Raw genomic sequence first — 57,368 nt, forward strand, 5'->3', positions numbered from 1 at the left:
GGGTGGAGAGCATTCCACAATCTGAAATCAATCCGGCCGGGCTTGGCGACTAACAGGAGGCGTAATGAGCGATATCTTCCGCGATGTCTCTCCGGAAACGCCGGAGCTACAGCCGATAATTGAGGGCCTGTTCGCCGAGTATGCTGCGCGCTACGGCGACTATTTCTCCCGCGATGCTGAAATCGAGCTGACTGAATGGTATCTGGCACCGCAAGGGCTATTTATAGTGCTGGAGCGCGACGGCGAAATTATCGCCACCGGTGCGTATAAGCCAAAAGATGCCAGTACCGCAGAAATCAAGCGGATCTGGACCCATCGTGGGCTACGCCAGCAGGGTCTGGCAGGGAAAGTTGTGCAAGAGCTGGAGCGCCGGGCGCTGCTTGCAGGCTATAGCCACATCTACCTGACCACCGGTTTTCGTCAGCCGGAAGCGGTACGGCTCTATCTGAGCCAGGGCTATGAGGCGCAGTTTGACCTCAATCGCGACCCGGAAGAGTACAGCCTGCCGCCGTTTGATGGTCGGCTACGCTTCACGAAAGCGCTGGCGGTCAGCGCGCTAAGCCAAAGCGCTTAAGGAGCCAATATGCATACCCCGGAAACGATTAAGGTTGTCCCCGCACGCTATCCGCTGCGGGCGGTTGGCGCGGTGCTGGCGTTGCTGGCGCTGGCAGTGGTCATTCAGTCCGTTGCTTTTAACCCGCGCTGGGAGTGGGGCGTCTTTGCCCGCTGGTTCTTTGACCCGGTGATCCTCGAAGGTCTGGGGCAGACGCTGCTGCTGACTTTACTCGGTACGGTGCTGAGCGTCATTTTAGGCGGACTGCTGGCGCTGGCCCGACTCTCCAGCTCATGGCTGCTGAGCAGCCTCGCCTGGGGCTATATCTGGCTGTTCCGCTCGCTGCCGCTGATCGTGGTGCTGATTATTCTCTACAACTTCTCTTATCTCTACGACACGCTATCGATTGGCATTCCATTCACCGGCATTAGCTGGGCCAACTTTGAAACCATCAACGTACTGGGGCAGTTTTCTACCGCCGTGGTTGGGCTCACGCTGGTACAAAGCGCTTATACCGCCGAAATTATTCGCGGCGGCTTCCTTGGCGTCGATCACGGTCAGTATGAGGCCGCGGCGGCGCTGGGGCTTCCGGCCAGCCGTCGCACCCTGCGCATTATTCTGCCGCAGGCGCTGCGCACTATTTTACCAGCCGGTTTTAACGAAATTATCAGCCTCGCGAAAGGAACGGCGATGGTCTACGTGCTGGCGATGCCGGAGCTGTTCTACACCATCCAGATGATCTACAACCGTACTCAGGAAGTGATCCCGCTGCTGATGGTTGGGGCCGCCTGGTATCTGGTGATCACCAGCGTGCTGTCGCTGATTCAGTATCTGGTCGAACGTGGCCTGGCGCGCAGCGAACGCCGTTCGGCGGTCAATAGCACTCGCAGCAGCCGTCGCGTTGAATCCGTTCGTCGCCCGCAACCGCAGGAGCCTGTCCATGTCCAACTCTCTTAACGGCCATATTTCCATTACCGGCGTCAGCAAATACTTTGGTCGCCACAAAGCGCTGGATGACGTGTCGCTGGAAATAGAGCCCGGCACCGTGACGGTGATCCTCGGTCCTTCTGGCTCGGGAAAATCGACGCTGCTGCGGGCGATTAACCATCTCGAGCGCGTTAATGAAGGCTTTATCCAGATTGATGGCGACTACATCGGCTACCGCCGTAAAGGCGACAAGCTGTATGAACTCAAGGAGAAAGAGATCCTTCGCCAGCGGGTTAACGTCGGCTATGTGTTTCAGAACTTCAATCTGTTTCCGCATCTGACGGTGCTGGAAAACCTGATTGAAGCGCCCATCGCCCATAAACAGGTGACCCGCAAAGAGGCCATTGAACGCGCCTATGAACTGCTTGATGTCGTTGGGTTGCGCAATAAAGCCGACGCCTGGTCGCGGCACCTTTCCGGCGGTCAGCAGCAGCGCATCGCCATTGCCCGCGCGCTGGCGCTTAACCCACGGGTGATTCTGTTTGATGAACCGACCTCCGCGCTTGACCCCGAGCTGGTAGGAGAAGTGCTGGATGTGATTAAAAAACTGGCGCGCTCCGGCACCACCCTGGTCGTCGTGACCCATGAAATCGGTTTTGCCAAAGAAGTGGCGGATCAGGTGGTGTTTATGGTCGACGGCAAGATTGTCGAGCAGGGCAGCAGCGATGAGGTGCTTAACCATCCGCAGCATCAGCGCACGCGGCAATTTTTATCGAGGGTATTACCGGCATGAGAAAAAACCGCTGTTTCGCAGGAGTGTGATGCGAAACAGCGGGGGCGAATCCTCGCCAGGATTTTAAATCAAGCAGTACGCGGGGTCAGGGTCAGGCGGTCCAGTGGCCCGACGATAAACAGATAGGAGAACAGGCCCAGCACGCCCATGGAACCGACGTACAGGATGGCGTAATCAAACGAGTGGGTGTTGGCGAGGATCACGCCGATAACCAGTGGAGTGATAATGCTTGCCAGATTACCGCACATGTTAAATACGCCGCCCGCGATGCCGAGCATCTCTTTCGGCGAGGTGTCGCTCAGTACGCACCAGCCAAGGTTGCCAAAGCCTTTGGCAAAGAACGCCAGGCTCATGGCGGCGATCACCACTACTTCTGAAGAGGTGTAGTTGGCGACGACAATCACGCAGGAGAGCAGCATCCCGCAGATCACCGGCAGCTTGCGCGCGGTAGTCAGGCTGTAGCCGCGCTTCAGTAGCCAGTCCGAGAACACGCCGCCCAGCAGGCCGCCGATAAATCCGGCAATCGCCGGGATACTGGCGACGAACCCGACTTTCAGGATCGACATACCTTTCGCCTGGTAGAGATAGGTCGGGAACCAGGTGAGGAAAAACCAGGTAATAGACGTGACGCAGAACTGACCGATATAAACCCCGATCATCATGCGATTAACGCAAACGCTTTTAATTTGCGCGAGGGTGAGTTTTTGCTGCGTTTTTTTGCTGCCTAATTCCGGCTCGCCGCCGCCTTCACGAATATAGTCGAGCTCCTGCTGATTAATTTTAGGATGGTGAGAAGGATCTCTCACTTTTGCCAGCCAGAATATCCCTAATACTACCCCGATGGCGCCAATATAATAAAACACATAGTGCCAGCTTAAATTGTGCAAGATAATAGTCATCAGCGGCGTAATAATCCCCAGCGAGATATACTGCGCGGCCTGATATACCGAAGTCACGAATCCACGCTCTTTATTGGGGAACCACTGAACGCTAAGTCGGCTGTTGGCGGGAAAGGCGGGTGCTTCGATGGCGCCCATCATCAGGCGCAGAATAACCAGTACCACCAGCGGGCTGGCGAACATATAGATAGTGCCCTGGAACATGGTTACGACCGACCAGCCTATTAGCGCGCAGCCGTAGACCAGTCGCGAACCATATTTATCCAGCAGCCAGCCGCCGGGTATTTGCATGATAACGTAGGAAATACCAAATACCGAAAAAGCCAGGCCCATCGCCTCCGGGTCAAAACCTAACTCTTTGCTCATAATTGGCGCGACGACGGACAGCGTTGCCCGGTCGGCATAATTAAATACGGTGGCCAGAAATAAAAATAATAATATACCGTAACGCACGTTGCTGCGTTTTAATGGTGTCGTCATCTTCAACTCCTTTTGCAGGATTGTTTATTGTGGGTACAGCCAAAAAATGATTTTTCCCCGGCAGGGCGACGGGTTTTCAGTCGTCTGCGGCCCAGTAGCCCGGACAGATGCGCAGCATCGCCTCCGGGGAAATGTTGTTTTCTCCCGGGGGCGGCGCTTGATGCGCCGCCCCCGGGCTACGGGGCCTGTAGTTCGCATAAGGCGTTTACGCCGCCATCCGGGGAAATCGATTATGAGCGTTTACCAAACTCGCAGCTTTGCTGGGTCCAGCGACGAGCCTGTTCGCTCAGGGTGAAGCCCAGACCGTGACGCTCAGAAACCCACATCCGCCCGTCGCGCAGCTCCAGCTGTTCGTTAAACAGCGGGTTCAGCCACTCGAAGTGCTCCAGCCACGGCTCCAGCGGATAGGCGGCGGCAAGATGCAGGTGGACTTCCATCGCAAAGTGCGGAGCCAGCTTGCGACCGTGCTTCGCCGCCAGATCCATAATTTTCAGGAACGGAGAGATCCCGCCGACGCGCGGGGCATCCGGCTGCACAAAGTCGCTGGCATTACCGAGGATCAGCTGTTCATGCTCGCGGAAGCTGGTCAGCATCTCACCGGTCGCAATTGGCGTATCCAGCGCGGCGGCGAGCTGCGCGTGGCCTTCGACATCGTAAGCATCCAGCGGCTCTTCAATCCAGATAAGATTGAACTGCTCCATTTTGCGCCCCATACGGATGGCGGTTTCGCGATCCCACTGCTGGTTGGCATCCACCATCAGCGGGAAATCATCGCCCAGCACCTCGCGCACTGCCGTCAGGCGTCGAATATCTTCAGCCGTGTTCGGCTGGCCAACTTTTAGTTTGATCCCACCGATGCCGTTCTCGCGGGAGATAGCCACGTTTTTCAGCACCTGATCCAGCGGCGTATGCAGGAAGCCGCCGGAGGTGTTGTAGCACTGCACGGAATCGCGATGCGAGCCGAGCAGTTTTGCCAGCGGCAGCCCGGCGCGTTTGGCTTTCATATCCCACAGCGCAATATCGATAGGGGAGATAGCCTGCACCGCCATGCCGCTACGACCGACGGAAGCACCGGCCCACAGCAGTTTGGTGTAGATCTTGTCGATATCGTTCGGGTCTTCACCGAGCAGGTTATCGGCAATCTCTTTGGCGTGGGCGTAAATACCCTGGCCGCCTGCACGCTTGGAATAGCTAAAGCCAACCCCTTCAAAACCGTCTCGGGAGCGGATTTCGGCAATGATAATCGCCACTTCGGTCAACGGTTTTTGCCGACCAGTGAGGACCTTGGCATCGCTGACCGGGGTCGCCAGCGGCAGGAAGGCCAGCGACAGTTTGACGTGTTCTATACGATCGCCGGTTTCGGCAGCGGTTTTGACGCCGGAAGCTTTGGCGTAGGTTACGGACTCGGAATTCGCGCTAGAGGTCATAGTCATTTCCTTGTGAATTACAAAATGTTTGCGCTAACATTTTTAATCCTGATTTTATTTTTATGCTATGTCAGTGATTTTAATTTGTACAAACGATCACAATTAGCGGTTATAAAGGGTAAAATTGTGCAATGTACATCACAATCCAAATAGGTTTGTGAAAAATCACAATTCATAATGATAGCGATAACATTTTATTTTTCAGGTCGTTGATTCTATTGGGGATGTACGGGTGAGCGCTGGCAATTGCGGGGGCCATCATCAATAATGCCCACATGAAACGACTCACTACAGGGGCTTAGTCGTGAAAAGCATAAAACCGACCCGCGCTCCGACGCTGGATGATGTGGCTCGCAGCGCCGGGTTATCGTCGATGACGGTGAGTCGGGCGCTGAATACGCCGCAGCTGGTGCGGCCGAAAACGGTAGAAAAAGTGATGCAGGCGGTGCAGGCCACGGGCTACATTCCCAACGCGTTGGCTGGCGGACTGGCGTCCAGACGCAGCAAACTGGTCGCTGTGGTGGTACCGCAAATCAATAACAATATGTTTGTTGATACTATCCAGGCGCTAAGCGATACCCTGGCGGCGCGCGGCTACCATATGCTGCTGTGCGTGGCAGGCTACAGCCGGGAAACCGAAGCTGAGCTGGTATCAACTTTACTTTCGCGACGTCCGGATGGCGTGGTGTTAACCGGCATTCAGCACGCTCCGGCGCTAAAGAAAACTATTCTTAATGCCGCCACGCCGGTGGTGGAAATTTGGGATCTGACCCCGACGCCGCTGGATATGCTGGTGGGCTTTTCTCATGAAAAAGTCGGCGAAACCATTGGTGAGTATCTGCTGGAAAAAGGCTATCGCCGTCCGGGGCTGCTGTGGGCCGGAGATTCTCGCGCGACGTTGCGTAAGCAGGGGCTGCGCGCCCGGCTGGCTAAGAGCAATATTGGCGATGCGCCTCAGGTCGAAGTGCCGCTCCCGGCATCGCTGGCGCTCGGGCGCCGCGGTTTGGCCGAGCTGCTGAATTCCGGCGAGTTTGACGTTATTGTCTGCAGTTCCGACACCCTGGCGCAGGGAGCGATTATGGAGGCCGAAAGCCGCGGTCTGCGTGTGCCGGAGGACCTCGCCGTGATCGGTTTTGGCGATCTGGATTTCGCCGCCAGCAATCGCCCATCCATCACCACGGTCAGCGTTGACCGTCACGCCATCGGCGAGCAGGCGGCCACTCTCCTTGCTGACCGCATCGAAGGCAGTGGAGAAGAAGAGGTGATTGTTGATATCGGCTTTCACCTGGTGGTGCGGGAGTCGGCGTAGATTTGTTAAAGAGGCGGGTTATTGCGGCACTATTTCGGGCACAAAAAGAAAATCGAAATACCGGGTTTGTGATAGCTTTATCGTTCTGACAATAAGGAGCCTGCTATGCCACACGTAGATATTAAATGTTTCCCCCGCGACCTGAACGATGAACAAAAAACGGCGCTGGCTGCCGATATTACCGAAGTATTGGTTCGCCATCTGAGCAGTAAAGACAGCTCGGTGAGCGTGGCTCTCAAGCAGGTTGATCCGAGCGACTGGCAGCAGGTCTGGGACAGCGAAATCGCCCCGCAGATGGAGCAGTTGATTAAGAAACCGGGTTACAGTATGTAACTGCGCTGCCTTCCCGGAGGCGATGCTGCGCATCTGTCCGGGCTACTCGCTTTCAGCCGTCTGCGATCCCGTAGCCCGGGCAGGCGCTTTGCGCCGCCCCCGGGAGGAAGACGGCACCGTGTTGCTGTATCAGAACCAAATCTCGGTCTGCACGCCGAAGTTCCAGTTGCCGCCGGCGGTAAAGCCTTTACTGCCGAAATCATCGTTAATCGCGTAGCGATCCAGATCTTTATCCCAGTTCATCCACGTCACGAAGAAACGAATCTCCGGGCGCGCTTTAATATCAAACACATCGCCCACTTTGAACGTTGGGGCGAAAGTCAGCTTATAAAAATCGCCGCTCACCGCCTGGTATTGATGTACGCCGTCATTGTAACGATAGCTTCTCCCGTTTGGATTGAGGTCCATATACTGCCAGGAAGCCTCATACAACAGGGCAAAGTTGCGGGTGATCCCCTGAGATACCCGCAGGTTGAAGGTTGCCCAATCGTAGCGGTCGCCATCGCGGTAGCGGTCTTCGCTGTGCTGGGCGATAACCGATGGTGCCAGCTCCCAGTTTTTCCCCAGCGGCAAAATTCCGTATGACGCAAAGCGCAAGGATTTTGCATTCTCGGTGAGATCGCCATCGCTGCCAGGCTGGCGCGCTTCGGCACCAAGGCCGCCGCCGTACTGTAAGGCGCTTTCGGATACCCCCGGTGCCAGGCCGTAGAACCGCTGTTTATCGTGATAAGCCAGCATCGCGTAATAACCGCTCTTCGCCGTATTATCGCTGCGCAGGGCATAGCTACCGGTGGTCGAGGTGTTATCTTTCAGGTCATCGTTGCCCTGAGCCGTCATCGCCGTGGTCATCAGCTGCCAGTTGTTCCAGAAGTGGTTCGCCGTAAACATCAGGTTCTGAATATCGTTGTCTTCGTAGTTATCGCTGCCAAGATCGCCGAAGTTACGCGTGTATACCGAGTAATCACCGCGCAGATTACTGCCCCAGGCCACGTCGTTGATGCCGCCGCCGGTACCACCGAGGAACATAATGTCGCTATCGGTGAAGTGGATATCGAAGTTATCGCGGTCGAAACGTCACGAGTTTGCTGAACTGGTGATCGTTGAAGAAGGACACGGTTTACACGTTATTAATGGCCGACCATTATATATTCAACAAGGCGATGTTTTTTACGTTCAGCCGGGTGATGTACATTATTATGATGAGCTGGGGACGCTGAAGTTAATTAACGTGTTGATTAACCCTTTAGCGGAATTTCAGTATTTACAACATCTCGATGAGTTATTGCAGACATTCTCGGCGCAGCAGGCCTCTTGCTACGGTTGGCTGGCCCCAGATACCCGTCATATCTGCCGGGAGCTGGTTGAAGAAATATTCTCGGCTGAATGCCAGCAGGCTGAAAATAGCGCACTGCGCGAAGCTGCTTTTTTCCAGCTGGTGACTACGATTCTGCATGCGGAATCTGAAGCAGAATATAGTAATACAAAGTATAAACTGCATAAGCTACTCACCTGGCTACAGGAGCACTGTTTTGAAGAGCATAATTGGCAGCAATTGGCGGAGAAATTTCATCTGACCACGCGAACCGCTTTTCGCCATATTAAAGAGGCCACCGGGCTGACGCCGGATAATTATTTAAAACGCCTGCGCTTAGTTTCGGCGCGCGTAAAATTACGCGAAACCGATATGACGATTACAGAAGTGGCTTATTTATGCGGTTTCGCGAACAGTAACCACTTCACCACCTTATATAAAAAAGTGTTTGGCCTGGCCCCCAGCGAAGACCGGCGTCGGCAGCTGCGCTGAGACAAAGATTATTTCAACGGCACATTTTGTTCCTTTGCCCATTTGCGCAAACGACCACAGGCGTTGGCATAAGGTGACGAGGTGTTGAAGGAGATCATCCGCCCCAGCGTCCATTTGCCATACCACGCTTGGCCGTAAAGCGTGTTGTCATCCCGCGCTTCGATGCAGGCGACAATCTGCTGTTTCGCCTGATGCAGGGCAGTAAGCAGAGCAGGGTAATCCAGCGATGGATAATCGGCATAGAACTTCTGCGCCAGCAGTCCGAGCTGGTTCCATTTAAAGCCGGTTTCCGGGAAGTCGATAGGTTGCCGGGTTTCGTCAAGAGTTATCCATTTGAGCACCAGTTCATTCCATCCCAGCAGATAGCAGACCAGATCGCGAACGCTCATCATCGTCCCCTGCGCGTGACCAGCCAGGGTTTTTTCGTCCGTTTTATCTTCGGGAATATGTGCCAGGTAATCGGCCAATTTAGCGAAGTTTTTTTCGATGGCTGCCAGTAGCTGATCCTGGGTTTGCGGTACGCTCATAGCGAGTTCCTTTCTAAGTGACATGATTCCCCGGGCCAGGCGTTTTGCGCCGCCCCCCGGGGGAAGCGCGCAGAGAATCAACCTAGCGCGCTCAGATGCTCTTCAAGATTACCGGTGTTTGCGGCGGCATTGATATGTTCAAAATAATCATACCAGCCGCTGGCGGCGATACCAGCCAACAGCGCATCGCGGGCCTGAGCGTCAGGAAAACGCCAGATCCCTAAAAAACGGTGTGGGGAAGCTTTGTCGATAGCGGTATCGGTCTGCGCCAGCGTCAGGAGTTCAACGCCCCATTGCGCGAGGCCGCTCATCCCAGACTGAATGCCATTGATAAAATGCTGACGCTGCTCCACAGACAGCGCGTGCCAGGCGGGGTTAGGGGTATAAAGTTCGACTAAATAGTGGGACATAACGGGTGACTCCTTTGGGTTGATATCCAGATCATGAGAGACTTTTTCCTGCCAGCGTACCGGCGGCGACTTTCGCCAACAGTTCGGATAGCTGGGTGCGTTCCTGCGCTGAGAGATGGCTGAATAAGCCAGCAATCCAACGGCCGTGCTGGGCGAAGACGCTGCCGATAAGCTGCTTGCCCTCAGGGGTTAATGCGATGCGCATGGCCCGGCCATCAAGAGGGTCGGCATGACGCTCAATTAACTGGTCACGCTCAAGGCCGTTAAGCAGTCCGGTAATGGTTGCCCGGGTGACGCCTGCTTTTTCCGCCAACACGTTGGGAGCGAGACCGTCGGTTGCGGCATCGAGCAAAAACAGCAGCACGAAACGTCCCTCGGATAATCCCCACGGAGCCAGCAACGTTGCGCAATCGCGGTCAATGGCAGCCGCTAACGATAGAGTTTGAAAACAGAGGCGGATATTGTCGACGTCAGCAAGCTGATGACGCTCGGCCTCCTGCAGCAGCGAAAGGTATTTTTGCTCAAGTTTCATATCAGCCTCAGCTATATAGTATGGCGCCTAACTATATGATTGAAGCGATAAACGATCAAGCGAAAAATGTGGAGATTGATGACAAGCCTGGCCTGAACGTCGAGCCTGTTTTTTTGCCGGATGGCGGCTGACGCCTTACCCGGGCCTGGTGCTTTGCGCCGCCCCCGGGAGGAAGACCGCAGGGTGTTGCCGAATTATCCCGGAGGCGATGCTATGCATCTGTCCGGGCTACCGATCTCAATAATCTGCGGGTCGGCAAGGTTTACTCTTCCGGGGTATTAGCCTGTACGTGGCGACCGCTGGCGACAAAATTTCCTGTGCCGAGATGATGCAGCGTATTGATCTTATCATCGTCGAACTGCCAGCGACCGGTGACGAACGCGCGCTCATCAGCAGCGGCGGAAACCACCTCGCCAAACAGGGTGTCGTACTGCTCCTGTGCCGCCGTTGGCGGCAGCAGGCGGCACTCCATCCACGCCAGACATTTCTCTTCGATAAGCGGTAATCCCAGCTCCGGGCCTTGCACTACCGGAATGCCGTAAGCGTTAAATTTATCCTCATCGCGCCCGCTGATGCTGCCGACCGCGTAGGTCCAGCTGGCGGCTTCCACCCCCGGTACGACGATGCCGAAGGTACCGTTGCGCTCAATAATTTCCCGCGTCCAGGCGCTTTTATCCACCACGATAGCCAGCCTCGGCGGCGCGAACTCCACCGGCATCGACCACGCGGCGGCCATGACGTTACGGCGTTGAGACTGGGCGTCATAGCTGGTTATCAGAATGGTCGGGCCATGATTAAGCAGGCGACTGGCGTACTGGAGTTCCACGTGGCGAAAACGGCTCATATGCGTTCCTTGGTAAATGGGTCTGATGCCTGACCACACGTTAATCCGCAATGAAAATGTAATCAATACGTCATCAAGGCTCCCTATAGTCGGCGGCACTAAGTCCCAAAGAGGATCACAATATGTTAGCTCCCCTGAGTTTATCTCAGGTGAGCGCGGCCCGGCGGATGTTGACCGCGGGTAGAGCATCGCATTCCCAACGGGAGGGCGAAAATGCGCGCGCTTACCAGCATTAAACTCGACGGCGTTTCCTTCGCCTTCGGCACTCATACCGTTCTTAATCAGATCAGTCTGCATATCGACGCGGGCAGCATCGTTGCGCTGCTGGGGCCTTCGGGCTGCGGCAAAAGCACGCTGCTGCGCTTGCTCGCTGGGCTAACCGTACCTGCCCGCGGTGAAATTCACTTCGGCGATCGTCTGGTGGCGAAAACCGGCTGGGGAATGCCCCCGGAACAGCGCGATCTCGGTATGGTCTTTCAGGATTATGCTCTGTGGCCGCATATGACTGCCGCGCAGAACGTGGATTTTCCGCTGCGTATGCGCGGTGTAGCGCGTCACGAACGGCAAAAGCGCGTCGAGGAGGCGCTGGCGATGGTCGGTCTCAACGGCTTTGCTGATCGCAAACCGTCGGGGCTTTCCGGCGGTCAGCAGCAGCGCGTCGCCCTGGCCCGCGCTATCGTCGCTGAGCCTCGGGTGCTGCTGTTTGATGAGCCGCTCTCCAACCTCGACAGCGAACTGCGCGAGTCGCTATGCGTGGAGATGAGCCGCCTGCTGCGCCAGTTGGGGATTACAGCTGTCTACGTCACCCACGACCGTCGCGAAGCCGAGCTGCTGGCAGACAAGATTGTGCATTTATCTGCGGGCAGCATTGCCGCCGTCCGCGCCGTTACTTCATCCTCAGGGGAACCCGCATGAAAACCGTTATGACCATTAAGACAGGAGTTGCGCTCGCGATTATGCTATCGACCACCATGATCTCCAGCGCCCACGCGCTGACCGTATACACCGCCGGTCCGGGCTCTCTGGCGAAAAGTCTCGCCAGCGGCTATGAGAAGAAAACCGGGGTGAAGGTGAATATTTTCCAGGCCACAACCGGCAAGGTAATGGCGCGTCTTGAAGCCGAACAGGCGAACCCGCAGGCGGACGTGCTGATCTCCGCTTCCTGGGACACAGCGGAGGATTTGCATAACCGCGGCTGGCTGCTGGCGTATCAGAGCGCTAATGCCGATAAAGTTCCGGCGAATCTGAAATCCGCTGATTACGTTGCGCAGGGTATTTCGGCGCTGGGGATCGTCTGGAACACCAAAAGCGGCACCCCGGAGCCGAAAGAGTGGCGCGACCTGACCGAAGCGGCGTTCAAAGATAAAGTCACCACGCCGGACCCGGCGCTCTCCGGCGCGTCGCTGGATTTGCTGATCGGGTTACAGAATGGTATGGGTGATAAAGCCTGGTCGCTGTTTGACGACCTGAAAAAGAACGGCATGGTGGTCAGCGGGCCAAATGCCCAGGCGGTAACGCCGGTGATGCAGGGGGCGAAAGCGGCGGTCTTCGGTGCGGTGGACTATGTCTCTTATGGCAATATTCATCAGGGTGAATCGCTGAAGGTGATTTTCCCGGCCAGCGGTACGGTTATTGCGCCGCGTCCAATGATGATCCTTAAAACCAGCCAGCATGCAGACGATGCTAAAGCTTTTGTTGACTATGTCCTGTCGCCGGAAGGTCAGGCGCTGGTCGCTGATGCCTGGTTAATGCCCGCCCGTAGCGATGTTAAGGCTAAGCGTCCGCTACTCAACGAGCTGAAAATTCTGCCGACCACCAGCGATGGCAACAGCGAACGTAGCGCGGTCCTTTCACGTTTTAATTCGCTCTTCGCGCAGTAAATCGATTTCCCCGGGTGGCGAAACGTTGCTCGGCCAAAGTAGCCCAATCATACAGTAGCGCCACCGGGAAGATGCAACGCTGAGGCATCAGAGCCCAGTGCATTTCCCGGAGGCGGCGCTGGCGCGCCTGTCCGGGCTACCGGATCGCAGACGGGGATCGTTTCCAGGAAACTACCGTGAAACAGAAACTTATTTCGACGGGAACGCTAACGGCGCTGCTGGTGCTGGTGGCGTTACCGCTCTTTTTTATCGTCCTACAGGCGATATTCCCCCAGTTTAGCGCCGGTTCGCTGGGCGACGCATTCAGCGGCGTGCCAGCGCTGATTGCGGACCCGCAGCTGCCGCCGATGCTGGGCGGCACCCTGTGGGTGGCCTGCGGCGTGGCGCTGATGAGCGTGATTATCGGTTTGCCGCTGGGCGTGCTGCGCGGATTGTTTAATTTACCGTTGCCACGCCTCTGGGATTTGCTGTTTCTGATCCCCTTTCTTACGCCACCGTATATTGCTGCGCTGTCATGGATGCTGGTACTGCAAAGCAACGGCTATCTGCAACAGCTGACCGGCTGGGATCTGAACGATCTGCTGTTCAGCCGCAGCGGGATCGTGCTGGTGATGACCCTCAACATCTTCCCTGTGGTCTATTTTGCGGTCTCTCGCAGCCTGCTGGCGAGCGGTCAGCGGCTGGCGATAGTGGCGCGGGTGCACGGAGCCAGCGCCTGGCGGGCGTTCTGGCATATCACGTTGCCAATGCTTTCTCCGGCGCTGGCGGCGGGGATGCTGCTGGCGTTTACCCTCGCCATTGAAGAGTATGGCGTACCGGCGGCGCTCGGTTCACGGGCGGGACTGGTGATGTTGACCGTGGGAATCGAGAAAAAGCTCGCCGACTGGCCTATCGACCTGCCTGGCGCCTCGCTGCTGTCGCTGCTGCTGATTGCGGTAGCGCTGCTGGCCTGGTGGCTGCAAAAGCGGCTGGTTGGCGATAAAGAAGTGACCAGCGTTACCGGCAAGCCGGGAGAGAACAGCGGGGCGGATTTAGGCTGGCTGGCGCTTCCGGCGGTGCTGTTAATGGCCGTTGTCGGCGGATTGGCGGTGTTATTACCGGGGGCATCGATGGTACTAACCAGCCTGATGGGGACGCTGTCGGGTGGTATTCATGCTGACAATTTTACCTTCAGGCATTTCGATGCGTTGTTTGCCCAGCAGGGCGATGCGCTGTCAGCGCTGGGGACCAGCCTTTCGCTGGCGCTGGCTTCGGCGTTGATCGTCGGCCTGATTGGTCTCCTGGCTGCCTGGCTGGTGCTGGTGCAGAAAATCAGAGGGAGTGCGATTGTCGATGCATTATCGCTGATGCCAGCAGCACTGCCGGGCGTGGTCGTCGGCGTTGGGCTGATTTTGCTGTGGAACCAGCCGTTCTGGCCGGTTTCTCCCTATAACACCTGGTTTATGCTGCTGCTTTCTTATTGCTGTCTGCTGCTGCCGTGGCCGGTGCGCTATGTCGGCAGCGCGCTGCGTCAACTCGGCAATAACCTTGAGCCCGCCGCACGGGTGCACGGCGCGACGCCATTGCAGGCGCTGCGCCTGATCGTTCTGCCGCTGGTATTTCCGGCGCTGCTGGCGGCGATGCTGATGGTGTTTGCCGTGGCCTCCCGCGAGCTGGTGACCTCGCTGCTGTTGGCCCCGGCCGGGACACAAACCGTGGCGGTGTTTATCTGGCGTCAGTTTGAGCAGGGCTCGGTAGGACAGGGGATGGCAATGGCTTCCCTGACGCTATTTACTGGCCTTGCTTTAATGCTCAGCGCGCTGGCGCTGATGCAGCGGGGCACGCGTGAATAAAGGCGATCGCACAAAATAGCTGGTCAGGCAGAAAAAACAGGCTATAAATGTCGGACACCGATTGCTGGAGGCATTGATGAGTCCATTTTTAAGCGCCTATTTTTCTCGTCTGGGCTGGACGGGAACCCCTGAAGTATCGATTAACACCTTGCGTGAACTGCATATCCACCATAACGGCGCGATCCCGTTTGAGAACCTGGATGTGTTGCTGCCCAGAGAGATGCATCTCGACGATCGGACGCTGGAAGATAAGCTGATTCATGGCCGTCGTGGCGGTTACTGCTTTGAGCAAAATGGTCTGCTGGAGAGAGCGCTGCGCGAGATGGGCTTTAACGTGCGCAGCCTGCTGGGGCGCGTGGTGCTGGCCAATCCACCGCATATGCCGCCGCGCACTCATCGGCTGTTGCTGGTGGAGGTTGAGGGCGAGCGTTGGATTGCCGATGTCGGCTTTGGCGGTCAGACCCTGACCGCGCCGATTAAGCTGTTGGCGGATGTTGAACAAACCACGCCGCACGGTGAGTATCGCCTGATTTATGAAGGGGATGAATGGGCGCTGCAGTTCAGTCATCACGGTCACTGGCAGTCGATGTACCATTTTGATTTGGGTCGTCAGTACGCTTCTGACTACGTGATGGGCAACTTCTGGTCGGCGCACTGGCCGCAGTCGCACTTCCGTCACCATCTGCTGATGTGCCGCCATTTACCGGACGGCGGCAAAATGACGCTAACCAATTTCCACTTTACCCATTGGGATAAAAACCATGTGGTCGAAAAGCTGGATTTACCAGACGTTCCGGCGCTGTACGAAGCGCTGCAAACGCGTTTCGGCCTCGGCGTGGATGATGCCAAATATGGCTTTAGCGAAGCGGAGTTAGCGGCGGTGATGGCGGCGTTTGATACGCATCCGGAGGCGGGGAAGTAGGTTTTGACGTTTTACCCTCACCCTTACCCTCTCCCTGGAAGGGAGAGGGGAGCGCACGGTGCGGAGTTTCGGTCTGCCTTTCTCCCTCTCCCCGCATTTGGGGAGAGGGTCGGGGTGAGGGGAAAGACTCAGCGCCTTGAACGTACCACCTGATAGCGGCGGGTGAAATACTCCACCGGGGCGCTCCAGACGTGCACCAGACGAGTGAACGGGAACAGCAGGAAGATGGTCATCCCCAGCACCAGGTGAACGCGATAAATCCACGCCACGCCGTCAAGATGCGCCGACGCGCCGCCGTGGAAGGTCACCACCGCCTGCGCCCAGTCCACCAGTTTTAGCATCTCGCTGCCGTCCGGGTGCTGCGCGGAGAACGGAATGGTCGTCAGGCCGAGCGCGCACTGAATCAGCAGAATGCTCAGAATCAGGATATCCGCGGTGGTGGAGGTGGCGCGAATGCGCGGGTTGGTCAGACGACGAACCAGCAGCCCGATACCGCCGACCAACGTCAGCACACCGCAAACCCCGCCAAGGATCATCGCCATCAGCTGCTTCTGCGACATCGGCAGGAACCAGGAATAGACCCAGTGTGGCGTCAACATGCCGAAGAAGTGGCCGAAGAAGATCCCGAGAATGCCGATGTGGAACAGGTTCGACCAAAGCACCATCCCGCGTTTATCCAGCATCTGGCTCGATGAGGCGCGCCAGGTGTACTGACCGTAGTCGTAGCGCAACCAGCTGCCGATGAGAAACACCGTTCCGCAGAGATAGGGGTAGATATCGTAAAAGAAGACGTTAAGGTACTGTATCATTTCGGGCCTCCGGCACGGACGTCGACATACTGCGGTGCCACGTCCTGGCTAAAGCGTCGTTGATAAGACTGCATTGGGGAGCTGTCGCAGGCGGTGGCGTTATCTTCGATAAACTTCACCTGTTCCTCCTCCCACACTGCATCCAGCGCCTGACGGGTATCGTCGCGTTTTTCCCCCGCCACCTGTTTAGTGACACTGTCACTGTTTAGTTTGCTATCAGCGATCGACAGCAACGCATCAAACAGTTGATAGTATTGGCATTCCCTCTGCTTTAGCCTCCCGCCGAGCAGGGCCAGAATCGGCGCAACGTTCTGTAAACCCTCGCGAGCTTCGTTTTCCGGTAAGATGCTCAGGTACTCCAGATAGAGCGGCAGGTGGTCCGGCAGTTCGCGGCTGTTTAGCTGCAAACCGGCCTGTTCATACTGGCCCATTAAATCAACCATCGCCTGGCCGCGATCGCGGGATTCGGCGTGGACGTGTTCGAACAGCAGCAGCGAAGTAGCACGCCCGCGCTCGAACACTTCGCACCATTCGGCCTGCCGATCGAGGAGCTTCGCCGCCAGCAGCGGCCCGACGAAAGGCAGCAGCGCAGGAGCATCGGCGCTGACCAGCGTCAGCGCCTCCTCACGGCTCTCCCACAGTACCTCGTCCGGGTACTCCAGCAGCAGACCGATGACTTTGAGGATCTGCATTATTCTCCCTCCCCGTGTTTGCGCACGCCACCGATGTCAATGGCATCGATGCGCCGACTGTTGAAGAGGTTGAACTTGGTATCCGAACCGTGGCAGCCATCGCCGAAGGTGAAACCACAGCCGTTTTTCTCCGGGAAAGCATCTTCCGCCATTTCGCGGTGGCTGGTGGGGATCACAAAGCGGTCTTCGTAGTTGGCGATCGCCAGATAACGGTACATGTCCTCAACCTGTTCCACGCTTAAGCCGACTTCTTCGATGGCGCGGGTGTCGGTGACGCCTTCCACTGTCTGGGAGCGTTTGTAGTGCCGCATCGCCATCATGCGTTTCAGGGCGCGCAGCACCGGGCCGGTATCGCCCGCACTGAGCAGATTGGCGAGGTATTGCACCGGAATGCGCAGGCTTTCCACCGCCGGGAGAATATTGCCGTTGCTCGGCAGGCCGCCCGCATCGGCCACCGACTGAATCGGCGACAGCGGCGGGACGTACCAGACCATCGGCAGGGTGCGGTATTCCGGATGCAGCGGCAGGGCCAGCTTCCAGTCCATCGCCAGCTTGTAGACCGGGGATTTCTGCGCTGCGTCAATCACGTTATGCGGAATGCCTTGCTTCAACGCCTCTTCGATCACCGCCGGGTCGTGCGGATCGAGGAACACGTCGCACTGGCGTTCGTAGAGATCGGTTTCATGTTCGGTGCTGGCCGCTTCTTCGATGCGGTCCGCGTCATACAGCAGCACTCCGAGGTAACGGATGCGCCCGACGCAGGTTTCGGAGCAGACCGTCGGTTGTCCGGATTCGATACGCGGGTAGCAGAAGATGCATTTCTCTGACTTGCCGCTCTTCCAGTTGAAGTAGATTTTTTTGTATGGACAGCCGCTGATGCACAGTCGCCAGCCGCGGCATTTGTCCTGGTCGATCAGTACGATACCGTCTTCTTCACGCTTGTAGATGGCGCCGCTCGGGCAGGTGGCGACACAGCTTGGGTTGAGACAGTGTTCGCACAGACGCGGGAGATACATCATGAAGGTGTTTTCGAACTGACCGTACATCTCCTTTTGCATTGCGGCAAAGTTCTGGTCGTGGGCACGCTTTTCGAACTCGCCGCCGAGCAGTTCCTCCCAGTTCGGGCCCCATTCAATCTTGTTCATCCGCTGGCCACTGATCAGCGAACGCGGGCGGGCGGTGGGCAGATGTTTACCTTCTGCCGCGTTGTGCAGATGTTGGTAGTCGTAGGTGAACGGTTCGTAATAGTCGTCAATGCCCGGAATCAGCGGGTTGGCAAAGATTTTAGACAGTACGCCGACACGGTTGCCGAGGCGCGGAGTGAGCTTGCCGGTAATGCTGCGAACCCAGCCGCCTTGCCACGCCTCCTGATCTTCCCAGTTCTTCGGGTAGCCAATACCCGGTTTGGTTTCCACGTTGTTAAACCATGCGTACTCCATCCCTTCACGGCTGCTCCAGACGTTTTTACAGGTGACCGAGCAGGTGTGGCAGCCGATGCATTTGTCGAGATTAAGCACCATGCCGACCTGTGAGCGTATCTTCATTTTTTCGCCTCCTGAACCTGATCGCGACCTTCGTCATCCAGCCAGTCAATATTTTTCATTTTGCGGATCATTATGAACTCATCGCGGTTGGAGCCGACGGTGCCGTAGTAGTTAAAACCGTAGGCCAGTTGGGCATAGCCGCCGATCATATGCGTCGGTTTCGGACACACGCGGGTGACCGAGTTATGGATCCCGCCGCGCCGACCGGTGACTTCCGAACCTGGAATATTCATCAGGCGTTCCTGAGCGTGGTACATCATGGTCATGCCCGGCGGTACGCGCTGGCTGACCACCGCGCGGGCGGTCAGCGCGCCGTTGGCGTTGAAGGCTTCGATCCAGTCGTTATCCTCGATGCCTAGCTCTTTGGCGTCGGCTTCGCTAAGCCATACAATCGGCCCGCCGCGCGATAGGGTTAGCATCAGCAGGTTTTCGCTGTAGGTGGAGTGGATGCCCCATTTCTGGTGTGGCGTCAGGAAGTTGAGCGCTTTTTCCGGGAATCCATTAGGGGGGATCTCTTTCATATGGCTGACGCTGCGGGTGTCGATTGGCGGGCGATAGGCCACCAGGCTTTCACCAAAGGCGCGCATCCAGGGGTGATCCTGATACAGCTGCTGACGGCCAGAGAGGGTACGCCAGGGGATCAGTTCATGGACGTTGGTATAGCTGGCGTTATATGAAACGTGTTCGCTTTCCAGGCCTGACCAGGTCGGGCTGGAGATAATCTTACGCGGCTGGGCCTGAATATCGCGAAAGCGGATTTTCTCATCCTCTTTATTCAGCGCCAGATGCGTATGTTCACGCCCGGTAAATTCGCTGAGCGCCTGCCAGGCTTTCACCGCCACCTGACCGTTGGTTTCCGGGGCGAGGGCGAGGATGACTTCCGAGGCATCAATGGCGCTATCAATGCGCGGACGGCCTTTTGCCGGGCCATCAAGTTTGACGTAGTTAAGCTTGCCGAGGAAATCGACCTCACTCTGGGTGTTCCACGAAATGCCTTTGCCGCCGTTGCCCAGCTTATCGAGCAGCGGGCCGAGAGAGGTGAAACGCTCGTAAGTCGCCGGGTAATCTCGTTCCACGACGGCAATCGACGGCGCGGTTTTACCGGGGATTAAATCGCATTCGCCCTTACGCCAGTCGAGCACGTCAAAAGGTTGCGACAGCTCCGCCGGGGAGTCGTGCTGCAGCGGCACCAGCACCACATCGGTCTCTTTGTCGAGATGACCAACACAGACTTCGGAGAAGGTTTTGGCGATATCTTTATAGATTTCCCAGTCGCTTTTCGCCTCCCACGCCGGGTCGACGGCGGCGGAGAGCGGGTGGATAAACGGATGCATATCCGAGGTGTTCATATCGTCTTTTTCGTACCAGGTGGCGGTCGGCAGGACGATATCGGAGAACAAGCAGGTGCTGGACATGCGAAAATCGAGAGTCACCAGCAGGTCGAGCTTGCCCTCGATGGCGGCGGTCTGCCACTCCACCTCTTCAGGCTTAACGTCATCGGTTGCGCCCAGCTCATCACCCTGAATCCCGCTGTCGGTACCCAGCAGATATTTAAGCATGTACTCGTGGCCCTTGCCGGAGGAACCCAGCAGGTTGGAGCGCCAGATAAACAGGTTACGTGGGTGGTTCTTGCCGTTATCCGGCTGCTCGCAGGCAAAGCGGATATCGCCGGACTTTAGCGCCTGAGCGGTAAAGTCGGCCGGGGAAAGACCTGCGGCGGCGGCCTGCTGTTTGATGGTGAGCGGGTTGACGCCCAGCTGCGGCGCAGAGGGGAGCCAGCCCATACGCTCGGCGCGGACGTTGAAGTCGATTAAATGACCGCTAAATTTGCTGGCGTCCGCCAGCGGCGATAGCAATTCCTGGGCGGTCAGTTTTTCATAGCGCCACTGGCTGGCGTGATTGTAGAAATATGAGGTGCTGTTCATCTGGCGCGGCGGGCGGTTCCAGTCGAGGGCGAACGCTAGCGGTAGCCAGCCGGTTTGCGGGCGCAGCTTTTCCTGGCCGACGTAGTGCGACCAGCCGCCGCCGCTCTGACCAACGCAGCCGCAGAACACCAGCATATTGATCATCCCGCGGTAGTTCATATCCATGTGATACCAGTGGTTGACACCGGCTCCGAGGATAATCATCGACCGACCGTGGGTTTTATGTGCGGTATCGGCGAATTCCAGGGCGATCTGCTCGATATGCTGGCGCGGTACGCCGGTGATCTGCTCGGCCCACGCCGGGGTATAGGCTTTCACTTCCGCAAAATCTTTTGCCGCGTTGGCGTCGTCTAAGCCGCGATCGAGTCCGTAGTTGGCGAGGATCAGGTCATAAACGCTCACTACCAGTCCAGTTTCGCCATTAGCCAACGGCAGCTGTTTGACCGGGAGCTGATGAATCGTCACTGGATCTTGTTTGACGCTACGAAAGTGCGGATTTTCGTTGCCGCCGAAGTAGGGAAAACCGACCGAAACGACGCTATCGCGGCTGTCCAGCAGCGACAACGTTAATTCGGTCTCTTGCCCGGCAGCCCGCTGCTCAAGGTTCCATTTGCCTTTTTCACCCCAGCGGAAGCCAATGGAACCGTTAGGCGCGACCAGCTCGCCTGCGCTGTTATACGCCACGGTTTTCCACTCCGGATTATTGCTTTCGCCCAACCCGTCAACCAGGTCAGAGGCACGCAACATGCGGCCCGGTACGTAGCTACCCTCTTCGCGCGGGTCTAGCATCACCAGCATTGGCATATCGGTATAGGTGCGACAGTAATTGAGGAAGTAATCGCTGGGGTTATCGAGGTGAAATGTTTTGAGGATCACGTGGCCCATCGCCATCGCCAGCGCGCTGTCGGTACCCTGTTTCGGGGCCAGCCACTGATCGCAAAGCTTGGCGACTTCCGAATAGTCCGGGGTAATGGCGATGGTTTTCGTGCCTTTGTAGCGGACTTCGGTAAAGAAATGGGCATCCGGGGTGCGGGTCTGCGGAACGTTGGAGCCCCAGGCGATAATGTAGCTGGAGTTGTACCAGTCGGCGGATTCCGGGACATCGGTTTGCTCGCCCCAGGTCATTGGCGATGCGGGAGGCAGGTCGCAATACCAGTCGTAGAAGCTCAGGCAGGTGCCGCCAAGCAGCGACAAGTAACGGGTACCGGCGGCATAAGAGACCATCGACATCGCCGGGATCGGCGAGAAGCCAGCGACGCGGTCCGGGCCGTAGTTTTTAATCGTCCAGACGTTGGCGGCGGCAATCAGCTGGTTCAGTTCTTTCCAGCTGGAGCGGATAAAACCCCCTTTACCGCGCACCTGTTTGTAGCTGAGGGTTTTGACCGGGTCCTGCATGATGCTGTCCCAGGCCAGCACCGGATCCGGATGCTGAGTCAGCGCCTCGCGCCATAGCTCGATCAGCCGCTTGCGCGCCAGCGGATACTTCAGACGGTTAGCGCTGTAAAGATACCAGGAGTAGCTTGCGCCGCGCGGACAACCACGGGGTTCGTGGTTGGGCAGGTCAGGGCGGGTGCGCGGGTAGTCGGTTTGCTGGGTTTCCCAGGTGACCAGCCCGTTCTTAACGTAGATCTTCCAGCTGCATGAGCCCGTACAGTTCACGCCGTGCGTTGAGCGGACAATCTTGTCGAACTGCCAGCGCTGACGGTAGCTATCTTCCCAGTCGCGGTTGGTGTTGTACACCTGACCGTGACCGTTGGCAAAGGTCTCGCCTTTCTGCTTAAAGTAGCGAAAGCGATCCAGTAGTTTACTCATGACATTTCTCCTGCTTCGATAATGTACGGCATCGTGCCATTGCCGGATAAGGCGTTAGCCGCCATCCGGCAAATTTCTCGTTATTTTTTTGCCGGTGTGCGTCGGCCATAGACCAACCACGTCACCAGCACACACACGACGTAGAAGACAAAGAACACTTTCATGGCCCCGACCGGCGAGCCGGTCATTGCCAGCGATGTACCGAAGGCTTTTGGGATAAAGAAGCCGCCAATCGCGCCGATGGCGGAGATAAATCCGAGCGCTGCTGCGGTATCGGTCACCGCTTCGTGCTGGGCTTGTTCGTCACTACCGCCGCGCTTCTTAACGCTCTCGATGGTGATTTGACGGAAAATTACGGCGATCATCTGGAAGGTGGAGCCGCTGCCGAGACCGGCGGTCAGAAACAACCCCATAAACACCACGTAAAAGGCGAGAAAGCTGCCGGAACCGGAGCCAGGCAGGGTGAGGAACAGCAGACCGGTAAATAGCGCCATCAGCACGAAGTTCACCAGCGTGACCCGGACGCCGCCGAGACGGTCGGAGATAATGCCGCCGAATGAACGCGCCAGCGCGCCGATAAACGGGCCGAAGAATGCCAGCTTGAGGATGTTGACGTCCGGAAACTGCGTTTTCGCCAGCATGGCAAAACCAGCGGAAAAGCCGATAAAGGAGCCAAAAGTCGCGAGGTAAAGCAGGCTCAGCAGCCACATATGCGGCCGTTTCAGAACGGGCAACTGATCGCGAATGGATGCCTTCGAGCTGGCGATATCGTTCATGCCTACCCAGGCGGCAATGGTGGCAATCACCAGCAGCGGTACCCAGACAATAGCCGCGTTACTTAGCGCGAGGATGGAGCCATCTTCCTGGGGAACTCCGTGAACGCCGAGGAACGCGAATATCGGCAGGAAGATCACCGCCGGAGCAATCATCTGCATCACGCTGACGCCGAGGTTGCCGAGCCCGCCGTTCACCCCCAGCGCGCTGCCCTGTTTGGCTTTGGGAAAGAAAAAGCTGATATTTCCCATGCTGGAAGCAAAGTTGGCACCAGCAAAACCGCACAGCAGGGCAATGGTGATAAATACCCAAAATGGAGTGGCGGTATTTTGAATAGCAATTCCCAGCCAGATGCAGGGCACCACCAGAATAATCGTGCTTAATACCGTCCAGTAGCGCCCGCCAAATATAGGTACCATAAAGGAGTAGGGTACGCGTAATATTGCTCCGGAAAGTGAAGGCAGGGCGGTTAATAAAAAGAGTTGATCGGTGGTGAAATTAAATCCGACTTTATTGAGATTGACCGCGACGGCACTAAATAACATCCACACGCAAAAGGCGAGTAGCAGACAAGCCACGGAAATGCAAAGATTCCTCCGCGCTATTTTCTTGCCCTTATTTTCCCAGAATGCCGCGTTTTCTGGTTTCCACTCTTTTAAAAGGTAATGATTCTTCTTCTCATTTTCTGTCGACATATTGCCCTCGAATGAACAGTATTCAGTGAAAAGAATAAATAAGTAAAAACAGTAAATTAAGAAAATACTGTATGCAGAGGTGGTTTTTTTATCCGTTGTAATGATTGAAGAATAGATAAGAAAAGCGCGTCATAAGAAGAGGCGCGAATAATCGGGGGGGATTATTTGTTACAGAATGTAACGCTGAATTAAAATAACTCCATCGATATATAATAGTTTATATAACGATTAAATGTGGCATTGTCTATTTCTTGCATTCCCAGGGTGTAAATTCCGTCGAGGCCGCAAACAAGGGCTATCAGCCGCCAGGCGATGCTTTCGGCGTTGTCCTTTGGCTGAAATTCTCCCGCCTCGATTCCGCCGTGGATAATCTTCAGGGTCTCTTCATGCCACATGGTCATTGTTAGCAAGTAAGCGCCTTTGATATCCCGGTCGCTATCGGCCAGCAGCTGCGCCTCGCGCCATAAGCGCACGTAGGGCTCAAGCTTGCCATCGTCGCTCCCCACCATCGAAAACAGACGCTCGCGCCAGCTGGCGTCATCGGCAACCAGCGGCATATCGAGCATTTCACGGATCAGGCGTACGAAAGTATGAGCTTTCAATTCGCCAATTGAAGTGAAGTGGTGGTGCAGTTGCCCGGCGGCGACGCCGGCTTCCGAAGCTATCTGACGCACGGTCATCGCGCTGAAGCCGTCCCTTAGCGCCACGCGCATGGCTGCCAGCACAATAACTTCCCGACGCGCATCGCGATTTAAATAGCTCATAACGTTCCGTGACCCCTGTTTTTTTAGCGATAGTAACAAAAAGTTGGACACTCGTTCAACATTGCGGCAGGATCGCCATCCTGGACAAATGTCCAATTTTCAATATTGAGGAAAAGTAGTATGTCTCGGCAATGGTTGACGCTGATGGCGATTTTGCTGGTTTATATTCCGGTAGCGATCGACGCTACGGTACTGCATGTGGCTGCGCCGACGCTTAGCGTGGCGCTGGGAACCAGCGGCAATGAGCTGCTGTGGATTATTGATATCTATTCGCTGGTGATGGCCGGCATGGTGCTGCCGATGGGCGCGCTTGGCGATAAAATCGGCTTCAAACGTCTGCTCCTGCTCGGTAGCGGTATTTTTGGCCTGGCATCGCTGGCGGCGGCGTTTTCACCTACGGCAGCGACGCTGATTGCTTCCCGTGCTCTGCTGGCGGTAGGCGCGGCGATGATTGTTCCGGCAACGCTCGCCGGGATCCGTAGCACCTTCTCAGAAGCACATCAGCGTAATATGGCGCTCGGCCTGTGGGCAGCGGTCGGTTCCGGCGGTGCGGCATTTGGTCCGCTGGTTGGCGGCATGCTGCTGGAGCATTTCTATTGGGGCTCGGTATTCCTGATCAACGTACCGATCGTGCTGGTGGTGATGGCGATTAATGCCAAAGTGGTCCCACGCCAGCCCGCGCGGCGCGAACAGCCGCTCAATTTAGTCCAGGCGCTGATCCTGATCGCCGCCATATTGATGCTGGTATTTAGCGCCAAAACGGCGCTGAAGGGGCAAATGGCGCTGTGGTTAACCGGGCTGGTCGCAGTGTCCGGCGCAGCGATGCTGTTCTGGTTTGTGCGTAAACAGCTCTCGGCAGCGCGCCCGATGGTGGATATGCGACTGTTCACTCATCGTATTATTTTAAGTGGGGTGATGATGGCGATGACGGCGCTCATTACTCTGGTTGGCTTCGAGCTGCTGATGGCGCAGGAGCTACAGTTTGTGCACAACAAAACGCCTTTTGAGGCCGGTTTGTTTATGCTGCCAGTGATGGTAGCAAGCGGTTTTAGCGGTCCAATTGCCGGAATGCTGGTGTCACGGTTGGGTCTGCGCGAGGTGGCGACCGGCGGGATGCTGCTGAGCGCGCTGAGCTTTCTTGGCCTGTCGATGATCGACTTCAGCACTCAGCAATGGCAGGCATGGGGCCTGATGACGCTGCTGGGCTTCAGCGTCGCCAGCGCGCTGCTCGCATCCAGTTCAGCGATTATGGCCGCCGCGCCGAAAGAGAAAGCCGCAGCGGCAGGGGCCATTGAAACCATGGCCTATGAGCTGGGGGCAGGCCTGGGCATTGCGCTGTTTGGTTTGATCCTGACTCGTAGCTACACCTCGACGATTGTTCTGCCGGCGGGCGTGGAAGGTGCTGCGGCGGAGCAGGCATCGTCCTCCATTAGTGAGGCAATTAAGCTGGCGCAGTCGATGCCCGCTATTCCGGCGCAAAGCCTGCTTGAGGCGGCAAAGGCGGCGTTTATCAATTCCCACAGCATCGTGCTAGCGACGGCGGGCGTTCTGCTTCTGCTGCTGGCGGCAGGTATCTGGCGCAGCCTGGCGAAAGCGCCGGAATTGAATTAATTTTTATGCCGGAGTTATTCTCCGGCTTTTATTTATCCAATTTATTTATTCTGATTTTTCGCTGGTGAGTACGCTTTTTACTGTCGTTTAGCACCGGAATGTGCTAATTAACGTGATGGTTTGCAGGATAATGATAAACGGCAAGGATATGCAAAGGGAATCCATAATGAAATTGACGTGCCTCAGCAATAACGCAAAGAAAATAATTTGTAGCCTTGGGGTATTTATAATGTCGCTACCGGCAGGTGCTGCAGGGTTTGATTGTTCAGCTCAAAATCTTAACAAGACAGAATTAACGATATGTAATGATACTTATCTATCAAGTGTGGATAATGTTTTAAACCTGTTTTTTACTTCAGCACTTAATAACAGTATTAATCACGGCACATTGTTCAGAGAACAGCGCCAATGGGTGAAAGAAAGAAATCAGTGTGGGGATGATATTTCTTGTATAAAAGAAAAATATGTTGCCAGAAATAAAGATTTAACCGCGATTTTATCTTTTCGGAATGTCGATGACGTTTTTAATCGTGATGGCGATTTACTCGACCCGCCCATGGCGCAGAATTTGCAAAATAAAAATGGTTTTACCATTACCGAGGACCGCTGGCGGGTTAAGGTCATCGTACCAGAATGGGTTATCTCATCACGGAATTATAAACTGGATGACTCTGACTGGCGAGTGCTGACGCACAGAGTGGTGAACGGTGATCTGGTTATCTATTTTCTTGTCTCCGGAAGAGAGGGCGATAAGCAGGTAAACAATATTATTCGCGTTGAAAACGGCTGGAAGTCACTGATTGTTGCTCATTACGAATATTCATACCGTGACGATGTGATGATTAAATACGACCCCGGCAGTACGGATAGTATCGTCTATTCCGTTTTTCAGCGCCCCGATCCAGAGCTGGTCGATAGCACCGATTATACGGTAGAGACTTACACTCTTGATCCCACCAGTGACAAGGTGGAAAAAACTCAGAGCACCTCGCGCAGCGAGGCAAGCTTAAAAAAAGAGGCATGGGTGGGCTACTGCGAAACTCAGGAGTGCACCAGTCGGGTAGCGTCCCCGGATGGGAAATGGCGCCTGGCGTCGCGCGATGATTATGACGAAGGGATGTTCTATTTCCCGGCGGACAGGCCGGATCAGGGAATTAACGTATTCCTGGCGCAGGGGGAGACTTCAAAGGGTAATGATTTCGAATATATGCGCAACTATGCCTGGGGCGATGAGAATTCATTTTATTTTGATAACGACGGCGGTTATGCCTGCATCTGGAAAACAGACATTAAAAATAAAACCACCCAGCGTATATTACCGGTGGAAGGGATGTTGCAGCCTTACTACCTGAACTATAACGGTGAGGATTTGGTTGTTGCCACATACCGCACTTATTCTGCAGAAAAGAAAGGGCAGCATTACGAAATTTATATCGCTAAAAAATAAAGTCCCGATGGCGGCGAAAGATATCCGCCGCCACGGGCAGCTTATAGCCCTAATGGGATAGGTTCTTAGCGCCGGGTCGCCTGCCAGCAGAGCAGGGAGCCAATGCACACCATCCCGGCACCCTGCCAGAATGACCACGACAGCGCAGCGCTGAGCAACAACGCCGCCAGCGCCGAAGAGAGCACCGGGGTAAAGTAGGAGGCGGCGGCCAGCAGGCTAACGTTGCCATGCAGGATACCGACGTTCCACGCTGCGTAACCTAATCCCAATGCGACTGACAGGGTGACCAGCTTGATGATGACCGGCCAGCTAAAGACCATCGGCGGCTGCTCGCTGAACAGGAATTTCAGCCACAGGGTCAGGGCGGTGAGCAGGACAAACAGGGTAATACCGTTCTTACCTTTAGCGTATTTTGCGGTGACCGTGCAGTAGGCCGCCCAGATAAACGCGCCGACAAAAGCCAGAATATAGCTCAACGGGCTGGAGACTACATTGCTGATTATTTCATCGATATTCAGACCGTGCTCACCGCCTAATACCCATGTCACGCCAAATAACGCCAGTAATAATCCAGGGATTACCAGCCAGCTGCTTTTTTGTCCGTTGAACAGAATGGCAAACAGGATGGTCAGGCTGGGCCACAGGTAATTAACCATCCCCACTTCAATCGCCTGCTGTCGCGTACCGGCTAATCCGACCGACAGCGCCAGGCAAATTTCATAGCTGACGAACAATACGCTGCCTGCCAGCAGATAAGACCGGGGGATGTGGCGTATTTGCGGAAAGCCGACGGTAAAGATCAGCAAAATGCCGCTCAGGCTGTAGATCATCGCCGCACCACCCACCGGGCCAAGCCCCTCGCTAACGCCGCGAATCAGCCCGACCATCGTGCTCCAGAGTATGATAGCGGCAAATCCAATGAGCGTGGCTCTCTTCTTCTCCATATTTAACCTGATGTTGATTCAAACGCAGTCGGGTTTTATAACACTTTTTTTTCGCTCCCGGGGGATATTTTCCACAGTACTTAATCCTAATGGAGTAATGAAATTCGACGTCGCTGACTATTAAGGGGGCATGGATTCAGGACATTGATTTGACGCAAATAAAACAGGGGTATTGCTGTTAATTTCCACTCCCGCAATGAATAGACATCCCACACGGAGGGGAATAATGGACGTCAGCCGCAGAAAGTTTTTTAAAATCTGCGCAGGCGGTATGGCTGGAACAACAGTCGCTGCTTTGGGTTTTGCGCCCAAAATGGCTCTGGCTCAGGCGCGCAACTATAAATTGCTGCGTGCGAAAGAGATCCGCAACACCTGCACATACTGTTCCGTCGGCTGCGGGCTATTAATGTATAGCCTGGGCGACGGCGCGAAAAACGCGAAAGAAGCGATTTATCATATCGAAGGGGACCCGGATCATCCGGTAAGCCGCGGCGCGCTGTGCCCGAAAGGAGCCGGTCTGCTGGACTATGTCCATAGTGAAAACCGTCTGCGCTATCCGCAATACCGTGCGCCGGGTTCAGATAAATGGCAGCGCATCTCCTGGGATGAGGCGTTTACTCGTATCGCCAAATTGATGAAAGCCGACCGTGACGCCAACTTTATTGAGAAAAACGATCAGGGCGTTACGGTTAACCGTTGGCTTTCCACCGGCATGCTGTGCGCATCCGCAGCGAGCAATGAGACCGGCATGTTGACGCAGAAGTTTGTGCGATCTCTTGGCATGCTGGCGGTAGACAACCAGGCGCGCGTCTGACACGGACCAACGGTAGCAAGTCTTGCTCCAACATTTGGTCGCGGTGCGATGACCAACCACTGGGTTGATATCAAAAACGCTAACGTCGTGGTGGTGATGGGCGGTAACGCCGCAGAAGCCCATCCGGTGGGATTCCGCTGGGCGATGGAAGCAAAAAACAACAACGATGCGACGCTTATCGTCGTCGATCCGCGCTTTACGCGTACGGCGTCGGTGGCTGATATCTATGCGCCGATTCGCTCTGGTACCGACATTACTTTCCTGTCGGGCGTTCTGCTGTACCTGATTCAAAATAACAAAATCAATGCGGAGTACGTTAAACACTACACCAACGCCAACCTGCTGATTCGCGATGATTTTGCTTTCGAAGATGGTCTGTTCAGCGGCTATGATGCCGAAAAACGTCAGTACGATAAATCTTCGTGGAACTATCAGTTCGACGAAAACGGCTACGCCATGCGCGATGAAACTCTGCAACATCCGCGCTGCGTGTGGAACCTGCTGAAACAGCACGTTTCCCGCTATACGCCGGAGGTGGTGGAGAATATTTGCGGTACGCCGAAAGACGATTTCCTCAAAGTGTGCGAAGTGCTGGCCTCTACCAGCGCAGCGGACAGAACCACCACCTTCCTGTACGCGCTGGGCTGGACGCAGCATACCGTCGGGGCGCAGAACATTCGCACTATGGCGATGATCCAACTGCTGCTTGGCAATATGGGCATGGCGGGCGGCGGCGTGAACGCGCTGCGTGGTCACTCCAATATCCAGGGATTAACCGATTTAGGTCTGCTCTCGACCAGTCTGACCGGTTATCTGACGCTGCCGTCGGAAAAACAGACGAGCCTGCAAAGCTATCTGGCGGCGAATACGCCAAAAGCAACGCTTGCCGATCAGGTGAACTACTGGAGCAACTATCCGAAGTTCTTCGTCAGCCTGATGAAATCCTTCTATGGCGACGCGGCGCAGAAAGAGAACGATTGGGGCTTTAACTGGTTACCGAAGTGGGACCAGGCTTACGACGTTATCAAGTATTTCAATATGATGGATAACGGCAAAGTCACCGGCTATATCTGCCAGGGCTTTAACCCGGTGGCTTCGTTCCCGGACAAAAACAAAGTTGTCCGTAGCCTGAGCAAGCTGAAGTACATGGTGGTTATTGACCCATTAGTGACTGAAACATCGACTTTCTGGCAAAACCACGGTGAGTCGAACGATGTCGACCCGGCGGCGATTCAGACCGAAGTATTCCGTCTGCCGTCCACCTGCTTTGCCGAAGAAGATGGCTCGATCGCCAACTCCGGTCGCTGGCTACAGTGGCACTGGAAAGGTCAGGATGCGCCGGGTGAAGCGCGTAATGACGGCGAAATCCTGGCCGGTATTTACCATCGTCTGCGTGAGATGTATCGCACTGAAGGCGGTAAAGGCGTTGAACCGCTGCTGAAGATGGGCTGGAACTACAAACAGCCGGATCATCCGGAGTCGGAAGAGATCGCCAAAGAGAACAACGGCTATGCACTGGAAGATCTCTACGACGCCAACGGCGTGCTGCTGGCGAAGAAGGGTCAACTGCTGAACAGTTTCGCGCTGCTGCGAGATGACGGTAGCACCGCTACGTCTTGCTGGATCTATACCGGGAGCTGGACCGAGCAGGGCAACCAGATGGCCAACCGCGATAACGCCGATCCGTCAGGGCTGGGTAATACGCTGGGCTGGGCATGGGCGTGGCCGCTCAACCGCCGCGTGCTGTATAACCGCGCCTCGGCGGATATCAACGGCAAACCGTGGGATGCGAAACGGATGCTGATCCAGTGGAACGGCAGCAAATGGGTCGGGAATGATATTCCGGACTTCAATACCGCGCCGCCGGGCAGTAAAACCGGGCCGTTTATCATGCAGCAGGAAGGTCTTGGCCGCCTGTTTGCGCTGGATAAGCTGGCTGAAGGACCGTTCCCTGAACACTACGAGCCGATGGAAACGCCACTGGGGACAAACCCGCTGCATCCGAACGTGGTTTCCAGCCCGGTGGTGCGCATCTACGAAGATGACGTACTGCGTTTGGGCAAGAAGGATAAGTTCCCGTATGTCGGCACCACCTATCGCCTGACCGAGCATTTCCATACCTGGACCAAGCATGCGCTGCTCAACTCGATTGCGCAGCCGGAACAGTTTGTCGAAATCAGCGAAGGTCTGGCGAGCGCGAAGGGGATTGCTAATGGCGATCGGGTGACGGTCAGCAGCAAGCGCGGCTTTATTCGCGCGGTGGCCGTGGTAACCCGCCGTCTGCAAACGCTCAACGTTAACGGTCAGCAGGTGGAAACCGTCGGGATCCCGCTGCACTGGGGTTTTGAAGGCGTGGCCCGCAAAGGTTACATCGCCAATACCCTGACGCCGAACGTGGGTGATTCCAACTCGCAAACGCCGGAGTACAAGGCGTTTCTGGTCAACATCGAGAAAGCGTAAGGAGCGAATGAATGGCGATGGAAACTCAGGACATCATTAAACGCTCCGCCACCAACCCGATCACGCCTGCGCCTCGGGCGCGGGATTTTAAGGCGGAAGTGGCAAAGCTGATTGATGTCTCCTCCTGCGTGGGCTGCAAAGCCTGCCAGGTGGCCTGTTCCGAGTGGAACGATATCCGTGATGATGTGGGGCACTGCGTCGGGGTTTACGATAACCCCGCCGATCTCAGCGCCAAGTCCTGGACGGTGATGCGTTTTAGCGAAACCGAGCAGAACGGCAAGCTGGAGTGGCTGATTCGTAAAGATGGTTGTATGCACTGCGAGGATCCGGGTTGCCTGAAGGCCTGCCCGTCCGCCGGAGCGATTATTCAGTACGCTAATGGCATCGTCGATTTCCAGCAGGAGAACTGCATTGGCTGCGGCTACTGCATCGCAGGATGTCCCTTTAACGTTCCGCGCCTCAACAAAGAGGATAACCGGGTCTATAAATGTACGCTGTGCGTAGACCGGGTCAGCGTCGGCCAGGAACCGGCCTGCGTGAAAACCTGCCCAACCGGCGCGATTCATTTCGGCACCAAGAAAGAGATGCTGGAAGTGGCGCACGAGCGTGTGGAAAAGCTGAAGAAGCGCGGCTATCCCCATGCCGGGGTTTACAACCCGCCTGGCGTTGGCGGTACTCACGTGATGTACGTGTTGCATCATGCGGACCAGCCGGAGCTGTACCATAACCTGCCGAAAGAGCCGCAGATCGATACCTCTATCAATCTGTGGAAAGGGGCGCTGAAGCCGCTTTCCGCCATCGGTTTTGTCGCCACCTTTGCCGGGCTGATTTATCACTACATCGGGATTGGGCCGAACAAGGAAGTGGATGACGATGAGGAGGAGCATGATGAGTAAATCGAAAATGATTGTGCGCACGAAGTTTATCGACCGCGCCTGTCACTGGACGGTGGTGATTTGCTTCTTTCTGGTCTCGCTATCGGGAATTTCGTTTTTCTTCCCGACCCTGCAATGGTTGACTGAAACCTTCGGTACACCGCAGATGGGACGTATTCTGCATCCGTTCTTTGGCGTGCTGATTTTCGTCGCCCTGATGTTTATGTTCGTGCGTTTCGTCCATCACAATATTCCTGATAAACAGGATATTCCGTGGCTGAAGGGCATTGTCGAGGTACTGAAGGGCAACGAACATAAAGTGGCGCGAGTGGGGAAATATAACGCCGGGCAGAAAATGATGTTCTGGACCATTATGAGCATGATCTTTGTGCTGCTGGTGACCGGTGTAATTATCTGGCGGCCGTATTTTGCCCACTATTTCCCGATTCAGGTCATTCGCTATAGCCTGTTGATCCACGCGGCCTCGGCGATTATTCTCATTCATGCGATTCTGATCCATATGTATATGGCATTCTGGGTTAAAGGATCGATTAAGGGAATGATCGAAGGGAAGGTGAGCCGCCGCTGGGCGAAGAAGCATCACCCGCGCTGGTATCGCGACGTGGAGCGTATGGAAGCGAAGAAAGAGAGTCGTGAAGGGCTGAAGTAAGCCTTAGCTATGGTTCCCCGCTCCGGTGATTACGGAGCGGGTCTACGTGTTAGTGATGAGCGCATCAATTGCGGAAATGACGGTGGTTCTTTCTTTACGTAAATTACAGACTAAATACTTTTCATCCAGCCTCTGTTTCGCCACGCTGGTTATTCCAGGTGTGTTGAGGAATAGCTTCTGAAACTCGAGGTTTATTAGTGGCGCGGCGGCGTGATAATGACCTGCCATGTGCATATGATGACTTAGTGGAAAAATTAACCTCGACGATAAATCATCATAGTAATCATGTTGGATCACCATAAGATAAGGTAGTAATTCATTTGTCCTCGAGGATGGATTACGATAAACATCAAATTGTGCGGCCATTAAATCCCTCCGAAAAACGGGTCTTCCGACAGTAAACCGGCGCGTGCGGTAAATTCATTCATGGCTTTTATGAATTCCCGGTTCTGCTGGCAGATTTCCGTATCAACAATGGATTGCTGCTGGTAGTGCTGCTTAACCGTTACAATATGCTGATTGGTCTGTTTTTTATTCATCGCGTTGTTCTTCATTATCGACTCCTTTCTGTTGATAGCCTTATTATCACTCCACCAAACTTAGAAATGAACGCTATTATTAACTTTGTTTTTTATTTTGCGAGACGGCTTCCAGCGTAAAGCAACAGAATGAAAGACTAACGGTTATCGTAATAACCCTCTGCACAGGGAGAACTCTGTGCAGAGGTGAGGGGAAAATTAATATTTTTCAGGAATAAAGCGGAAAGGGAAATTGGTTGCTTTGACTTTGCCTATTTTGCGTTTTGGTAAGGTAACGTGTTCCACTGGCAGAGACTCATAGGGTATTTGTGAAAGCAAATGGGTAATAATATTCAGGCGCACGCGTTTCTTATCCTCTGAGCGAGCAACAAACCACGGCGCCCAGGCTGTATCCGTGGCGGCAAACATCGCATCGCGGGCTTCGGTATAGTCGTCCCAGCGGTTGAAAGACTTAATATCCATCGGCGAGAGCTTCCAGATTTTGCGTCCGTCGTCGATCCGGTCGCGCAGACGGCGCTCTTGCTCTTGCGGGGTTACCTCCAGCCAGTATTTAAGCAAGATGATCCCGGATTCCACCATGCCGCGTTCCACCATCGGCGCGCCTTCGAGAAACTTTTTCACCTCTTCGGGGGTACAAAACCCCATCACGCGTTCAACGCCAGCGCGGTTGTACCAGCTGCGGTCAAAAATCACAATCTCGCCAGCGGCGGGTAGATGCTTGATATAGCGCTGGAAATAGAGCTGACTCTTTTCGCGCTCGGTTGGCGAAGGTAAGGCGACGACGCGGAAAATTCGCGGACTGACTCGCTCGGTTATCGCTTTGATTGTACCGCCTTTACCGGCGCCGTCGCGGCCTTCAAAGACGATGCACACCTTCAGCCCTTTATGCACCACCCAGCGCTGTAACTTCACCAGCTCAACGTGTAGCCGACGCAATGCCTTTTCATACTCTTTATTATCGAGCGGAGCGACCTTCAGGGCCGTGTCGGACGTTTTGCCGCTATTTTTATTACCCATCGCGATTCTCCGTGTTGCCGTGATATCTCTTTGAAGTGTAATCGTTGAGTGGCAAGGCGGCGGGAAATATTGCCCGTTACGATACGGTCGGGCGACCGTATCGTCGTTCAGGTAGAAAGGCCGCCATTGATGACCTGAAGGCCGACCTGTTGCCCCCATGAAAGCTCAAGGGTGTTGCCGTCAGGGTCTGCGAAGAAGGCGAAATACCCGACCGGATCGCCCGCCTGTTCAGGTTCCCGGCGCAAGACGCCTTCGCGTCGCGCCTCGACGACTTTGTTGTCAATCTCCTGCCGGGTGGCGCAGGCGACGCCGAGGTGGCCGAAGGGACCCAGCGGAGTATCGGCCGGTTCGTCGCTCTGCACCAACACCAGCGCGAAGGGCCGGGTACGGTCACTGAGCCATGCCACCTTACGCGCTGAGGGCAAGTCAGGTTCGCGCTGGTGGATGACCGTCATTGCGGTATAACGAGTATAAAAATCAATGCTGCTTGCCAGGCAGCGAACGGTAAAGGCGACATGGGTGAAGCCGACATCAACATGTTGCATGCTTTTCTCACTCTGTGGATTGCTGAGGGAGGACACTCTACAACCTTAAGTTAAGTTGAGATCAATGGGGCATTTAACCGTTTGAGCCCACTGATTTTTAGAGCTGGACGTGGGCATTTAAACCATTTTCACGCTGCCCGTCCGGCCTTCGCATGAACGAATCGAGCTGTTATATGGATAAAACCCCCGCCGCGCGTTTTTATCTGGTTTGCTGGTGTCGAATAGTCAATAATGCCGGCCGTCTTTTCACTCCTGTAACAGATGTATGAAAAAAACAATTTTTTCATTGGCGCTGGGCACCTTCGGACTCGGCATGGCGGAATTTGGCATTATGGGCGTATTACCTGAAATCGCTCATGATGTCGGCATATCCATTCCCGCCGCGGGTAATATGATCTCTTATTATGCTTTTGGCGTGGTCATCGGCGCGCCGGTGATGGCGCTATTCTCCAGCCGTTTTTCCTTAAAGTCGGTGATGTTATTCCTTGTGGCGCTTTGCGTTATTGGCAATGCCATCTTTACCTTGTCCGCCAGCTATTCGATGCTGGCGCTGGGTCGCCTGATCTCAGGTTTCCCGCACGGTGCATTTTTCGGCGTGGGGGCCATCATCCTGTCGAAAATAGCCCCGCCGGGGAAGGTCACTGCGGCGGTGGCGGGGATGATTGCCGGGATGACGGTCGCTAATTTGCTTGGCGTTCCCGCCGGAACGTGGCTTGGGCATCAGTTTAGCTGGCGCTACACTTTTCTGGCGATTGCGGTCTTTGATATTGCGGTTCTGGTGTCTATTGCCTGGTGGGTTCCCACGCTGTTTGATAAATCAACGACGCGCTTGAGCGAGCAATTCCATTTTTTGAAATCTCCCGCGCCGTGGCTTATTTTTGCCGCCACCATGTTCGGCAATGCCGGAGTATTTGCGTGGTTTAGCTATATTAAGCTGTTTATGATTAACGTCTCCGGTTTTGGCGAGAGTGCCGTCATATTTATTATGATGCTGGTGGCCTGGGAATGGTATTAGGCAATGTGTTCAGCGGTAAAGTTTCCGTTCGCTATAGCCCGTTACGCATTGCCGCCGTCACGGATGGAATTATTGTCGCCACTTTATTATTGATATTTCTGTTCGGTGAAAATAAAGCCGCATCATTAACGCTGGCATTTATTTGCTGCGCGGCGCTTTTTGCCCTGGCCGCGCCGCTACAAATTTTGCTGCTGCAAAATGCGAAGGGCGGTGAGATGCTGGGGGCGGCGGGCGGACAAATCGCCTTTAACCTCGGCAGCGCCATTGGGGCGCTGTTCGGCGGGATGGTGGTGACGGCCGGTTTTGGCTGGAGTTCCGTTGCTTTACCGGCCGCGCTGCTCTCGTTTTTGGCACTCAGTTCGTTGCTGATTTATGCCCGCTATCAGCAGCGCCTGGTCTGATCGATTGGGTCTCGATTACACCTGCCACGGCTCACCGAGGGTTAACATTAAACGGTTAGCCCAGGCGAAAAAGGCCGCCGATTGCAGCAGATCCAGCTGTGCCAGCGTATCCAGTCCCTGTTGTTCAATTGCCGTCAGGTGGCGGGTAGCGAGCGCTGGAGGGGTAACGGAAATCGCGGCGGCGAAATCGATTTGCGCCTGCCAGCGTGGCGTCTGCCCGTCGCTCAGCTTTTCTCCCGGCATCACCGCCAGCAGCGTCTCTACCGCCGTTTCATCTTTTGCCAGCTGCGCGGCCTTGCGTGCATGCACCGAAGCGCAATAAATACAGCCGTTGATTTTGCTTGCCACCGCAGCGGCCAGTTCGCGCTCGGCGCGAGGCAGGCCGCCGGGGGTATAGAAAATCCCTTTATCGGTCAGGGTACGCTGTTCCAGTACTGGCTGGTTGCGCGCCAGCAGGCGGAAATAGGGCGAATCGCTATGACCGAATTTCGTTAGCAGCGCCTGCTCATCCGGGGTGAATTCCGCCAGCGGTTTGGCATCCAGCCACGGCTCCCAGTGCAGCTCATCGCGGGTGAAATGTACCGGCGCACTCTTACCGCTGACGGTCTGCGGCGCGGTGTGCCAGAAGCCCGCTACCACCGGGGTTTCCGCGACGGCTGAGGGTTTTCCGTTAAGCAGGCGTAGCCCATTGACCAGCCGACTCTGGAAGCTGACGAAGGCGATAAGCTGGGCAAGCGTCACTATACCGCGCAGGCTCCATCGGGCGCGGATCAAGGCCTCCAGCGCCGACGGAGTGGCTTCTATCGGGGTAAATGTTAACAGTCGGGCGAAGGCCAGCGCTGGGGTCAGTCGAGGTGACGTGGGGTCGGCAATGCCAAAACCGGCATAGTGGGCGGCCAGCGCATCGGCCTGGTGCAGTTTCGCCACCTTCGCAGCAATGGCAAAACGCTCGTCCAGCGGAAAATCGTTATCCTGCTGACTGAACAGCACTTCGTAGCTTCCCTGCGCGTGGTGGGTTGCTGCCTCGCGCACAGCGCGCGCCGCCGCTAAAGCGGAATCCGGGGCAATCTCTGCCAGTTCAGCCAAAATATCCTGACTTAACGTCATGGTGACTCCTTATCGTATCTGCGGGGCAATATGCTGAGCGATCAGCTCAAGGGAACGAAGCGTGTCGCGGTGCGATGGTTCAACGGAATGCACCTGAAATGAAATATCGGTAACCCGCTGCAGCACGCTATCGCGCGCCAGCGAAGCGGCAACGTGCTCTGCGTCGCCAACGTGGGCGTCAAGCTGGGATAAATAATCAGTGACAGTGTCACCTATTATTTCATGACCTGCGGCCCGATGCTGTGCGGCCTGCTGGCGTAAACCGGGTTCCGCCACCTCCAGCGCATACGCTTGACTATCGGCGACGAACGCGGTGCGTGAAGCGAGTATTCGTGGCTCGACGCCTGCTGGCAGCGCTGCAAGGTAAGCATCAATAATTGGATTTTGGATAGCGTCCAGCGGCAGCGTGGGGTGTCCTGATGGGCGTGGTTGCGTTCGCGAGAGCATCAGTCCGTGTCCGGCCTGGGCGGCGCGAACGGCACCCTCAATAGAAAATGTCGCAATCCAGATGCGTTCGGCAAGCTGCGGCGCCTGAGGGTAAAGATGGTTATCCGGATGCGATAGCGAATCGCCGCGCCAGGCGCTTTGGATCAAATGCAAATGCTCGCTAAACACCGCGCTGCGCTGATCGATTGTCAGTCCGAAGGGCAGGAACGAGGTGGGGGTTCCGCCTGAGCCGAAGCCTGGCTCCAGACGACCATCCGCCAACAGGTCCAACACCGCGGCATCTTCGGCTACCCGCAGCGGATTTTCCATCGGCAGGGTGATAATGGCGGTTCCCAGACGAATGCGCTCGGTGTGCGCCGCCGCGTGGGCGAGAAATACCAACGGCGACGGCAGACCGCCTTCATGTTCATGAAAATGGTGCTGGGCAATCCAGGCGCTATCGAACCCCAGACGCTCGGCGTGGCGAATTTGCTCGGTTGCCAGCCGATAGCGCTCTTTGGGCGTTGCGTGGTCCAACAGGCGGGTGAAAAATCCCAGTCGTTTGCGGGTCATGCGACCTCCTTGCTCGGCGATGAAAACCAGGGAATAGCGGCGATAAGCTCGCGGGTATAGTCATGCTGCGGGGCGGCAAACAGCCGGCTGACCTCGCCGTGTTCAACAACCCGGCCAGCCCGTAGTACCGTAACGCTGTGGGCAATACGGCGTACCGTCGCTAAATCATGAGTAATAAACAGATAGGTCAGCCCCAGCTGTTGTTGAAGCTGTTGCAGCAGGGCCAGAATTTGCGCCTGTACGGTAACGTCCAGCGCCGACGTAGCTTCGTCCAGTACCAGGATCGTCGGCTCAAGGATTAAGGCGCGGGCGATGGCGACCCGCTGGCGCTGTCCGCCGGAAAGTTCCCGTGCGGTTCGCGAGAGCAGCTCCGGGGCTAACGCCACAAGGGCGGCGACCGTTTCCACACGTTGACGTCTTGCTTCGACATTCAGACGATCAAAGTTTTTTAACGGCTCCTCAATAATCTCAAATAGCGTTTGTCGCGGATCCAGCGAGGCAAAAGGGTTCTGGTAGACGAACTGGATTTTACGCCGCAGCTGGCGCAGAGCCTCGCGGCTGAGATGCCCGGCATCAATACCATCGATAGAGACGTGACCGGTATCAGCCTTTTCAAACCCCAACAGGATCCGCGCGAGGGTGGTTTTGCCGGAACCAGACTCGCCAACCAGCGCATGAGTGCTACCGCGTTTAACCTCGAAGCTCACGGTGTCCAGCGCCTGTAGGTGAGAATGACCCAATGAGAAACGTTTGCTGATGCCCTCAACGCGAATTGCCGGGGTCGCCAGGATACGCCCGGAAGTTGGGGCTATGGCCAGCGTCGATCCCTGGAGATCGCTAAGCAACTGGCGAGTATAGGCATGCTGCGGCATGCGCACCACATCGCCGGTTGCGCCTTGCTCCTGAATCTCTCCGTGGCGGAAGACCAGCAGGCGGTCGGCGCGTTCTGCCGCCAGCGCGAGATCGTGAGTGACAAACAGTACCGCCGTGCCGGACTCCCTGCGTAGCGTATCCAGCAGGTCAAGAATGCGTTTTTGTACCGTGACGTCGAGGGCGCTGGTTGGTTCATCGGCGATGATTAAATCAGGCTTCAGGGCGATAGCGATAGCAATCAGTACCCGCTGCTTCATACCGCCTGAAAGCTGATGGGGGTACTGATCAAAGCGTTGTTCCGGGTGGCTCAAACCGACTTTAGTCAGCAGCGCCAGCACCTGCTCTTTGCGCTCCGCGGCGCTGCTTTTTTGATGCAGCCGCAGGATCTCACCCACCTGCGCGCCGATAGTTTTGACCGGGTTAAGGGAGTTTCCCGGGTCTTGCGGAACCAGGCTAATCCGCGCACCGCGCAGGCCATCGAGGCGTTTTGCAGACCAGTTGCTAATATCCTCACCGTTAATGCTGATACGCCCGCTATCCCGGTGCGCGTTATCTGCCAGCAGGCCAATAATTGCCTGAGCGGTAGTGGTTTTTCCGGAGCCGGATTCCCCGACGAACGCCAGCATTTCACCACGCTTTACGCTGAAGCTAACGTTGTGCACCACTTCGCGCCACTGGCGCTGCGAACGATAGCTAATACGCAGGTTCTCTACGGTTAAAACATTCATCGGCGTTCTCCGCTAAATTGCTGGCTAATGCGGTTGGCGGCAAGCACGACGGCGACGACCGCAATGCCGGGAAGGGTGGTTAACCACCAGGCGGTGGAGAGGTAGTTGCGGCCTTCGGCGATCAGTAATCCCCACTCTGGTACCGGTGGCGGCGTGCCGTAGCCGAGAAAGCTGAGGGTCGAGAGCGCGAGAATCGCCTGACCGAACTGAAGGGTGGCGAAGGCCAGAACGGCGGTGAGTGAGTTGGGCAGAATATGCCGCCAGAAGACGGCGAAAAAGGTGCCGCCGCTGCCGTATGCGGCTTCAACGAAATCGCTGTGGCGTACGTGCACCACCTCCGCTCGCGCCAGACGGGCAAAGCTGGCTATCGCCGCGACGCCTACCGCCACGGCGGCATTGAGCGTGCCGAAGCCGAGCAGGATAATGACCGTGAGCGACAGTAATAAAGAGGGGATCGCCAGCAGAACATCGACCAGGCGCATAACCACCGATTCAACACGTCCCGCCAGCGCCCCGGCTAACGTGCCCAGCGCGGTACCGACGATCAGGCCAATCGCCACCGCCGCCAGCGCGGCACAAAGTGAATGCACTGCGCCGTAGACAATGCGGCTCCAGAGATCGCGGCCCAACTGGTCGGTTCCCAGCCAGTGACCCGCCTGCGGAGCTAAACGCTGTGCGCCAGGAAAACCTTCCAGCGGGTTATAAGCGGTAAACAGTTGCGGGGCTGCAGCCATCAATATGGCAACGCTCATCACCGTCCAGGCTAGCAGTAAACCGGGCTGCAAGCGCAGCGTGCGCCAGTTTGTCGTTCTGCGACGAGCGGCGGTGGCGTAATCAACCAGGCTCATACTACACCTCCGATAACGGTTTTCAGGCGCGGATCGAACAGCGGCATCAGCAGATCGACCAGCAGATTAATCAGAACGAAACCAAGGGCGGAAATCATCACGACCGCCTGAAGCACGGCGATATCCTGATTATTAACCGCCTGTTGGGTCAGCAGCCCGAGCCCGCCGCGCCCAAATACGGTTTCGGTGATCAACGCTCCGGCGATCAGCTCTCCCAGCAGTAGTCCGGCAATATTGAGTACCGGCAGCAGGGCGTTGCCGATGACGTGCCGCCACAGGACGCCGGTCTCACTCATTCCTTTGGCGCGGGCGACGGCGACAAACGGCAGCGCGGCGACCTGATCCAGACTGCGCATCAGGATTTGCGCCAGCGGGGCGGAAATGGGGATGGCTACGGCAATGATTGGCAGGATCAGGCCTTCAATCGGACCCGGATTGATAACCGGGATCCAGCGCAGCTGGAACGAGAAAAGCTGAATCAGGGCAATCCCCAGCCAGAACGTTGGCAGTGAGATAAACAGTACCGGTACTGATTGCAGCGCGTTGCTTAGCCAGCGCAGGCCCGGCAGTCGTGAAGCAAAGGCGAGGGCGAAAGCCAGCAATACCGCCAGTACGAAGGCTGGCAGCGCCAGGCTTATTGTTTCCGGCAAATTGCTGGCGATAAGCGTGCTGACCGCCAGGCCGGCCTGGAGCGAATAGCCAAAATCTCCCTGCAGCATGGCAAATAGCGTATGGAAATACTGTTTCCACAGCGGACTATCGGCCCCATAGGCGAGGCGCATTTCGGCGATTTGTTCAGGACTTAGCCCGAGATCTGGGTTCTGAAACTTGATCAGCACCGCATCGCCCGGCAGCACCTGCAATAGCACGAAAGAAAGGGTAAACGCCGCCCACAGCACCAGTAATCCCTGGCCTGAACGCCGCAGAAGATAATGGCTCATCGTCGACTCCTTAGTGCTTTTCCAGCCATGCACCGTAAAATGACGGGCGGCCTACCGCTTCAAAACTCACGCCTTTGACCCACGGCGCGCCGGCAAAGACCTGCGGCTCTTCAAAAATGGGGATCACGTAGGCGTTATCGAGCAGATAGCGCTGGGCATCGCCGGTAAGCTGGAGACGTTTTTGCGGTTCGACTTCGGCGGAAATAGCCGTCAAAAGGGCGTTGAGCTTATCATCGCGGAAGCTTTGTACCTTGTCGCTCGAGCCGCCTTTTTGCAGAAGCGCGTCGCGGTTATTGGGGAAGAACATGCTTTTGACCACGTCCGGGTCGGCGCGGCCCACTTCAGATACGGTGAGCGGAGTTTTCAGCGGGTCAAGATTATCCAGCGTATGGCTGCCGGCATCACCGGCTTTTACCGCCAGCGCGACGCCAACCTGACGCCACTGCTGGGCGATCAGTTGCAACACTTCCTTGTTTTGCGGCTGCGGCAGCGATTCATAGACGGTTAATGCCAGGCGCTGCCCATCCTTCGTCCGAATGCCGTCGGCGGCCGGTTTCCAGCCAGCGTCATCAAGCAGTTGTTTTGCTTTGGCCTGATCGAACGCCAGTTTATCGCTGAGATTAACGTAGCCCGCCGCCGTGGTGGCGATGACCGAGGTGGCCTGCGGATAGTTGGCGGAGAACAGGGTTTCAACTACCTGTTTGGCGTCGGTTGCATGGAGAAGCGCCTGACGGACGCGCAGATCGGCGACCAGCAGATTATCGGGGCGGAAGCTCAGGCTGTCGTTAACACCGCGCGTCGGGGCTGCATAGATTTTAAAGCCCTGATCGGTTGCCTGCTTTTCATCATAGGCCTGAACCTGGCGGATAAAATCGGCCTGGCCTGCTAATAGCGCGCCAATGCGCACGCTATCTTCCGGCGTCACGATATAGGTGATGCCGTCGAGATTCGCAGGCCCCTGCTGGGCGAGGTTTTTCGGCCCCCATTGATAATCTTTACGCGCCACCAGGGTGAGTTCGCGCCCCGGCTTTTCATCTTTAACGGTAAACGGTCCGGAGCCAATAATATGGCGGGCGTCGCCCAGCTCTTCAAAATTACGTGCGAGGGTGCTGAGAGAGACCAGCCCGGAGCCAATAGTGGCGGTGCCCTGCAGAAAGCCCGGTGACGGTTTTTTAAAGTAAAATTTGACCGTCAATGAGTCAATAACTTCGCTGTGGTCGTAGTTATTAATCACTTCAGAAACCGGCAGGCGATGCGTTTTATTTCCCAGACCGTAGGTGTCGAAGTTTTTTGCTACCGCATTGGCATCAAGCGGGGTACCGTCGGAGAAAGTGACGCCAGGGCGAATCTTAAAGGTATATTCGGTCCTATCGGCGTTAGCACTCCAGCTTTCGGCAATCCACGGTTCGACTTGTAATGTTTCCGGGTTTTGCCAGGTGAGCTTATCGGTGATTTGGTTGAGAATACCGCCGTTGGGATAGAACCCTCCGGCTGGCGGATAAAGGTTGGTATGCGGTTGCTGCTCCAGATAAATTAGCGTGCCGCCTTTAACCGGCGTGTCGGCGGCCCACACGGAAAAGGTACCGGTTAAAAAAAGTGCCGCCAGCGCGGGCAGGCGAAAACGGGTTTGCATGGTGAATTCCTTTGTTATCTATTGTGTTGCCATCATCGGGCGTGCGTTTTAACAAAGGAAATAAGCATTTACGCTAAGCATTTGCATAAAAAGCAATTCGTATATTCGCAGCGGGGATTTTTAGAGGCTGGCGTTCATCGTAATGAAAAATTAACGTCATATTTAATTCATCAAATCACTTTATCGTTTTGTTTTTCAATTTCTTATACCCTAAATAATTCGAGTTGCAGGACAAGGCACTCGTGCCTTGAACAGCGCTTGCGCTGGCCCCGAAGGGGCGAGGCCGAAGGCTGAGTAACGCGGCGACGCAGAGAATCCCCAGGAGCTTACTGAAGTAAGTGACTGGGGTGAGCGAGGAAAGCCAACGCACATGCAACTTGAAGTATGACGGGTATATAACGATAGAGCGATATTACAATGCATCTGGTAAAAACTATCCTTGCCGCAGGTCTTCTGTTTACTGCTGCCGCTCAGGCGCAAAACGTTCTGGATTTTCCGCAGCCGAAAAACAATCCCGAAGAGTTTTATGCCGTAACCGAAATTCCGGCGGGCGGTATTATTAAATATGAAACTGACGCCAAAACCGGCTTTCTGATTGCCGATCGTTTTCAGTCGATGCCGGTGGCCTATCCGGCTAACTACGGTTCGTTGACCCAGTCGCTGGCAGGGGATGGCGATCCGCTGGACGTGGTGTTTTATACCCGCGCTCCGATGGCCCCGGGAACGCTGATCAAGCTGCGCGCGATTGGCGTACTGAAGATGATTGACGGCGGCGAGAAGGACGACAAAATCATTGCCGTTCCGGCGAGTAAAATCGACCCGACCTATGACGATATTAAAAATATCAGCGATCTGCCGAAAATAGAGCAGGAGCGTCTGCAGGCTTTCTTCCGCGTTTACAAACAGCTGCCGGATGGTCGTAAAAAAGTCGAGCTTGACGGCTTTAACGATGCCGCCGCGGCGAAGCAAGAAATTAAAGCGGCATGGGATGCCTGGAAAGAGAAAAATCCGCAATAGGTAAATAAGCAGGTTCCATCCGCTGCCTGTCGCTTATTCTGCGTAATGGCATCAGTGCAGTGGATAAATACGCTACGATTCAGGAAATCATCAATACTATGATGCTGAAGCGTTCAGACGGGCCTGAAGCATCACTTATTGACAGCATACGATTGAAAATGGTTGTATCATGCAACCACTTATCGAATCTGTTGACGTGAAATGACAACATCCTCGCTTGTTGATGAAATCCGAACCGCCTCCCGCCTGATGGTGCGAGAGCTGGGATTTATGAATACCACGCTTGCCGCCACGGATTATTCACCTTCTGCGGTTCACACTTTACTCGAAATCTCAGTTCGCGGCGCCATGACGGCTGCTCAGTTGGTTCAGATTCTGGGTCTTGAAAAATCGAGTGTCAGTCGAATGCTTTCCCGATTGCTTGCTGCTGGCGAGCTACAGGAAAAACCCGCTGCGCACGATGGGCGTTTTAAGCAACTTGCGTTAACGGCCAAAGGCGTGGCCACCGTTAGCAGAATTCACGCCTACGGAGCAATGCGGGTCGTTAATGCGTTGGCGCATTTGACTGATGACCAGAAGCAAAACGTGGCGCAGGGCCTCACGACCTGGGCTTACGCGCTGGAAAAATGCCGTGATGCTGAGGCTGTTGCCCCGGAAAAAGAGATCAGCATCCTCACCGGTTATCGTCCTGGAATGATTGGCCGCATTGCGCAGATGCACGGCGAGTACTATGCAAAGCATTATGGATTTGGTCACTTTTTTGAGAGTAAGGTCGCCGGCGGGCTGGCGGAGTTTACCAGCCGTCTTGATACACTGTGCAACCAGGTTTGGCTTGCCGTGCAGGGTGAGAAAATTGTCGGTTCGGTGGCGATTGACGGTCAGGATCTCGGTGATAATGAGGCGCATCTGCGCTGGTTTATTCTTGACGATAGCTGTCGGGGGAGCGGAATCGGCAGACGTCTGTTGAACGAAGCCATGGCTTTTTGCGACAGTCAGGATTTTTCCTCAGTGCAGTTGTGGACGTTCAGCGGACTGAATGCCGCCCGCAAGCTTTATGAATCCTTTGGATTCACACTTCATAAAGAGTGGCAGGGGGATCAGTGGGGCAGGATGATGACCGAGCAACAGTTTACTCGGGTAAAACAGTCGACATGAAGTGCGCTGGCAATCAGGCGTGCCATTCCCGCTTCAGGCTGTAAACTGTAGTTCAGATATGACGTAGAGAAGGAATACCATGGAGCAGTTAGCAAGCGGCTACCGGCTGCGGCACGCCTCAGCGGAGGACTTCGCGGCGCTCAACACCATTGAACAGGCGGCAGCGCGTATTTTCCCAGCTGGATTCCTGCCGGATAAGGTGCTCGACGATAAGCTGCCCTTTAGTGTGCTGGAACAGGCACGCCAACAGGACATGCTGTGGCTGGTGCAATGCGCTGATGGCACGCCGGTGGGCTATGTGATGATGGAAAGCCTGGATGGGCTAACGCTGCTTGCGCAGATTGATGTGCAACCGGCACACGGCTGCCAGGGCCTGGGGACAGCGCTTATCCGGCACGCGCTCAGCCAAGTGCAGGCCAGCGAGGTCTGGCTCACCACCTTTACCGACGTACCGTGGAACGCGCCATTTTATCAGAAACTGGGGTTTGTTGTTGTCGATGAGGCCTGCGCGCCTGATGCCATTGGCAAGACTCTGGCCGCAGAACGCGCCCGTGGCTTGCAACAACGCGTGGCGATGCGGCTCATCCGGCCCGAAAGCGCCGGGTAAAAAGCGCAGAGGCTTGTGCTATGAAGCAGCGTTAACCCCACATCACCGTCGGGAAGTACAGCCAGCAGTTGCGTCAGGGGTAGTACAAAAAAACCTTAACGTACAATAATTTTCGATATCCAAACTGACCCCTAAATAATCCCCCGGCGCAGTTATTTCACGCCGGGGGAAAACCATTAACTTAACCGTGTGTTGATGGTAGCAATCTCCTCACGCCATTGCGCTTGCAACTGCGGTTTTTGATGTTTTGGCCTGCGGGCCAGATCGTCAGCCAACAGTTGCTCCAGCATGACTAGCCGTTCCAGCAGCGTATCGTTATCCTCTTCAGGTTCGATGGCGAGTGACGTCGCGGCCTGCGCCATCGGGCGACGAACGGCGACGCGCAGATTCTCATAGACCTCATCGGCGTTGTTCCATTCGCTAAGTCCGTACTCATCGATAAGCCAGAAGCGATTGCAGCTCTTACTAATCAGTTCACGATCGTGACTCACCAGCAGCAGGCCGCCGGGATAGTCGCGCAGCGTTGCCGCCAGCGCTTCTTTGCCATCCATATCTAAATGATTGGTTGGCTCATCCAACAGCAGCAGGCTATAGCGGGCCAGAGATAAGCCGACGAACAGCAGGCGTGAACGTTCGCCGCCGCTTAAGGTGGCGACTTTCTGCCCGTGACGCGCCCAGTTAAATCCGGCGGAAATCAGCGCTCGCTTGCGCACTTCCGGTGCCGGTTCAAAAGCTTCCAGTGCCTCAAGAAGAGTGACATCATCGGCAAGCTGATGCAGGGTCTGGTCGTAATAACCCGGCTTCAGCCGTGGATGCAGACGTAAACCGTTCACCGTTGTTTCAAGCTGCATTTGCCGCCATAAGAGGCGCAACAGCGAGGATTTCCCACAGCCGTTACGTCCAATAACGGCTACCCGGTCACCGCTTTTCAGACGTGTCTGGTCTACGGTGAACAGGGCAGGCAGGTCCGGTGCGGGCGGCACCGGCAGTTGCTCCATCTCCAGAATCCGGTCTGCCCGTAGCGCGTCGCCGTTCAGGACCAGACGCCATGGTGTTCCTGCGGTCAGGTCGGTTTGGCTCTCTTTCAGGCGCTCTACCTGTTTCTCCATCTGCTTGGCTTTGCGCGAGAGGTCTTCGTTGTCGTACGTCCGGCCCCAGATAGCGAGCCGTTTGGCGCTGGCGGCGACGCGGTCGATCTCTTTTTGCTCTGCTTTATGACGCAGCACGTCGCTGGCGTCCTGCTCCTCCAGCGCCTGACGGGCGGCGCTACAGGGTAGGGAGAAAGCGTGCAGAGTTTTGTCGCGCAGGATCCAACTGGTATTAGTTACAGCATCCAGTAACGGATTGTCATGTGACACCAGTATGAAACTCCCCTGCCAGGTTTGTAAGAAGCCTTCCAGCCACAAAAGGGTCGGCAGGTCGAGATGGTTCCCAGGTTCATCCAGCAGCAGAAGATCCGGTTGTTGAATCAATGCCCGCGCAAGCAGCAGTCGGGTGTGCTGACCGCCGCTCAGGGTTGATGCCTGCTGCTGTACTTCCGCTGGCGTAAAGCCCATCTCCGCCAGCAGTCGCTCCGCTTGCCAGCGCTGGTTCTCACGGTCAAGGGCGGGAAGTTTTGCCAGCACCACCTGAAGTAGAGGCTGCGCTAACAGCGCATCCGGCAGATGCTGCTCCACTCGCGCCATCAGGCAATGGTTTGCCAGCGACACGTTACCCGAAGTGGGGTCAACAGTGCCGTCCAGCACCTGTAGCAAAGTACTTTTGCCGCAGCCGTTGTAGCCAATAAGGCCAATCCGGTCGCCTTTTTTCAGGGTAAAGGAGAGGTTGGTGAACAGCGGGCCAAACGCCGTATCAACATGAAGAGATTGTGCAGTTAGTAATGTGCTCATTGTGAACTTACTCAAGAGTTACAGGCATGAGAATGCCTCGTCAAACATCGCTGACGATAACCCGGTAAGCCCGAGGGAAGGGATTCAGTCTTTGGTTTCTTCGCTCAAGCTGAAGTTATCGCAGCACGATACCGATAACGCTTGAGCTGGTGCGATCGCCAAATGTATGTGAAAAATTAAACATTTCACAGTACGGCATGGGATCCTCCTTTTCTATTCAGTTAGTTGATGGGTGACGGCAGTGTAGAGGGAGAAAGCGGTTTTGGCTAGCAGTGAACGAACCAGAGCCTGATTTTCAGGCCCTGGTTCGTTCCTTCGTTTTTATCAGCAGCGTTTTCGCTTAAATAGAAGTCCGGCGATAGTTGCGGTATTCCGGCTGCCAGAAGTTATCGGCAATCGCCTGCAACAGCGCTTCCGCTGACGTTTTCACCGCCACGCCCTGTTCCTGGGCAATTTTGCCCACTGCGAAAGCGATAGCGCGCGAAACGGTTTGAATATCCTTCAGCTCCGGCAGAACCGGGCCCTCACCGTTATTAACCAGCGGTGAGTGTTTCGCGAGAGTCTCGCTGGCGGCCATCAGCATTTCGTCCGTGACGCGGGATGCGCCGGAAGCGATAACGCCAAGCCCAATTCCCGGGAAGATGTAGGAGTTATTACACTGGGCGATAACGTACTGCTTGCCTTTGAGCGTCACCGGCGCGAACGGACTGCCGGTGGCAACCAGCGCTTCGCCGTCGGTCCAACTGAGAATATTTTGCGGTGTAGCTTCCACACGGGAAGTCGGGTTAGACAGCGGCATCACAATCGGGCGCGGGCAGTGCTTGTGCATCTCGCGGATTATCTCTTCGGTGAACAGTCCCGGCTGGCCGGATACGCCGATCAGGATATCCGGTTTGACGTTGCGCACGACGTCAAGGAGAGACAACACATCATTAGTGGTATCCCAGTTCTGTAGATGTTCTCGTTTTTGCACCAGTTTACTCTGGAACGGCAGCAGATTTGGCATGGCGTCGGTCAACAGGCCGAAACGGTCGACCATAAAGACGCGCTTGCGGGCCTCTTCTTCACTTAAGCCTTCGCGCTGGATCTGGGCGATGATTTGCTCGGCGATACCGCAGCCTGCAGATCCTGCGCCAAGGAAGACAATTTTCTGCTCGCTTAATTGGCTACCCGCGCCGCGGCTGGCGGCGATCAGCGTGCCGACGGTGACCGAAGCGGTGCCCTGAATATCATCGTTAAATGAGCAAACTTCATTACGATAGCGGTTAAGCAATGGCATCGCGTTTTTCTGCGCGAAGTCTTCGAACTGCAGCAGAACGTCCGGCCAGCGGGCTTTGATCGCCTGGATAACATCATCGACAAACTGGTAGTACTCATCGTCAGTGATGCGCGGGTGACGCCAGCCCATATACAGCGGGTCATCCAGCAACTGCTGGTTATTGGTGCCGACATCCAGCACTATTGGCAGAGTGTAGGCAGGGCTGATGCCGCCGCAGGTGGTATAGAGTGACAGTTTGCCGATAGGAATGCCCATTCCGCCGATGCCCTGATCGCCGAGGCCGAGAATACGTTCGCCATCGGTCATCACGATAACCTTGACGTTGTGATTCGGTACGTTTTGCAGAATATCGTCGAGATTATTGCGGTTCTGCCAGGAGATAAACACGCCGCGGGCGCGACGATAGATCTCAGAGAATCGTTCACAGGCGGCACCCACGGTTGGGGTGTAAATGACCGGCATCATTTCATCGAGATGGTTGCCGACCAGGCGGTAGAACAGCGTCTCGTTGGTATCCTGGATGTTGCGCAGGTAAATATGCTTGTCGATGTCGGTCTTAAATCCCTGGTACTGGATCCACGCGCGTTCGGCCTGTTCCTCGATGGTTTCGACGACTTCCGGCAGCAAGCCCAGCAGGTTGAAGCTACTGCGTTCTTCCATGCTGAAGGCGCTGCCTTTATTGAGTAGTGGAAACTCAAGCAGGACGGGACCTGCATAAGGGATATAAAGAGAACGGTTTTTCTTATGAGTGAATTGCATCGCACTAACTCCTTGATGATCGGCGACAGGCGGGGGGCTGGCAAGGGACTACAGCGGGCAGAGTATAAAGCAGAAGACATCAAAGGAGGGTATACAAGCGGACGATCGTCTTAAAAAAACACCATCCATAGAGAAGGATGGTGTTTATATCATCATTCAGCTGAAAAGTTAGCCACCGCGGCGCTTACGGCCGGTGGCGTGGACATGGTTAACCGTGGTTTCCGCATCGCCTTCCAGCAGTACCTTTTTCTGCTGAGAAAGCTTGTAGTTCAGACCGAGAAGATGACGTGCCTGATGGTTCGATTTCATTCTCACTCCTTTATCCAGTTTCGGTTTCAAGGACAAGCCCGACGGATGTCGGACGAAATTTAACCCTTAAGTATGCCGCTCCATTTTTGGCGCGGCGATAATCAGCGTGGTCCATCTTGCCGGATTTAGCAATGTTATCGTGACAGATTAAGAACAGTCTCTTTTGGATTGCAGATAGCGCCGTCTATCAGCTATTGCCCGGCGGCGCTTCGCTTGCGCGGGCCTACACCAACCGTCTGCACTGGTGCCAGCCGCCATCCGAATAGCCAGAACTACCACTTCATTTCACCGCTATTCACTTTGGCGCTCAGCTCCAGTGAACTCTCTTCCGCCAGCCCGGGCCAGCGTTGTTTCATGGCCTTAATCACGCCAGCCGAATCCTTATGCCCGTTAAGCGCCTGCTCAAACTGCGTCAGGTAATCGCGAGTGAAGACAATCGCGCGGTCGCCTGCTGGCGGGGTGCCAAGGTAATGGCCGGGGATCACCTGCTGCGGATGCAGAGCGGCCATCTCGTTGAGGGTATTTATCCACTGCTGGCGACTTTCCACGCTTTGGGTGTCCGCCGTCCAGACGTGCATTCCCCATGCTACGCCAGTCCCGCCAAGAATCGCTTTTTTCGCCGGGATCCAGACATAAGCGGCATAGTTTTGCGGCTGGCGGATCTCAACTTTTTCACCGTCGATAGTAAAGGTGTTAGCCGCTATCACCTGTGGGACGTAAAGCTCTTTCGGCGCACCGTCTTTCATCTGCGGGCCCCAGTACGCCAGTTTGGCCTCTTTGGTGGCATTAATATGTTTGACCACTTCAGCGGTCGCGACCACTTTGGCTTGCGGGAATGCTTTAACCAGCGGCTCCAGGCCGAAATAGAAATCCGGGTCGCCGGAAGTAATCACGATTCGGGTGAGTTTTTTGCCGCTTTTTTGAATCATTTCAACCAGTTTTTCACCATCTTTTACGCTGAACTGGGCGTCAAACAGCACCGCTTCATGCGGGCCGGTGGCAAGGGTTGAGTTAACGGCGAAAATGCCTTTCTCCTGCGGATTGTAGGTTTGCAGCGTTAAAGGGGCTGCCAGAACCGAGGTGCTGAACAGTGCGGTAGCGATGGCAAGGGCAGATAATTTCATCTTCGTTTTCTCTTGAACAGGTGGATGAACGCTATTTTACGGATTTCCTGATTTGCGAAAATTCCTGAAAAAAGAGATGCTGAGTTTCATAAAACGTGCAGATGGAATCGAATAATGGATCGGGTGATTGCCGCTCAGGTGTATATGCGTATTTGTGAGTTGGGGAGCTTGAGCGCCGCTGCGCGGGCGCTGGGGATGTCACGGCCAATGGTCAGCCGTTATCTGGAACAGATGGAACAGTGGGCAGGAACCCGGCTGGTGCATCGCTCAACCCGTAAGTTAACTTTAACGCCCGCCGGGGAAAAGGTGCTGCAAAAAACGCGAACGCTGACGCAGCTCTCTGATGAAATCGCCGGGCAAACCGAGCGCGTAGTTCCCAGCGGGACGCTGCGCGTTGCCTGCGCTCATTTCACTGCGATGCAGCTTATTTCGCCTATGTTGCCCGATTTTCTCGCCCGCTATCCGCAACTGCGCCTTGAGCTGGATATCAATAATCATCCGGTGAGCCTGATTGGCGAACGGATAGACGTGGCGATCCGCATCACCGATAATCCGGAGCCGGGAGCGATTGCCCGACGCCTTGGCGTATGCCGTTCGGTGCTATGCGCCTCGCCGCGCTGGCTACAGCAGAACGGACCGCTGCAAACGCCGGACGATCTGACTCAGCATAACTGTCTGCACTACAGCCATTTCGCGAGCCAGGCATGGCAATTTACCGGCCCCAATGGCGATAGCGTGGCGGTGGCGGTTTCCGGCAACCTTAGCGCCGGGATCTCCTCACTGCTGCTGGAGGCGGCGGTGGCCGGTTGCGGGATCGCGATGTTGCCTGAGCTGGAGGCGCAGCGGGCGCTCAACAGTGGGGCGCTAAAACCGGTCTTACCGGCTTATCAACCGAAAGCGCTAAACGTGTATGGTATTTATCTCTCGCGCGACTACCAGCCGAGCGCGCTACCGTTGTTTCTCGATGAGATCCAACAGAAACTCGCGCAATCTACCGATTCAAAAGGAACCCTGTGATGATCCTGCTTCGCCCAATGCGTGATGATGAGTATCTCGCTTATCTTGATTATTTCATCCCCGATTATACGGCTGAAATCACAGCAAATTATGCGCTTTCTCCGTCAGATGCTCTTGCTCAGGCGCAGCGCGAAATCGCAGCAGATTTACCTGATGGCGTAAATACTCGCGGCCAGATCCTGCTCTGCTTGTTTACTGATATTGAGGATGTAGAAACGCAGATTGGCTATCTCTGGTACAAGCCAGACGATGCAATGCGCTCCGCGTTTATTTACGATTTTTATATTTTCCCGGCCTTGCAGGGGCAGGGATTGGGCAAACAAGCGATGGTCGCCTTTGAGAAGGAACTGAAAAGCAAAGGCATTAGCCAAATTAAACTGCGCGTCGCCGGGGATAATCAACGCGCGCGTCATGTCTATGAAGCCACCGGATTTCGCGTCACTGGCATTAATATGAGCAAAAATATCCCTGTGGATTGATCTGAAAGTAGCCATGTGCCGTCCAGACACGCCAGAGGGTTCTATACTTAATGCTTTCATGTCAAAAAAGGAGCGATATTATGGCAATCCATAAGAAAGGTCAGGCGCATTGGGAAGGGGATCTGAAAAGCGGTAAAGGGACCGTCTCGACCGAGAGCGGCGCGCTGAACCAACAGCCTTATGGTTTCAACACCCGTTTCGAAGGCGTGAAGGGCACCAACCCGGAGGAGCTCATCGGAGCCGCCCACGCCGCCTGCTTCTCAATGGCTCTGTCGCTGATGCTGAGCGAAGAGGGCTACACGGCCACCGCAATTGATACCGTGGCGGTGGTCACCCTGGATAAATCCGGCGGCGGCTTTGCCATCACCAACATTGCGCTGCAAAGCAAAATTGTGCTGCCAGGCATTGATGCCGATATGTTTGACGGCATTATTCAGAAAGCGAAGGCCGGTTGTCCGGTGTCGCAGGTACTCAATGCAGAGATAAGCCTCGACTATCAGCTTAACCCTTAATTCCCTGCTGCCCGCATCAGGCGGGCACTCCCTTCTTTAAAGCCATCGTTGGCAAATGCTCCCTGTACCTATTAATGCTATCTTTGCCGCTTACGCAAAGGAGCAGGTAACGCAATGAGCAGCATACGCGGAATGATTGAAGCTCAGGTTTTGGGCTTAACCGGCATGGCGCTAAAAGAGATCGATTTTGAACACCCCAAGGGGGAGCCGGGGCTGTTTGGCCCTCAGTCGGCCATCTGGCAGGTTCACGGGGATTTCACGTCCATGCTGTGCGGTGGGGTCAGCGCGTTGCTATTGCAGATGCTGCATCCGTTAGCGTTGGCAGGCGTCTGGGATCACTCTAATTTTCGTGACGATATCTTTGGTCGTCTGCGCCGCACCAGCCAGTTTATTTCCGCCACCACCTTTGGTACCACCGTCGACGCCGAACGGCTGATCGCCAAAGTACAGGGGATTCATCTGCGCGTGAGCGGTCAGGATAAAGACGGTACTCCGTATCAGGCCAGCGATCCGGCGCTACTCACCTGGGTACACGTCGCCGAGTGCAGCAGCTTTATGGCTTCTCATTTACGTTATAAACGGACCGTGGTTAGCACCGCCCGTCAGGAGCAGTATTATCAGGAAGCCGCCGAAGTTGCCCGTCGCCTTGGGGCGCGAGATATCCCGGTGACGCCGCGGCAGGTTGCCGATTATTTGCAGGATATGCGACCTGTTCTGCGCTGCGACGAACGCACGCAGGAAGTGGCTAACGTGCTGTTATCAACGCGGTTGCCGGGCCGCCTGAGTCAGCCGGTCGGGCGGATGATGATGCGCGCCGGTATTGACCTGCTACCACCATGGGCGCAGGGGATGCTTAATTTGCCAATGAGCGCTATGCAGCGACATAGCGCGCGAATGGCGGTGCACGGTGTCGCTCGCGTATTGCGCGCTTCGGTACGCAACGGCGCATATCACTGCGCAATGCGTCGGATGAATACGAATTAACCTTCAGATACTTCAGGAAGTAATACAATGATCATTCGGCCAGAACAACACTGGTTTCTTCGCCTGTTTGACTGGCACGGCTCCGTGCTGTCAAAAATCGTCTTTCGCCTGCTGCTTAACGTGGTGATGTCGGTTATCGCCATCATTAGCTACCAGTGGTATGAACAGCTGGGTATCCATCTGACCGTTGCGCCATTTAGTCTGCTGGGGATCGCTATCGCTATTTTCCTCGGCTTTCGTAATAGCGCCGGATATAACCGTTTTGTCGAAGCGCGAAATCTGTGGGGAACGGTGCTGATTGCCCAGAGAACGCTGGTTCGTCAGTTGAAAAATATCCTTCCGGCGGAAAGCGAATCTCATCAACGCCTGGTTAGCTACCTGGTCGCTTTTAGCTGGAGCCTTAAGCATCAGTTGCGCAAAACGGACCCGGGCGCGGATTTAGCGCGGCTACTACCGCCACAGACGGTTACCGAGATTCTTGCCAGCTCGATGCCGACCAATCGCATCCTGCTGCTGGCGGGCGATGAACTGGGGCGTCTTCGCGCAGAAGGGAAAATGAGCGATATCACCTTCGGCATGATGGATAATAAGCTCGATGAACTGGGTCATGCCCTTGGCGGCTGCGAGCGTTTGGCCAGCACGCCGGTACCTTTTGCCTATACGCTCATTTTGCAGCGCACGGTGTATCTGTTCTGTACGCTGCTGCCGTTTGCGCTGGTTGGCGACCTGCATTATATGACGCCATTTGTCTCGGTGTTTATCTCCTACACCTTTCTGTCGTGGGATTCGCTGGCGGAGGAGCTGGAAGATCCGTTCGGTACTGCGGCCAATGATTTACCGTTGAATGCGATGTGCAACACTATCGAACGTAATCTGCTGGATATGACCGGCCAGCATCCTTTGCCGGATAAACTTGAGCCGGATCGCTACTACAATTTGACCTGATGTCGTTGGCTTTTCTGTATGTTTATTATTCGTTAAATAAGTTAAATCTAACGCATGATAGATAACATTGATTATACAGTTATAGCTCTGATTGTTATGCTTTCGTTAATAAAACGCCCGTTATACTTACTGGTCGCGGGCGACAAGAAATAATGCGGCGCTTCACCTGCAATCCGCCGCCGAAAGCGTATCAGGAGTCAACATGAGTAATAAAAGACGCGTCGTCCCAGGCGTCCATCCCTACGATGGTCCGGCGGGAGGCTGGGGAGCATTAAAAGCCACCGCCATCGCCGTTCGCACGCAAATGGATGCGCTCGATGCCCCCGCCACGCTACTGCGCACCAATCAGCCGGATGGCTTTGATTGTCCCGGCTGCGCCTGGCCGGACAAAGAACATAAATCGACATTTCAGTTCTGCGAGAATGGCGCCAAAGCGGTGACCTGGGAAGCCACCAGCAAGCGGGTAACGGCCGAGTTTCTGGCGGCAAACAGCGTCACATCGCTGCTGGCAAAGAGCGATTTTGAGCTGGAAGGCTACGGGCGCTTAACCCAGCCTTTGGCTTACGACAAGCAGAGCGATACCCTACGTCCGGTTTCATGGGAGGATGCCTGCAGTCGTATTGGTAAAATCCTTCGCACCATGCAGCCCAACGAAGTGGAATTCTACACCTCAGGCCGTGCCTCCAACGAAGTTGCTTATTTATTCCAGCTTTTTGCCCGAGAATTTGGCACCAATAACTTCCCTGACTGTTCCAATATGTGCCATGAGTCGACCAGCGTCGGCCTGCCGCAGTCAATTGGTATCGGCAAGGGAACGGTTTCACTCGATGATTTTGACAAAACCGAGCTGGTTATCTCCATCGGCCATAACCCCGGCACCAATCATCCGCGCATGATGGGGACGTTGCATGAACTCGCGCGTCGCGGCGTGCCGATTATTGTTTTCAACCCGCTAAAAGAACGCGCGCTTGAGCGTTTCGCCGACCCACAGAACGTCATCGAAATGGCCACATACCGTTCGACCAACATTGCCTCTACCTATTTCCAGGTGAAAGCGGGGGGAGATGCGGCAGCGCTTAAGGGGATTGCGAAGGCGCTGTTACGCCTGGAAGAAGAGCAGGGTGAGGTACTGGATCAGGCGTTTATCACCGAGCATACGCTGGGTTTTGCTGACTTTGCACAGGATCTGCATGCGACGCTATGGCAGGATATTGAACGCGAGTCGGGTTTGACGCGCGACAGCCTTGAACGCGTGGCGGCGGCTTACGCTAAATCGAACGCCACGATTATTACTTACGGTATGGGCATCACCCAGCATAACAAGGGCACCTCGAACGT

General features: G+C 55.5%; 50 protein-coding genes and 4 pseudogenes (2 of these 54 only partly in view). 26 read left to right on the forward strand and 28 right to left on the reverse strand.

Going from position 1 to position 57,368, the window contains the following annotated elements:
- The 4 genes and pseudogenes from FN082_RS30235 to FN082_RS18420 form a co-directional block, all read left to right on the forward strand.
- Positions 1–53 (forward strand): annotated as a pseudogene (locus tag FN082_RS30235) (NtaA/DmoA family FMN-dependent monooxygenase); it begins 2,227 nt to the left of the window's first position.
- 11 nt (positions 54–64) lie between these two features.
- Positions 65–574 (forward strand): GNAT family N-acetyltransferase, encoded by a 510-nt coding sequence (locus FN082_RS18410; RefSeq protein WP_139538175.1) that lies wholly within the window; start codon positions 65–67, stop codon positions 572–574.
- A gap of 9 nt (positions 575–583) precedes the next feature.
- Positions 584–1,510: an amino acid ABC transporter permease gene (locus FN082_RS18415; RefSeq protein WP_139538176.1), complete on the forward strand. Its 927-nt coding sequence runs from the start codon at positions 584–586 to the stop codon at positions 1,508–1,510.
- Positions 1,494–2,273 (forward strand): amino acid ABC transporter ATP-binding protein, encoded by a 780-nt coding sequence (locus tag FN082_RS18420; protein WP_142982081.1) that lies wholly within the window; start codon positions 1,494–1,496, stop codon positions 2,271–2,273. Before FN082_RS18415 ends, FN082_RS18420 begins: the two co-directional genes overlap by 17 nt.
- Positions 2,274–2,341: 68 nt before the next feature.
- Here the strand turns inward: FN082_RS18420 and FN082_RS18425 are convergent, their stop codons facing one another.
- Both FN082_RS18425 and FN082_RS18430 read right to left on the reverse strand, forming a co-directional pair.
- Entirely contained in the window at positions 2,342–3,652 is a 1,311-nt protein-coding gene (locus FN082_RS18425; protein ID WP_139538178.1) for an MFS transporter, read from the reverse strand.
- Between the two features lie 230 nt (positions 3,653–3,882).
- Complete coding sequence (locus FN082_RS18430) at positions 3,883–5,079, reverse strand: L-talarate/galactarate dehydratase (RefSeq protein ID WP_139538179.1); 1,197 nt, start codon at positions 5,077–5,079, stop codon at positions 3,883–3,885.
- A gap of 304 nt (positions 5,080–5,383) precedes the next feature.
- On the opposite strand from FN082_RS18430, the gene FN082_RS18435 reads away from it, so the two are divergent.
- Both FN082_RS18435 and pptA read left to right on the forward strand, forming a co-directional pair.
- Complete coding sequence (locus FN082_RS18435; RefSeq protein WP_139538180.1) at positions 5,384–6,388, forward strand: LacI family DNA-binding transcriptional regulator; 1,005 nt, start codon at positions 5,384–5,386, stop codon at positions 6,386–6,388.
- A gap of 105 nt (positions 6,389–6,493) precedes the next feature.
- Positions 6,494–6,721, forward strand: coding sequence for a tautomerase PptA (pptA, locus tag FN082_RS18440; RefSeq protein WP_142982082.1), 228 nt, complete (start codon positions 6,494–6,496; stop codon positions 6,719–6,721).
- A 129-nt stretch (positions 6,722–6,850) separates the two neighbouring features.
- Here the strand turns inward: pptA and FN082_RS18445 are convergent.
- Positions 6,851–7,795 (reverse strand): annotated as a pseudogene (locus FN082_RS18445) (carbohydrate porin); the annotation flags it as partial.
- Here FN082_RS18445 and FN082_RS18450 point away from each other — a divergent pair.
- A pseudogene (locus FN082_RS18450) lies at positions 7,782–8,525 on the forward strand (helix-turn-helix domain-containing protein); the annotation flags it as partial. The pseudogenes FN082_RS18445 and FN082_RS18450 overlap by 14 nt on opposite strands.
- 8 nt (positions 8,526–8,533) lie before the next feature.
- Here the strand turns inward: FN082_RS18450 and FN082_RS18455 are convergent.
- The 4 genes from FN082_RS18455 to FN082_RS18470 all read right to left on the reverse strand — a co-directional run bounded on the left by FN082_RS18455 (position 8,534) and on the right by FN082_RS18470 (position 10,838).
- Positions 8,534–9,052, reverse strand: a complete 519-nt coding sequence (locus tag FN082_RS18455; protein ID WP_142982084.1) for a ClbS/DfsB family four-helix bundle protein — start codon at positions 9,050–9,052, stop codon at positions 8,534–8,536.
- A 77-nt stretch (positions 9,053–9,129) separates the two neighbouring features.
- Positions 9,130–9,462: a DUF6616 family protein gene (locus FN082_RS18460; protein ID WP_142982085.1), complete on the reverse strand. Its 333-nt coding sequence runs from the start codon at positions 9,460–9,462 to the stop codon at positions 9,130–9,132.
- Positions 9,463–9,493: 31 nt separating this feature from the next.
- Positions 9,494–9,994, reverse strand: a complete 501-nt coding sequence (locus tag FN082_RS18465) for a MarR family winged helix-turn-helix transcriptional regulator (protein WP_142982086.1) — start codon at positions 9,992–9,994, stop codon at positions 9,494–9,496.
- Between the two features lie 262 nt (positions 9,995–10,256).
- The gene (locus tag FN082_RS18470; RefSeq protein ID WP_110274163.1) at positions 10,257–10,838 is read right to left on the reverse strand and encodes a flavin reductase family protein; all 582 of its coding nucleotides are present in this window, start codon (positions 10,836–10,838) and stop codon (positions 10,257–10,259) included.
- 213 nt (positions 10,839–11,051) lie between these two features.
- On the opposite strand from FN082_RS18470, the gene FN082_RS18475 reads away from it, so the two are divergent.
- The 4 genes from FN082_RS18475 (at position 11,052) to nhoA (ending at position 15,472) form a co-directional block, all read left to right on the forward strand.
- Positions 11,052–11,753: an ABC transporter ATP-binding protein gene (locus FN082_RS18475; protein WP_139538189.1), complete on the forward strand. Its 702-nt coding sequence runs from the start codon at positions 11,052–11,054 to the stop codon at positions 11,751–11,753.
- Positions 11,750–12,718 (forward strand): ABC transporter substrate-binding protein, encoded by a 969-nt coding sequence (locus FN082_RS18480; protein WP_142982087.1) that lies wholly within the window; start codon positions 11,750–11,752, stop codon positions 12,716–12,718. The genes FN082_RS18475 and FN082_RS18480 overlap by 4 nt, the downstream gene beginning before the upstream one ends.
- A 176-nt stretch (positions 12,719–12,894) precedes the next feature.
- Positions 12,895–14,550: an ABC transporter permease gene (locus FN082_RS18485; RefSeq protein ID WP_142982088.1), complete on the forward strand. Its 1,656-nt coding sequence runs from the start codon at positions 12,895–12,897 to the stop codon at positions 14,548–14,550.
- A gap of 76 nt (positions 14,551–14,626) precedes the next feature.
- Positions 14,627–15,472, forward strand: a complete 846-nt coding sequence (gene nhoA, locus FN082_RS18490; RefSeq protein ID WP_142461715.1) for an N-hydroxyarylamine O-acetyltransferase — start codon at positions 14,627–14,629, stop codon at positions 15,470–15,472.
- Between the two features lie 128 nt (positions 15,473–15,600).
- On the opposite strand, the gene narI is transcribed toward nhoA, so the two are convergent.
- The 6 genes from narI to FN082_RS18520 all read right to left on the reverse strand — a co-directional run bounded on the left by narI (position 15,601) and on the right by FN082_RS18520 (position 24,487).
- The gene (gene narI, locus FN082_RS18495; RefSeq protein WP_112214235.1) at positions 15,601–16,281 is read right to left on the reverse strand and encodes a respiratory nitrate reductase subunit gamma; all 681 of its coding nucleotides are present in this window, start codon (positions 16,279–16,281) and stop codon (positions 15,601–15,603) included.
- Entirely contained in the window at positions 16,278–16,973 is a 696-nt protein-coding gene (narW, locus tag FN082_RS18500) for a nitrate reductase molybdenum cofactor assembly chaperone (protein ID WP_139538193.1), read from the reverse strand. Before narW ends, narI begins: the two co-directional genes overlap by 4 nt.
- Positions 16,973–18,517, reverse strand: a complete 1,545-nt coding sequence (gene narH, locus FN082_RS18505) for a nitrate reductase subunit beta (protein WP_110276571.1) — start codon at positions 18,515–18,517, stop codon at positions 16,973–16,975. Before narH ends, narW begins: the two co-directional genes overlap by 1 nt.
- Complete coding sequence (locus FN082_RS18510) at positions 18,514–22,254, reverse strand: nitrate reductase subunit alpha (RefSeq protein ID WP_142982089.1); 3,741 nt, start codon at positions 22,252–22,254, stop codon at positions 18,514–18,516. Before FN082_RS18510 ends, narH begins: the two co-directional genes overlap by 4 nt.
- 80 nt (positions 22,255–22,334) lie before the next feature.
- Entirely contained in the window at positions 22,335–23,723 is a 1,389-nt protein-coding gene (locus tag FN082_RS18515) for a NarK family nitrate/nitrite MFS transporter (RefSeq protein WP_142461717.1), read from the reverse strand.
- A 188-nt stretch (positions 23,724–23,911) separates the two neighbouring features.
- The gene (locus FN082_RS18520; RefSeq protein WP_142982090.1) at positions 23,912–24,487 is read right to left on the reverse strand and encodes a TetR family transcriptional regulator; all 576 of its coding nucleotides are present in this window, start codon (positions 24,485–24,487) and stop codon (positions 23,912–23,914) included.
- Between the two features lie 120 nt (positions 24,488–24,607).
- Between FN082_RS18520 and FN082_RS18525 the strand changes: the two genes are divergently transcribed.
- Complete coding sequence (locus FN082_RS18525) at positions 24,608–26,098, forward strand: MFS transporter (RefSeq protein WP_139538197.1); 1,491 nt, start codon at positions 24,608–24,610, stop codon at positions 26,096–26,098.
- Between the two features lie 229 nt (positions 26,099–26,327).
- Positions 26,328–27,545, forward strand: coding sequence for a lysozyme inhibitor LprI family protein (locus FN082_RS30240; RefSeq protein ID WP_235892135.1), 1,218 nt, complete (start codon positions 26,328–26,330; stop codon positions 27,543–27,545).
- Positions 27,546–27,610: 65 nt separating this feature from the next.
- Here FN082_RS30240 and yddG read toward each other — a convergent pair whose 3' ends face one another.
- Complete coding sequence (yddG, locus tag FN082_RS18535; RefSeq protein ID WP_139538198.1) at positions 27,611–28,489, reverse strand: aromatic amino acid DMT transporter YddG; 879 nt, start codon at positions 28,487–28,489, stop codon at positions 27,611–27,613.
- A gap of 226 nt (positions 28,490–28,715) precedes the next feature.
- On the opposite strand from yddG, the gene fdnG reads away from it, so the two are divergent.
- From fdnG to fdnI, 3 genes are read left to right on the forward strand one after another with little or no spacing between them, the layout of a single operon-like run.
- Positions 28,716–31,763: a formate dehydrogenase-N subunit alpha gene (fdnG, locus tag FN082_RS18540; protein ID WP_142982091.1), complete on the forward strand. Its 3,048-nt coding sequence runs from the start codon at positions 28,716–28,718 to the stop codon at positions 31,761–31,763.
- 11 nt (positions 31,764–31,774) lie between these two features.
- Positions 31,775–32,659, forward strand: a complete 885-nt coding sequence (gene fdxH, locus FN082_RS18545) for a formate dehydrogenase subunit beta (RefSeq protein WP_142982092.1) — start codon at positions 31,775–31,777, stop codon at positions 32,657–32,659.
- Positions 32,652–33,308 carry a formate dehydrogenase-N subunit gamma gene (gene fdnI / locus FN082_RS18550; protein ID WP_142982273.1) on the forward strand — a complete coding sequence of 219 codons (657 nt, stop codon included), beginning with the start codon at positions 32,652–32,654 and terminating at the stop codon, positions 33,306–33,308. Before fdxH ends, fdnI begins: the two co-directional genes overlap by 8 nt.
- Before the next feature lie 42 nt (positions 33,309–33,350).
- On the opposite strand, the gene FN082_RS18555 is transcribed toward fdnI, so the two are convergent.
- The 4 genes from FN082_RS18555 to FN082_RS18570 form a co-directional block, all read right to left on the reverse strand.
- A complete protein-coding gene (locus FN082_RS18555; protein ID WP_142982093.1) occupies positions 33,351–33,674 on the reverse strand; it encodes a CcdB family protein in 324 nt (107 codons plus the stop codon).
- A complete protein-coding gene (locus FN082_RS18560) occupies positions 33,674–33,862 on the reverse strand; it encodes a type II toxin-antitoxin system CcdA family antitoxin (RefSeq protein ID WP_139538202.1) in 189 nt (62 codons plus the stop codon). Before FN082_RS18560 ends, FN082_RS18555 begins: the two co-directional genes overlap by 1 nt.
- Before the next feature lie 183 nt (positions 33,863–34,045).
- Positions 34,046–34,864 (reverse strand): polyphosphate kinase 2, encoded by an 819-nt coding sequence (gene ppk2, locus FN082_RS18565; protein ID WP_139538203.1) that lies wholly within the window; start codon positions 34,862–34,864, stop codon positions 34,046–34,048.
- A 107-nt stretch (positions 34,865–34,971) separates the two neighbouring features.
- A complete protein-coding gene (locus tag FN082_RS18570; RefSeq protein WP_142982094.1) occupies positions 34,972–35,409 on the reverse strand; it encodes a VOC family protein in 438 nt (145 codons plus the stop codon).
- A 265-nt stretch (positions 35,410–35,674) separates the two neighbouring features.
- On the opposite strand from FN082_RS18570, the pseudogene araJ reads away from it, so the two are divergent.
- Positions 35,675–36,825 (forward strand): annotated as a pseudogene (araJ, locus tag FN082_RS18575) (MFS transporter AraJ).
- 15 nt (positions 36,826–36,840) lie between these two features.
- Here the strand turns inward: araJ and FN082_RS18580 are convergent.
- The 6 genes from FN082_RS18580 to FN082_RS18605 are packed head-to-tail and all read right to left on the reverse strand — an operon-like array spanning position 36,841 to position 43,954.
- A complete protein-coding gene (locus FN082_RS18580) occupies positions 36,841–37,932 on the reverse strand; it encodes an alkylhydroperoxidase domain protein (protein ID WP_142982095.1) in 1,092 nt (363 codons plus the stop codon).
- Positions 37,933–37,941: 9 nt separating this feature from the next.
- Complete coding sequence (locus FN082_RS18585) at positions 37,942–38,931, reverse strand: putative FMN-dependent luciferase-like monooxygenase (protein ID WP_142982096.1); 990 nt, start codon at positions 38,929–38,931, stop codon at positions 37,942–37,944.
- Positions 38,928–40,532 carry a dipeptide ABC transporter ATP-binding protein gene (locus FN082_RS18590; protein ID WP_142982097.1) on the reverse strand — a complete coding sequence of 535 codons (1,605 nt, stop codon included), beginning with the start codon at positions 40,530–40,532 and terminating at the stop codon, positions 38,928–38,930. Before FN082_RS18590 ends, FN082_RS18585 begins: the two co-directional genes overlap by 4 nt.
- Positions 40,529–41,380, reverse strand: coding sequence for an ABC transporter permease (locus FN082_RS18595; protein ID WP_142982098.1), 852 nt, complete (start codon positions 41,378–41,380; stop codon positions 40,529–40,531). The genes FN082_RS18590 and FN082_RS18595 overlap by 4 nt, the downstream gene beginning before the upstream one ends.
- Positions 41,377–42,321 (reverse strand): ABC transporter permease, encoded by a 945-nt coding sequence (locus tag FN082_RS18600; RefSeq protein ID WP_142982099.1) that lies wholly within the window; start codon positions 42,319–42,321, stop codon positions 41,377–41,379. The genes FN082_RS18595 and FN082_RS18600 overlap by 4 nt, the downstream gene beginning before the upstream one ends.
- A 10-nt stretch (positions 42,322–42,331) precedes the next feature.
- On the reverse strand, positions 42,332–43,954 hold the full coding sequence (locus FN082_RS18605) for a TIGR04028 family ABC transporter substrate-binding protein (protein WP_142982100.1): 1,623 nt from the start codon (positions 43,952–43,954) through the stop codon (positions 42,332–42,334).
- A 417-nt stretch (positions 43,955–44,371) separates the two neighbouring features.
- On the opposite strand from FN082_RS18605, the gene FN082_RS18610 reads away from it, so the two are divergent.
- From FN082_RS18610 to FN082_RS18620, 3 genes are all read left to right on the forward strand, one after another.
- Positions 44,372–44,971 (forward strand): inorganic diphosphatase, encoded by a 600-nt coding sequence (locus FN082_RS18610; RefSeq protein ID WP_142461729.1) that lies wholly within the window; start codon positions 44,372–44,374, stop codon positions 44,969–44,971.
- 201 nt (positions 44,972–45,172) lie between these two features.
- Positions 45,173–46,126: a bifunctional helix-turn-helix transcriptional regulator/GNAT family N-acetyltransferase gene (locus FN082_RS18615; RefSeq protein ID WP_142982101.1), complete on the forward strand. Its 954-nt coding sequence runs from the start codon at positions 45,173–45,175 to the stop codon at positions 46,124–46,126.
- Positions 46,127–46,205: 79 nt separating this feature from the next.
- Positions 46,206–46,733 (forward strand): GNAT family N-acetyltransferase, encoded by a 528-nt coding sequence (locus FN082_RS18620; protein WP_142982102.1) that lies wholly within the window; start codon positions 46,206–46,208, stop codon positions 46,731–46,733.
- A 176-nt stretch (positions 46,734–46,909) separates the two neighbouring features.
- Here the strand turns inward: FN082_RS18620 and FN082_RS18625 are convergent, their stop codons facing one another.
- The 4 genes from FN082_RS18625 to FN082_RS18640 all read right to left on the reverse strand — a co-directional run bounded on the left by FN082_RS18625 (position 46,910) and on the right by FN082_RS18640 (position 52,093).
- Positions 46,910–48,622 carry an ABC-F family ATP-binding cassette domain-containing protein gene (locus FN082_RS18625; protein WP_142982103.1) on the reverse strand — a complete coding sequence of 571 codons (1,713 nt, stop codon included), beginning with the start codon at positions 48,620–48,622 and terminating at the stop codon, positions 46,910–46,912.
- Between the two features lie 340 nt (positions 48,623–48,962).
- Positions 48,963–50,660 carry an NAD-dependent malic enzyme gene (locus FN082_RS18630; protein WP_142461733.1) on the reverse strand — a complete coding sequence of 566 codons (1,698 nt, stop codon included), beginning with the start codon at positions 50,658–50,660 and terminating at the stop codon, positions 48,963–48,965.
- Between the two features lie 168 nt (positions 50,661–50,828).
- Positions 50,829–50,969: a stationary-phase-induced ribosome-associated protein gene (gene sra, locus FN082_RS18635; RefSeq protein ID WP_139538216.1), complete on the reverse strand. Its 141-nt coding sequence runs from the start codon at positions 50,967–50,969 to the stop codon at positions 50,829–50,831.
- Between the two features lie 272 nt (positions 50,970–51,241).
- Positions 51,242–52,093 carry a Vmh family MBL fold metallo-hydrolase gene (locus FN082_RS18640; RefSeq protein ID WP_142982104.1) on the reverse strand — a complete coding sequence of 284 codons (852 nt, stop codon included), beginning with the start codon at positions 52,091–52,093 and terminating at the stop codon, positions 51,242–51,244.
- A 114-nt stretch (positions 52,094–52,207) separates the two neighbouring features.
- Between FN082_RS18640 and FN082_RS18645 the strand changes: the two genes are divergently transcribed.
- From FN082_RS18645 to FN082_RS18670, 6 genes are all read left to right on the forward strand, one after another.
- Positions 52,208–53,110 (forward strand): LysR family transcriptional regulator, encoded by a 903-nt coding sequence (locus tag FN082_RS18645; RefSeq protein ID WP_139538218.1) that lies wholly within the window; start codon positions 52,208–52,210, stop codon positions 53,108–53,110.
- Entirely contained in the window at positions 53,110–53,589 is a 480-nt protein-coding gene (locus FN082_RS18650; protein ID WP_139538219.1) for a GNAT family N-acetyltransferase, read from the forward strand. The genes FN082_RS18645 and FN082_RS18650 overlap by 1 nt, the downstream gene beginning before the upstream one ends.
- Before the next feature lie 80 nt (positions 53,590–53,669).
- Positions 53,670–54,101, forward strand: a complete 432-nt coding sequence (locus FN082_RS18655) for an OsmC family protein (RefSeq protein ID WP_139538220.1) — start codon at positions 53,670–53,672, stop codon at positions 54,099–54,101.
- A 114-nt stretch (positions 54,102–54,215) separates the two neighbouring features.
- Positions 54,216–55,085 (forward strand): oxygenase MpaB family protein, encoded by an 870-nt coding sequence (locus FN082_RS18660; protein WP_142982105.1) that lies wholly within the window; start codon positions 54,216–54,218, stop codon positions 55,083–55,085.
- 27 nt (positions 55,086–55,112) lie between these two features.
- Positions 55,113–56,030: a bestrophin family protein gene (locus FN082_RS18665; RefSeq protein ID WP_139538222.1), complete on the forward strand. Its 918-nt coding sequence runs from the start codon at positions 55,113–55,115 to the stop codon at positions 56,028–56,030.
- A gap of 202 nt (positions 56,031–56,232) precedes the next feature.
- Positions 56,233–57,368: the start of an FdhF/YdeP family oxidoreductase gene (locus FN082_RS18670; protein ID WP_139538223.1), read on the forward strand. It continues 1,165 nt past the right edge of the window; only the first 1,136 of its 2,301 coding nucleotides appear in the window; its start codon is at positions 56,233–56,235; its stop codon lies beyond the right edge, outside the window.

The sequence above is a fragment of the Klebsiella spallanzanii genome, from assembly GCF_902158555.1.
Taxonomy (GTDB): domain Bacteria; phylum Pseudomonadota; class Gammaproteobacteria; order Enterobacterales; family Enterobacteriaceae; genus Klebsiella; species Klebsiella spallanzanii.

Bases quoted from the DNA above. Each gene is read 5' to 3' on its own strand.
- FN082_RS18410 (WP_139538175.1), top strand. From the start codon at position 65: ATGAGCGATATCTTCCGCGATGTCTCTCCGGAAACGCCGGAGCTACAG.
- FN082_RS18415 (WP_139538176.1), top strand. From the start codon at position 584: ATGCATACCCCGGAAACGATTAAGGTTGTCCCCGCACGCTATCCGCTG.
- FN082_RS18420 (WP_142982081.1), top strand. From the start codon at position 1,494: ATGTCCAACTCTCTTAACGGCCATATTTCCATTACCGGCGTCAGCAAA.
- FN082_RS18425 (WP_139538178.1), bottom strand. From the start codon at position 3,652: ATGACGACACCATTAAAACGCAGCAACGTGCGTTACGGTATATTATTA.
- FN082_RS18430 (WP_139538179.1), bottom strand. From the start codon at position 5,079: ATGACCTCTAGCGCGAATTCCGAGTCCGTAACCTACGCCAAAGCTTCC.
- pptA (WP_142982082.1), top strand. From the start codon at position 6,494: ATGCCACACGTAGATATTAAATGTTTCCCCCGCGACCTGAACGATGAA.
- FN082_RS18455 (WP_142982084.1), bottom strand. From the start codon at position 9,052: ATGAGCGTACCGCAAACCCAGGATCAGCTACTGGCAGCCATCGAAAAA.
- FN082_RS18460 (WP_142982085.1), bottom strand. From the start codon at position 9,462: ATGTCCCACTATTTAGTCGAACTTTATACCCCTAACCCCGCCTGGCAC.
- FN082_RS18465 (WP_142982086.1), bottom strand. From the start codon at position 9,994: ATGAAACTTGAGCAAAAATACCTTTCGCTGCTGCAGGAGGCCGAGCGT.
- FN082_RS18470 (WP_110274163.1), bottom strand. From the start codon at position 10,838: ATGAGCCGTTTTCGCCACGTGGAACTCCAGTACGCCAGTCGCCTGCTT.
- FN082_RS18475 (WP_139538189.1), top strand. From the start codon at position 11,052: ATGCGCGCGCTTACCAGCATTAAACTCGACGGCGTTTCCTTCGCCTTC.
- FN082_RS18480 (WP_142982087.1), top strand. From the start codon at position 11,750: ATGAAAACCGTTATGACCATTAAGACAGGAGTTGCGCTCGCGATTATG.
- nhoA (WP_142461715.1), top strand. From the start codon at position 14,627: ATGAGTCCATTTTTAAGCGCCTATTTTTCTCGTCTGGGCTGGACGGGA.
- narI (WP_112214235.1), bottom strand. From the start codon at position 16,281: ATGATACAGTACCTTAACGTCTTCTTTTACGATATCTACCCCTATCTC.
- narW (WP_139538193.1), bottom strand. From the start codon at position 16,973: ATGCAGATCCTCAAAGTCATCGGTCTGCTGCTGGAGTACCCGGACGAG.
- narH (WP_110276571.1), bottom strand. From the start codon at position 18,517: ATGAAGATACGCTCACAGGTCGGCATGGTGCTTAATCTCGACAAATGC.
- FN082_RS18510 (WP_142982089.1), bottom strand. From the start codon at position 22,254: ATGAGTAAACTACTGGATCGCTTTCGCTACTTTAAGCAGAAAGGCGAG.
- FN082_RS18515 (WP_142461717.1), bottom strand. From the start codon at position 23,723: ATGTCGACAGAAAATGAGAAGAAGAATCATTACCTTTTAAAAGAGTGG.
- FN082_RS18520 (WP_142982090.1), bottom strand. From the start codon at position 24,487: ATGAGCTATTTAAATCGCGATGCGCGTCGGGAAGTTATTGTGCTGGCA.
- FN082_RS18525 (WP_139538197.1), top strand. From the start codon at position 24,608: ATGTCTCGGCAATGGTTGACGCTGATGGCGATTTTGCTGGTTTATATT.
- FN082_RS30240 (WP_235892135.1), top strand. From the start codon at position 26,328: ATGTCGCTACCGGCAGGTGCTGCAGGGTTTGATTGTTCAGCTCAAAAT.
- yddG (WP_139538198.1), bottom strand. From the start codon at position 28,489: ATGGAGAAGAAGAGAGCCACGCTCATTGGATTTGCCGCTATCATACTC.
- fdxH (WP_142982092.1), top strand. From the start codon at position 31,775: ATGGCGATGGAAACTCAGGACATCATTAAACGCTCCGCCACCAACCCG.
- fdnI (WP_142982273.1), top strand. From the start codon at position 32,652: ATGAGTAAATCGAAAATGATTGTGCGCACGAAGTTTATCGACCGCGCC.
- FN082_RS18555 (WP_142982093.1), bottom strand. From the start codon at position 33,674: ATGGCCGCACAATTTGATGTTTATCGTAATCCATCCTCGAGGACAAAT.
- FN082_RS18560 (WP_139538202.1), bottom strand. From the start codon at position 33,862: ATGAAGAACAACGCGATGAATAAAAAACAGACCAATCAGCATATTGTA.
- ppk2 (WP_139538203.1), bottom strand. From the start codon at position 34,864: ATGGGTAATAAAAATAGCGGCAAAACGTCCGACACGGCCCTGAAGGTC.
- FN082_RS18570 (WP_142982094.1), bottom strand. From the start codon at position 35,409: ATGCAACATGTTGATGTCGGCTTCACCCATGTCGCCTTTACCGTTCGC.
- FN082_RS18580 (WP_142982095.1), bottom strand. From the start codon at position 37,932: ATGACGTTAAGTCAGGATATTTTGGCTGAACTGGCAGAGATTGCCCCG.
- FN082_RS18585 (WP_142982096.1), bottom strand. From the start codon at position 38,931: ATGACCCGCAAACGACTGGGATTTTTCACCCGCCTGTTGGACCACGCA.
- FN082_RS18590 (WP_142982097.1), bottom strand. From the start codon at position 40,532: ATGAATGTTTTAACCGTAGAGAACCTGCGTATTAGCTATCGTTCGCAG.
- FN082_RS18595 (WP_142982098.1), bottom strand. From the start codon at position 41,380: ATGAGCCTGGTTGATTACGCCACCGCCGCTCGTCGCAGAACGACAAAC.
- FN082_RS18600 (WP_142982099.1), bottom strand. From the start codon at position 42,321: ATGAGCCATTATCTTCTGCGGCGTTCAGGCCAGGGATTACTGGTGCTG.
- FN082_RS18605 (WP_142982100.1), bottom strand. From the start codon at position 43,954: ATGCAAACCCGTTTTCGCCTGCCCGCGCTGGCGGCACTTTTTTTAACC.
- FN082_RS18610 (WP_142461729.1), top strand. From the start codon at position 44,372: ATGCATCTGGTAAAAACTATCCTTGCCGCAGGTCTTCTGTTTACTGCT.
- FN082_RS18615 (WP_142982101.1), top strand. From the start codon at position 45,173: ATGACAACATCCTCGCTTGTTGATGAAATCCGAACCGCCTCCCGCCTG.
- FN082_RS18620 (WP_142982102.1), top strand. From the start codon at position 46,206: ATGGAGCAGTTAGCAAGCGGCTACCGGCTGCGGCACGCCTCAGCGGAG.
- FN082_RS18625 (WP_142982103.1), bottom strand. From the start codon at position 48,622: ATGAGCACATTACTAACTGCACAATCTCTTCATGTTGATACGGCGTTT.
- FN082_RS18630 (WP_142461733.1), bottom strand. From the start codon at position 50,660: ATGCAATTCACTCATAAGAAAAACCGTTCTCTTTATATCCCTTATGCA.
- sra (WP_139538216.1), bottom strand. From the start codon at position 50,969: ATGAAATCGAACCATCAGGCACGTCATCTTCTCGGTCTGAACTACAAG.
- FN082_RS18640 (WP_142982104.1), bottom strand. From the start codon at position 52,093: ATGAAATTATCTGCCCTTGCCATCGCTACCGCACTGTTCAGCACCTCG.
- FN082_RS18645 (WP_139538218.1), top strand. From the start codon at position 52,208: ATGGATCGGGTGATTGCCGCTCAGGTGTATATGCGTATTTGTGAGTTG.
- FN082_RS18650 (WP_139538219.1), top strand. From the start codon at position 53,110: ATGATCCTGCTTCGCCCAATGCGTGATGATGAGTATCTCGCTTATCTT.
- FN082_RS18655 (WP_139538220.1), top strand. From the start codon at position 53,670: ATGGCAATCCATAAGAAAGGTCAGGCGCATTGGGAAGGGGATCTGAAA.
- FN082_RS18660 (WP_142982105.1), top strand. From the start codon at position 54,216: ATGAGCAGCATACGCGGAATGATTGAAGCTCAGGTTTTGGGCTTAACC.
- FN082_RS18665 (WP_139538222.1), top strand. From the start codon at position 55,113: ATGATCATTCGGCCAGAACAACACTGGTTTCTTCGCCTGTTTGACTGG.